The sequence below is a fragment of the Pseudomonas sp. 910_23 genome, assembly GCF_052850795.1.
The window spans coordinates 1-56,890 of the sequence record NZ_VXCZ01000007.1 but is presented as its reverse complement, the minus strand read 5'-3'; the positions used below and the strand labels follow the sequence as shown (position 1 = coordinate 56,890).

The following is a 56,890-nucleotide window of genomic DNA, read 5'->3' as shown; positions in this document are numbered from 1 at the left end:
TGATCGCCTTGGTGGCCTCCAGCCCCAGCACAAAACCCTCGGCTTTACCGCCAGCGCGGTTAAGTTCTTCATGGGTGGAGGCGCCAGTAATGGCGTCAAGCAGCTTGGCGGCGTGGGGGCCGACGCCTTTGGGGAGGGAGATCTGGTCGATGGACATTATCGCTACCTTGAAAAATGGAGTTCGGGAGCGAGTGGAACCACTGCCGGGGCTGGCATGGTAGACCTGTTTGCCATGAAAGGGGTCGCTTTACGCGCAGCGGCGCTATTCTTTGCGGCTACGCAGTCAGGTTGGGGGCATTGATAAATCTGGAGGGGTTTATGGAGTATTGCGTTGAGGGCTACTGCCTTCGGCCATTGTGCCGCGACGATTTCGAGAGGATCAGCCGTTACGAAAGCGTCAACCGCAGGCATCTGCAACCCTGGGAGCCGCTCTGGGACGAGGAATACTTCACCACTGGCAACGCCAGGGCCAGGGTCGAGCAACAGGTGAACAATATGCACGCTGGCAACGCTCTGTGTTTCCTCTTGCTTGAACCCAAGAGCGGAGAGGTTCTAGCGCGGTGTAACTACACGAACATTGTGAGAGGCGTTTTTCAGGCCTGTCATCTCGGCTTCTCGCTGGCGGAATCTGCCCAGGGTCGCGGCTTGATGAAAAAAACCCTTCAGGTCACCAACCGTCACTGTTTTGAGCAACTGGGCCTTCACCGGATCATGGCCAATCATTTACCCCGCAATGTGCGAAGTGAACGCCTTCTGGAGTCGCTGGGGTTTGAAAAGGAAGGTTATGCGCGAGCCTATCTGAAGATTGCTGGCGTTTGGGAGGACCATACGTTGAGGTCGTTGATCAACCCTGAACAATAAGCGCACCACCCACCCTACTCAGGAAAAAGCTGATGTCTACCGAGCCCCTCTGCCTGGTTTTTGTTCCCGCCCTAGCCGCCGTGCTGACGGCCGCCGAATCGAAAAAAGGTGCCCCCCTCAGTGAAGTCGAAGTCTGCGATCTCCGCGACCAGGCCACTTGCATTGCGGTAACCTTCTCCACCGCGCTGGCGATGGAACAAGAACAGGGTTACCCGGATATCGTTGCCGAGGACTGCTGGAATGAGTGGCAACGCTTGCGTACCGCGCTTCAATCGCGCCCGCTCTGATCAGCATAGGTATCCAGACAACTCTGTAGCGCTCAACGGTAACCACGATGCGAAGCGAGTCGCTCTTGATCTTGATCTGCTTTTGATCCTAGGCGCCCCGTTAAACCACGCTGGCCGGAATTCGACAGGGATTTGGGGGGTAAACCGGCAGGGATGCCGGTTTAGCCGCCCCGCGCCATGGATGGCGCGTGGCGGCGGCCCCCCAAATCCATGGCGGATTACGGGCACACCGAGCCTAAGCGAGGTGCCGAGTGGTGGGGCAAGAGCCCTTTGGTTACTTTGGGGCTCTTTTTGTGACCCGCTGTCAGAGCGGAACCCTAAGTGGCCGTTACCGCAGGAATGGATATGTACTCGGTATAGCTGTGTCGCCTGTCAGGCCGCCTTCGCGAGCAAGCCCGCTCCCACAGTTTGATTGCGGGGTGTCAGGTAGATTGGCGTCGGCTGGCAGGCCGCCATCGCAGGCAAGCCAGCTCCCACAGTTGATCGTGGGGGGGCAGGTAGATTGGCGTCGGCTGGCAGGCCGTCTTCGCAGGCAAGCCAGCTCCCACATTTGGATTTCGGAGCGTCAGATGGATATGCGCCGGCTGTCAGGCCGTCACGGGAGCAAGCTCCCTCGCCACAGATTTAGCGTCGTGCCGAAGTTGTGTAGATAGCTATGCTCTGATCAGCGCCCCAACCCACTCCCAGGACTCACAGACTTCCTTTATGCCACCTGCCTCACGCGACCACGCCCGTATCGAACGCCGCCTCATTGCAGCCCTGACCGACGCCTGCGAGATCGCAAAGGCCGAAATTCCGGGCTTCGAATGGTTGACCCACACCGTCGACTACCGCGCCTTCCCCCAAAGCCTGCGGGTGATCTGGGTGTTCGACAGCCTTGCGAGTAAGGCTCACGCCCTCGCAACCGGGGCAGACGCCCGTATGCGCGAGCTGACCACCGCCGCGCTGGATGACTCTGACGTGCACGTCCCGAACATCGCCCGCTGCGTCAGTTTCGACTCCGAAGAGGAATGCCACCTTCGGCATGGCGGCGATTGGCGTCGGCGGCTGGCTACTCTCCGAGCGATCTGAATCGCGCCACGGGTTGTTGAGCAAGGGGAACATCGCTACCCCGCTTTACACGTCAACCAGGCCCCCCAGAAAAGGCTGCTGAAGAAACGCGTCGCGTCGCCAAACCCGGCGTCGTGCAACAGTTTCTGAACCGCCGCTTCGGAATGGGGCGGGTCAGCGCCTTGAAGGATTTTGCCGAGCTTGGCCTTCACTTCGTCCGGGCTGGCTCCATGCTGACGCCACCGTTGCCCCCACGCCTCCAGCAGCAACGGCTGGCTGGCATACGCATAGTGATTGCCCGCGACGATCAGCGGTGCACCCGGTTTCAGGTGCGCCCGAATCGATTGCAGCATCCGACCCTTGGCGTCATCACCCTCCAGGTGGTGGAGCACACCGATCAAGGTGGCGGCGTCGTATGACGCGTCTACTGCCAGGTCTTCAAGCGGCCCGAGATGCAGGGTGGTTCTGTCAAGCAAGTGGTTGGCTTCCAGCTGCTGCCTTGCCGCGTCGAGCATCGGCTGGGAGGGATCAACAGCTATAAAGCGCCATTCCGGTTCAAGGCTGGCCATGGCGATGATCTCCTGCGCCGTACCGCCGGCACCGACCACAAGTACCTTGGCCGAAGGGGTATCGCCAAGACTTGCCGCCAGCATGCAGGCTGCCAGGTCCTGGCACGCGTCATAGCCCGCCAGCGCGATACGGCTTTGTCGCGCGTACTCGTTGGCTCTTGAGGTATCGAATTTTTCAGCAGGGTTGGGTGAGGATGAGTTCAAGGCGGTTCTCCGTGGCCTTGACGCAAATTACGTTAACCGTAGCAGTAAGAAAAATGCATTGATTTTATGTGCTGCATTCCCGTGGGGAATGCGGGGGCGTGCGAGTGGAGGGGTTGCAGGATCGTACAAGCCTCTGACCCGTCGGCCCGGATAGTCTGGCCTTCTCACCGACAGGAAGGCTCAGCATGACTCACCTACAGCAACCCGCCCAACCGATAAACCTCGCGCAAAAAGCCTCGCTCATCGACCAGCAATGGAGCCCAAGAGTGGTTGCCGAAATGAACGACTACCAGTTCAAGGTCGTACGCATCGAGGGCGAGTTCATTTGGCACTCACACCCGGAAACCGATGAGGCGTTTCTGGTGCTCGAAGGCACGCTGCGTATCGACCTCCCGGACGGCCCGGTGTATGTGAAGCCGGGTGAGTTGTATGTGGTGCCGCGTGGCATTGAGCACAGGACCGCCGCCGAGGGAGAAGCCAGGCTGATGATGATCGAGCCAAGGGGCATCTTGAACACCGGACACGAAGGCGGAGAGCGGACGGCAGTCAACGATCAGTGGATTTGAGCGCAGGCGTACGCTGCTTAGCGCTGTACAACCCTTAACCAAAACCCATAAGATGAGAAGAGTTATCATTTAAGTCAAGCGAATCTCACATGTTCAACGACAGCACCGCCTCGCCGGTCGAGCAGTTGTATACCCGCCACCGCACCTGGTTGCGGAGCTGGTTGCATCGACGTCTGGGGCACCGTGCCGATGCCGAGGACCTGGCCCACGACACCTTCGTGCGCGTGTTGTGTTCGCGCCAGGAGGTGGGCGAGCTGCGCCAGCCCATGGCGTTTCTGGCCAAGATTGCCAATGATTTGCTGATCAATCGCTGGCGGCGCCAGGCGATTGAACGCGCTTACCTGGAGGCACTGGCCGCTCGGCCCGAAGCGTTGGAGCCCTCGCCGGAGGAGCGACTGCTGACCATCGAGACCCTGCTGCAACTCGACTCATTGCTGGTGGGGCTGTCGATGCCGGTGCGGCGGATTTTCTTTTTGTCCCAGCTCGACGGCTTGACCTACCCACAAATCGCCGCACAGTTGAACCTCAGCGTGGCTCAGGTGCAGCGGGCCATGGGCAAGGCGTTCAGCGTGTGTTACGCGAGTCGTTTTGAATGAGCCTGCCGGTTGATCCGCAGGTCCGCGACAGCGCCATCAACTGGCTAGTCAAAAGCCAATCCGGGCTGATGAACGCTGCCGATTGTTTGGCTTTGCAGCAATGGCGCCAAGCCAATACCGAACATGAATACGCCTGGCAGCGCGTCAGCAGTTTGCCGTTGTCGTTGCAACCGGGAGCGACACTGTTGGCGGATGCCACCACGCGACGGGCGCTGGAAGCTGCCGGCAATGATCCACAGCAGCGCCGCCAGATGCTCAAGGCGCTGCTCGCCGTCGGCCTGCTCGGCGGGCTGTCGTGGCAGGGTGCGCAGTCCACCGTAGTACGTTCGGCGTTGGCCACTTATAGCACCGGCACCGGCGAGCGGCGCGAATGGCGGTTGGCCGACGGCGGTTCGTTGTGGCTGAACACCGCCAGCGCGGTCAACCTGGACTTCAACGCCGCACAGCGCAGCGTGCAGTTGGTCGAAGGCGAGATGGCCCTGGACGCGCCCGTCGAATCGCGGGCGCTGCAACTGCTGACACCCGACGCGACGCTGCATAGCCCGGGCGCTCATCTGCTGGTGCGCCACGACCGCCGGGGTACCCAGGTGACGGTCCTGCGCGGCTTGGTGCAGGTGCATGCGCGAGGCCACCAACTGCCCCTGCGGCTGGACGCGGGCTGGCGTACCCAGGTCAATAGCCAGGGTATCGCCGCGCCGGCTCCTGTCGATGGGTTCCTCGCCCAGGCCTGGCTGCGGGGTTTGCTGCCCGCCGAACGCATGCGCCTGGACACGCTGCTGGCCGAACTCTCGCGCTATCGCCCAGGGATTTTGCGCTGTGGCGAAACCGTTGCAGGCTTGCGCGTTACCGGCAGTTTCCAGCTCGACGATACCGATGCAGCCCTGGCCCTGCTCGCCCAAGCGCTGCCGGTGCGCATTGAGCGGCGCACGCGCTATTGGGTGACCGTGGTGCCAGCCTGAAAATATTTTCGTAATACAGCGCAGTTTTTTCCACGTCGCTTGGCCTATGGGAACAACCCATCGAAACAGGTGGGCCTTCACCCTCAGGAGCCCTGCATGACCTCCCCCCTCCATGTTCTGCGCAGCCGCACGCTCGGCCTGCTGTTTCTTGGCTTGCAACCGCTGTACGGCGCGGCGGTGTTGGCAGCCGATGAGCGCCAGCACTTCCACATCGACGCCGGTACGCTGGACCAGGTGCTCTCGCGCTTCGGCGTACAGGCGGGCATCAGCATGGCGGGGCGCGCCACGCTGACTGCCGGCAAGAGCAGCCAGGGCCTGACCGGCGACTTCACCACCGAAGCCGCGTTGACACGGCTGCTGGAAGGCACGCGCTTGAGTTATCAGCGCCTGGCCGATGGCAGCTACGAGCTGTACGCGGGCGGCGCGGCGCTTGCGCTGCCCACGCAGAAAGTCACCGGCGAAGACCCGCAGAAACAGCAGGTGTATTCGGCGCCGCGTTCCTCCGTGTATATCTCCGGCGAGGACATGCAGCGCTTCGGCGTGATCTCCGCCGGCGACCTGCTCAAAGGCCAGCCCGGCGTGCAGGTGGGCGACAGCCGCAACGGCGGCGGCCTGGATGTGAACATCCGCGGCATCCAGGGCCAGAGCCGCGTGGCGGTTACGGTGGATGGCGCGCAGCAAGCGCTGGATGTGTATCGCGGCTATGCCGGCACCCAACAGCGCAGTTACATCGACCCGGATTTGATCAGCGACGTGACCATCGACAAGGGCCCCAGCGTTAACTCCAGCGCCATCGGCGGCACGGTTAAAATGCGCACCCTGGGGGTTGAAGACATTCTGCGCGACGGTAAAAACATCGGCCTGCGCCTCAAGGGCGAGGCGTGGAACAACGGCGTTGCGCCCGCCTACCGCGACGGTCACTCATCCGAGGGCAGCCTGTACGCCGAACCGCACCGAAACCGTGGCGGGCTGTTCGGTTCCCAAGCCGAATCCGGCAGCGCCGCGTTTGCCTACACCCATGACCTGTTCGATGTGGTCGCAGCCTACGCCCACCGCAATCAAGGCAACTATTTTGCCGGCAAAAAGGGACAGGATCGCTACCGTACCTACGACCGCTATGGCGACGAAGAAAGCACAGTGGCCAGCACTTATAACGCCGGCGAAGAAGTACTCAATTCGTCGGCCGAGACTGAATCCTGGTTGCTCAAGACTACGATCCGCCCCACCGACGAGCACACCTTCGACCTCGGTTACCAGCGCTACAACGGGCACATCGGCGAGATCATGCCGTCGGATATTTTTCGGTTCGGCACCGGCGGCATCTACCAGTACCCGCTGGGCCATACCCGGATCGACACCTATACCGCGCGCTACCATTACCTGCCCACCAACAACCCGCTGGTGGACCTTACCACCAGCCTGTGGATGACCGATGCGCAAACCAGCCAACTGACTTCAGTGCTCGCGCCCGCTTCTCAAGCCTACCGTTCGGACCGCAACTGGAGCCGTCAGGCCAACCGTCGCATCGGCGGTGACCTGGCCAATACCTCACGGTTCACCAGCGACTATGGTGACCTCAAGCTGGACTTGGGCGGTGGCTTCCAGGTCGAAGAGCTGCGCCCGCAAAAAGGCGTGGTCACCACCCAGCACGACATCAACGCCAACCGCAGTTTGCGCGATGGTTCACGCCAGGAATTCAACCTCAACGGCAAGCTTGAATACCAACCCGTGGACCGCCTGACACTATGGGGCGGTGGCCGCTATACCTATTACCGCACACAAGACCATGTGCCGCTTTCAACGGCGCGCCGGGAAGAGCGCCCGTTGCGCTACGTGTCAGCCACGAACGCCGGGGCCTACGGCAACATGCTCTGGTTCCCCGACATGAACGGGGACTACACCGACGCTACCGACCCGCGCCTGAACAACGGCATCGTTTTCAGTAACACCAACTACCCATTTGAGGGCCCGCGCTATAACGATTTCGGGGCCACGGATACCACGGTGTATGAGCCCCAAGTGGGCGAAGTGGTCAGCGGTTATGACTACTCCGGAAAAAACCGCAACAGCGGCGGTGCATTTGCGCCTGCCTTCGGCATCAATCTGGAGGTGGCGCCCGACACCTTCGTCTACGCCTCTTACACCCAGGGCCTGCGGATGCCGTCGCTGTTCGAGACCAGCCAGGGCGTATTACAAACCCTACCCGGCAAAGGCTTGAAGCCCGAGCGTTCGAGCAACTGGGAAATCGGCGCCAGCACCCTCCAAAAAGGCCTGTTTGTGGCTGACGATGAGGCGGCGATCAAACTGGCGTACTTCAACAACACGATCAAAAACTACATCACCCGTTACTACGACCCCAGCCCCGGCCTGATGGGCCAGATGCAATTCAGCAACACCGACAGCTTCAAGACCAGCGGCCTGGAGTTGCAGTCCCATTACGATGCCGGCCGTGTGTTTGCCGACCTGTCATCCACCTACTACCTCAAGACCCAAACCTGCGACTCGGCGTTCGCCGCTCGCCTGCGTGCCAGCAGCAACCGCTATCGCGACACCAGCCAGACGCCCAACTGCACGCCCGGCAGTTTCATGGGCTCCTACACCAACACCCAGAACCCGCCACGCTTTGCCGCCAACCTGACCACCGGCCTGCGCTTTTTCGACCAGTCGCTGACGGTCGGCACGCGCATCACCTACACTTCCGGCCCCACGGTGACCGCCGATAAACCCTGGCAGACAGGCGCCACCACGCCACAATTGGTCTATCGCGAAGTGACGCTGGTGGACTTGTTCCTCAACTACAAATTGCAGGACCACACCCAACTGAATGTCTCGCTGCAAAACCTCACCGACCGCTACTACCTGGACCCGCTGGCGCAAAGCTTTATGCCGGCACCGGGCCGAACCCTCAGGGTGGGTCTACAGACGAAGTTCTGACAGGGGCAGGCACAACTCTCGAAAGGCACACATTCCAACTGTGGGAGCTGTCGAGCCCCGGCGAGGCTGCGATGGCGGCGGCACAGGCGAAATCTTCATCGTCTGAACCACCGTTTTCGCAGCCTCGCTAAAGCTCGACAGCTCCCACAGGGGTTCGGCGGCGCTGGGTTGATCTCGGTTCACAGGGCCATCGCGCCAAGCACAACTCCCGACAACAACACCGCCCAAATGTGGGAGCTGTCGAGCCCCGGCGAGGCTGCGATGGCGGCGGCACAAGCGAAATCCTCGTCGCCTGAACCACCGCTTTCGCAGCCTCGCTAAAGCTCGACAGCTCCCACAGGGGATCGGCGGCGCTGGGTTGATCTCGGTTCACAGGGCTATCCCGCCAAGCACAACTCCCGACAACAACACCGCCCACAAAGAATCCGCAATGTCAGGCTTGTTCCACCACAAGCGGCTTAATTGCCCGGTTGTGCTGGCGCGACGTAACCAGGCCGATGAAGGAAATCACCAACGCCAGGCCAATGGTCGAGGACACTTCGGTGCGGTGCTCGGGCGTCACCATCATCACCCCCAGGGCCAGGCAGATGAACACGATCACCAGGTAAGTCAGCCACGGAAACAGCCACATGCGAAAGGTCAACTCGACGTTTTGCCGAAGCAGCAAGCGACGCATACGCAGTTGCGAGATCGCGATCACCAGGTACACCAACAACGCGATGGCCCCGGAGCTGGCGAGCAGGAACTGGAACAGACCGGCTGGCATGAAGTAGCTCAGCAACGTGACGCCCGCACCGATGATGGTGCTGGCGATCACCGCCGCCCGGGGCACGCCCGCCTTCGAGGTGATTTTAAGGGCCGATGGCGCATCGCCGCGTTTGCCCAGGGAAAACAACATGCGCGAGGAAATGTAGATCGAGGAGTTCATGCAACTGGCTACGGCGATCAACACCACCACATCGACCATGAACTTGGCGTTGGGAATATTCATCAGTTCCAGTGCGCGCTGATAGGAACCCACGGACGCCAGCAGCGGGTCGTTCCAGGGCACCACGGAAATCACGATGGAGATCGACAACAGGTAGAACACGCCGATGCGCCAGATCACCGAGCGCGTGGCCTTGGCGATGTTCTGCGCCGGGTTGCTCGATTCGGCTGCGGCGATGGTCACCGCTTCGGTACCAATGAAACTGAACATGATGGTAATGAACGCGCCCACCACCGCCGACAGGCCGTTGGGGGCAAAACCTCCGTGTTCTTCCATCAAACGGCTCAAGCCGCTGGCTTCACGATCCGGGATCCAGCCCATCAGCACACTGAACCCCAGGCCAATAAAGCCGACGATGGCAATCACCTTGGCCATGGCGAACCAGAACTCGAACTCGCCATATTTGGCCACGCTGAACAGATTGGTGATCACCAGCAACACGATTGAGACCAAGGCGAACAGCCACGCATCGACCTGAGGGAACCACTGGTTGAGAACGTGCCCGGCAGCCAAGGCTTCGATGGGAATGACCAGCACCCAGAACCACCAGTACAGCCAGCCGATGGTGAACCCGGCCCAGGGGCCAATGGCCTGGTCGGCGTAGGTGGAAAACGAGCCGGTGTCGGGGCGTGCCACCGCCATTTCCCCGAGCATGCGCATCACCAGTACCACCAGCAGGCCGGAGAACAGATAAGCCAGCAATACCGCCGGCCCGGCGGCGGCGATGGCGTGTCCGGAGCCGACAAACAGCCCCGCGCCGATGATGCCGGCGATGGACAACATGGTCACGTGACGCGGCTTGAAGCCCTGCGCCAGCTGACCGTTGGAATCGTTGCAGTTGAGGCTAGTCATTGTTTTTGTTGTTCTCGGGCGGCCAATGACCCTCACCTTAAGTGCCCGAGGCCGGGCGCAAGTAGCCTGATTACGCCACCATCGTGTCTGATATCGACATTTGTGAGGGTGGCCCCCTGAAGTGACGAGCGTGGCGCCCTACTCTTGCGCGCTGCGTATCAACGACCCAAACAGCTCTCCACGCGGCATCTTGCTCAGCTCGATATCGGCATTTTCAAACCACTCTCGGCCGGCTTCCGGATGCGGCCCGCTCAGAACAACCACGCCACGTTCGTAGGTGTAGCGCGCCGCCGCCACGTCGCCATTGTGGTAGGTCGCGACGACCTTGTAGGGCGCCGCGGCGCTGGCTTTGGGAAAGTAAGGGCCGTCCTGGTAAAACACATGGTCAGGCTGACCGTCCCACGTCACCCGCACGGCGGCGTCATCGATACCGGCCACTTCAAAACCGGGGCGGCCGGCTTCGGTGTCAATGGCCTGAGGGATCAGGCCGAGGTTGTTGTCGTCGGCCAGGTAGGCGCCCATGCACAGGCCCAGGTAGCGGCCGCCGTTGGCGACGTAAGCGCGGATGGCTTCGGCACGTGCATCGCCCAGACTGTCGAGGGCGGCCGGGATGTCCTGGCCGCCACCGGGTTGCACGTAGAGGTCATAGTGCGCCAGGTTTTCTGGCGTGATGTCGATGGGTTCATCGGCGCCGACGAAGTCGATCCGGTAATTGGTGTTGAGACGCTGCAGGGCGGTTTTCACGTTTTCCGAGCAGTCCGGGCAACCTGCCGGGCCACGGTAGATGGCGACATGGGTAATGGGGCCTGCGCCGTGCACGGGCAAAGGGTGCAGCGTAGCAACGGCGAGAAACGTGGCAGCGAGGGCAGGCAGTTTCATGGGGCAGGCTCAACGCTCAGTTGAATGGGTTTGATCCAGTGATCGCAGCGCCAAGCCTATAACGATGAGCCTTTTGAAGTCGTGAAGAGTTGTAAATCCACGTGGGCCGCTCAGCCATTGCCCAGCATCTGCCACAACGACGCGCCCACGCCGGTAATGCTCTCCCCGGCGATCAACCCTGCCGCTGCCGTGATCGCAAAGCGTTGCGTCACGCTCGGCCAGCGACAACTCACCGCCCAGGTGATCACCGCGCCCAGGGCCATCATCAGCGACACCGAGGCGGGCAGGACAAAGGCCAGGCCCAAGGCTGCCGCGCTCGGCAAATAGCGCGCACGGTGGGCCGGCAGCGTGCTGTCGAGCAGGCCCAGCAGTACGCCGAACAGGCTGGCAATGCCGATGGCCCAGCGGATGCTCGGCGATAGTGAATCCAGGCCATGGGTCAGGGTCTGGGCCACGGCTTTCCAGGTGGCCACCGCCGGGGCCGGCCATTCTTCAGTGAGCAGCATGGTCTGAGGGTCGGGAATCAACGCCAGGTAAGCGAACACGCCGACGATGCTGCCGACGAAAATCCCCAGGATCTGGGCGATCACTTGCTTGTGCGGTGTAGCGCCAATCGCCTTGCCCACTTTGAAGTCATTCATCAAGTCGGTGCATTGGCCCGCCGAACCGCCGGCGGTATTGGCGCTCATCAGGTTGATCGGCACCTGGCCGGGCGCAACGATGCCAAAACTGAGCTGGGACAGTTGCCCGATGGCGCCAATCGGTGGAATGCCGGTGGCCCCCACTACCCGCGCCGCCACAGCGGCCAGGCAGATCGCCAAGGGAATGGTCAGCAGCGCCATGCCCAGGTTGATGCCGAACAGCAGCGCTTGCAGGCTTACCACCAGCACGATCGCCAGGGCAAAACCAGCGGCTGGTCCAGGTTTGGGCACCGTCCACGGCGTACCGCCAGCTGCTCGGGTCGAGCGATGCAATGCCCATAATCGGATCGCCAAAGACGCCAGGGTAGAACACACCATCAGGCTCACCCCCGGCCACAACAGCCATTCCACCAACACCGCAAACTGCGGGCCGCTGCTGCCGGCGGGCAGGCTCACCAGCCCGTTCGCCAACAGCCACGGACCCAGCCCACCCCATGCGAGCAGGGCGCCGAGCAGCAGGGTCAAGCCCACGCGAATGCCGATAATGCCGCCAAACCCCAGCAACAGCAGCGAAGGGTCTGCGGTGAAGGTCAGGCGCTCCAACTGGGCACTTGGCGACCAGCGCGGGAAGGCCCACATAAAGGTATCCACCCACTTGACCAGTCCGGACAACAACGCCGCGCCGAGCAGCACTTTCAAGCGCGTTGCGGCTTCGCGCCCGTGGTTGTAGATGTGCAAGAGGGTTTCCAGGGTGGCCATGCCTTCGGGAAACTTCAGCGCCTTGTCATTGAGCAATGAAGGCCGCAGGTACCACGCGATCCAGATCCCCAGGAAACTCACCGAGAACACCCAGGCGATCATCGGCAGCGCCGCCAGCTGGTTGCCCGTGAGCAGGGTATAGGCCGGGATGGGCGCGACCAGCCCGCCGGAAATGATCGACGCCGCGGCAGAGGCCACGGTCTGGTTGATATTACTCTCGTGCAGGGTCCACGGCAGGTGCTCACCGGAACGCCGGGCCAGGCCCTGCCAGATGCCATAGCCAATCAGCAAGGCGATGATCGACATGTTGAACGACCAGCCGATCTTCAAGCCCGCGTACACGTTGGAAGGGGTCAGCAGGATACCCAGCACGATCCCGGTGATGACTGCCCGCAGGCTCAGTTCACGCTCTACGGGCGCGATTGACGAGGTGGAGTGCATGCAGATTCCTTTCGAGAAAAGCCAGTGCCGCCTCTTAAGTGAGCGCTGGAGGACTCGAAGGTTCACCTGGTTCCAAATGTGGGAGGGGGCTTGCTCCCGATAGCAGTCTGTCAGTCAGCATTTTTGTAGCTGACCCACCGCTATCGGGAGCAAGCCCCCTCCCACATTGGTCCTCTTCACCTCTGGCTATTTGGCGAACGCGTATTCCCCGCCCCGCTCCACTGCCTTGCGGTAAGCCGGCCGCGCCTGGAGTTTTTGCAGCCACGCCGTCAGGTTCGGGTAAGCCTGCAATTTGCCCTGGGCCTGGGCGACTTCACCGATAAAGCTCATCTGGATATCCGCACCGCTGAGTTCGTCGCCCACCAGGTACGGCGTGCGCCCCAGCACATCATTCAGATAGCCCAGGTAGTTGGCCAACTCCGATTCAATCCGCGGATGCAGCGGTGCGCCCGCTTCACCCAGCCGCCCCACATAAAGGTTGAGCATCAACGGCAGCATGGCCGAGCCTTCGGCAAAATGCAGCCATTGCACATAGCTGTCGTAGGCGTCGGTGGCCGGGTCGGGCTGCAGTTGGCCGTTGCCGTGGCGGCGGATCAGGTAGTCGATGATTGCGGCAGATTCGATCAGCACGCGGGAACCGTCTTCGATCACCGGGGATTTGCCCAGGGGGTGAATGGCTTTGAGTTCAGGTGGCGCCAGGTTGGTCTTGGCGTCGCGCTGGTAGCGTTTGATGTCGTAGGGCAGGCCCAGTTCTTCAAGCACCCACAGGATACGTTGTGAGCGGGAATTGTTGAGGTGGTGAACAGTGATCATAGCGGGCAACACCTTGGGGGATTTAGGAGAAGACTACAGGGTAGCGGTGAAGTGCCGTGAATGTGGCTCAGGCGAGCAACTGATCGATCCACTTCACCTGCTGCACGATCTCCTGCACTTTCTGCTCGGGCACGGCCTGCCGCGCCTGTTCGAGGCTGGCCAGTGTCTTGCGTTTTTCGCGCACCATACGCTGCCACTTCGCCAGGAACTCCTCGCTACGCGCCTGCATTTGCAACGGGCCAAAGTACAGCTGCTCGGCGGTATAGGTGACCGCCTCGGCGCGTTCGGCGACGATGATTTCGTAGTAGAAGCGGTTCTCCCGCAGCAGCTCCTCGTGCAGGATCTGGTAGCCGTTGTCCATCAACCATTGACGCAGCGGCTGCTCGCCGCCGTTGGGTTGCAGGATCAGGCGTTCGCGGCCATTGAGGTGCGCTTTGCCGCTGTCGAGAATGTCGCGGATCGTTTCGCCGCCCATGCCGCACAGGCTGACGACGGTAATATCATCGCCCGCCTCGATTGCCGCCAAGCCATCAGCCCGGCGCACGGTGATGTGCTGCGCCAGACCGTTGTCGGCCACGGTACGGTTGGCTGCGTGAAACGGTGTAGCGGCCACTTCCCCCGCCACTGCCGCCGCAATAACGCCTCGGCGCATCAACGCCACCGGCAGGTAGGCGTGGTCCGAGCCGATATCGGCCAGGCGTGCGCCGATCGGCACATGCGCTGCCACACGCTCAAGGCGCATAGACAAGGTGTGTTGGTTCAACGGTGGTTCCTTATGAGTGCCCGGAAAATCGATCCCGGCTGTTGGTCAAGTGCAGCACCATGGCTGCCCGTGCGGCGTCCGGATCCTGGCGTTTGATGGCGTTGTAGATCGCCTCGTGCTCCAGGTTCGCCAACTGCCCCAGCTTGGCAAAGTCCGCGCCGCCGCGTTCGGCGTCCTTGACCTGGGTGCGCGGGATCATCGCACTGCCCAGGTGCAGCATGATGTCGGTGAAAAAGGTATTGCCGGTGGCCTCGGCGATCAGTTGGTGAAAGCGCTTGTCTTCCTCCACGCAACTGTCGTTGTTGGCCAGCGAGGCCTGGTAGTCGTCCAGCGCCTGGCGCATATGGGCCAGTTGCGCTTCGCTCCTGCGCAGGGCGGCCAACGCCACAGCCTGCACCTCAAGGCCCAAGCGTAATTCGAGCATGTTGCGCACGCTGGCGACCGTGTCCACATGCAGGCGCAGGCCCGGCTGCGTGTGTTGCTCCAGCACAAAGGTGCCGATGCCGTGACGCGTCTCCACCAGCCCCGACGCCTGCAGCTTGGACAAGGCTTCACGCACCACGGTGCGGCTCACTCCGTGCTCAAGCACGATGGTGGATTCAGACGGCAGTTTTTCACCGGGCTTGAGTTGCCCGAGCAGGATGCGCTGGGTCAGCGCCTCAACCACGCCCTGGGCCAGGTTGGTTGAGCGTTTACGCACAGGCGTTGGACTTTCAATGGGCATGACTACAGGTCCACAGGGTTGGGCAGGAGCAAGCTTATCACCCTGCCCGGAAGCACCGCCCTTTTGCTGCAAAAAACCTCTAGCTTGTATGACAACACATCAAATGTTCACCAACTGTATTGCTGATCTGCTCAAAACACTCCACGCGAGTCCCGCTGCGACAACCAATGAAAACGCCTAAATAACCGAACCAACTGGTCAATCACAGTACTTATAAAAACAAATTCACTCATCAGCGCATTGCGATTTCTGAAAAACCACTTGTATGATGTCTGTCAACAAAACAACCAAACCCGCATAAAAACAATCAGGGGGAAGTTTTCAAATGGTGAGCCATTCAAGCCCAGCATCTGCCGTACCCGAAAGTGATTCAGTGCTCGCCCGCGCCGTGAGCAAAGTGAAGCGCCATGTGCTGCCACTGTTCGTGGTCATGTTCATCCTCAACTACATCGACCGCGTCAATATCGGCTTCGTGCGCACGCACATGGAGCATGACCTGGGGATCGGCGCAGCGGCCTACGGCTTTGGTGCCGGGTTGTTCTTCATCGGTTATGCGCTGTTCGAAGTGCCGTCCAACATGCTGCTGCAAAAGGTCGGCGCCCGTATCTGGCTGACCCGCATCATGTTCACCTGGGGCATCGTCGCCACGCTGATGGCGTTTATCCAGAACGAAACCCACTTCTACATCCTGCGTTTCTTGCTGGGTGTGGCGGAAGCCGGGTTCTTCCCCGGGGTGATTTATTACTTCACGCGTTGGTTGCCCGGCGTGGAGCGCGGCAAGGCAATCGCGATCTTCCTCAGCGGTTCGGCGGTGGCGTCGTTGATCTCCGGGCCGCTGTCGGGCGCGTTGTTGCAGATCGAAGGTTTTGGCTTGCACGGCTGGCAATGGATGTTCGGCATCGAGGGCCTGGCCTCGGTGGCGCTGGGCTTCTTTGTGTGGTTCTGGCTGGACTCCAAGCCCCATGATGCCAAGTGGATGACCCGCGAAGAACAGGACGCCCTGGTTGACGCCATTGACCAGGAACAGCGTGAACGTGAAGCCCTGACCACGGTGAAACCGACCATCGGCAAGCTGCTCAAGGACCGCCAGATCCTGCTGTTCTGCGCCCTGTACTTCTGCATTCAACTGACGATCTATGCCGCGACTTTCTGGCTGCCGAGCATCATCAAGAAAATGGGTGACCTGAGTGATGTGCAGGTGGGTTTCTTCAACTCGATCCCCTGGCTGATCTCGATCATCGCCATGTATGCGTTCGCAGCGCTGTCCGGCAAGTTCAAGTTCCAACAGGCCTGGGTCGCCGCGGCGTTGCTGATCGCAGCGGCCGGGATGTTCATGTCCACCACCGGCGGGCCGATCTTCGCCTTCGTCGCGATTTGCTTTGCGGCCATCGGCTTCAAGTCCGCATCGTCGCTGTTCTGGCCGATTCCCCAGGGCTATCTGGATGTGCGCATCGCCGCCGCCGTGATCGCGCTGATCAATTCCATCGGCAACCTGGGCGGCTTTGTGGCGCCAACCACCTTTGGCTTTCTGGAACAAACCACCGGCTCGATCCAGGGCGGGCTGTATGGCCTGGCCGGTACCTCGGTGCTTGCGGCCATTCTGGTGTTCTTTGCCAAGACTTCACCCTCTGCCGTGTTGGCCTCACCTAGCGCCGTACCGTCAGGCGCCGCCATCAGCAAATCCCTTTGAGCGTCTATAAGGACCTTGCCATGAATACCCCTGTAGTCACCCATTTCCAGGTCATCCCGGTCGCCGGCCACGACAGCATGTTGCTGAACCTCAGCGGCGCCCACGGCCCCTACTTCACGCGCAATATCGTCATCCTCAAGGACAGCAGCGGCCACACCGGCGTCGGTGAAGTGCCCGGCGGCGAACGCATTCGCGAAACCCTGGAAGACGCCCGCAGCCTGGTGATCGGCCAGCCGATTGGCCAGTATCAGCGCGTCCTCAACCAGATGCGCAGCACTTTTGCATCCAGGGATAGCGCTGGTCGCGGCCTGCAAACCTTTGACCTGCGCATCACCATTCATGCCGTCACTGCTATGGAGGCCGCGCTGCTCGACCTGCTGGGCCAGTTCCTCGAAGTCCCGGTGGCCGCCTTGCTTGGCGAAGGCCAGCAACGCGACGCGGTGAAGATGCTCGGCTACCTGTTCTATGTGGGGGATCGCAACGCTACCGACCTGGCCTACCGCAACGAGGCCGACGCCGATGATGAGTGGTTCCGCCTGCGTCATGAAAAAGCCCTGACCGCTGACGCAGTGGTGCGCCTGGCCGAAGCCGCCAAGGCCAAATATGGTTTCAACGACTTTAAGCTCAAGGGCGGCGTATTGAGTGGCGACGCCGAAATCGAAGCCGTCACCGCGTTAGCCGAACGCTTTCCCGATGCGCGTATCACCCTTGACCCAAACGGTGCCTGGTCGTTGAAAGAAGCCATCCGCCTGTGCCGCGACCATCATCATGTGCTGGCCTACGCCGAAGACCCCTGCGGCGCAGAAAACGGCTACTCGGGCCGCGAAGTCATGGCCGAATTCCGCCGCGCCACAGGCCTTAAAACCGCTACCAACATGATCGCCACCGACTGGCGCGAAATGGGCCACGCCATCCAGCTGCAATCGGTAGACATCCCCCTCGCCGACCCGCACTTCTGGACCATGCAGGGCTCGGTGCGCGTCGCGCAAATGTGCAACGAGTGGGGCCTGACCTGGGGCTCGCATTCCAACAACCACTTCGATATCTCCCTGGCGATGTTTACCCAGGTGGCCGCGGCCGCCCCGGGTGAGATCACCGCCATCGACACCCACTGGATCTGGCAGGACGGCCAGCGCCTGACCCGCGAACCGCTGAAGATTGAAGGGGGTTACGTAAAGGTGCCGGCCAAGCCGGGCCTGGGTGTGGATATCGATATGGAAGCCGTGGCCAAGGCCCATGAGCTGTACAAAGGCATGGGCCTTGGGGCGCGGGATGACAGTGTGGCGATGCAATTCTTGATCCCGGGTTGGGGCTTTGATAACAAGCGGCCTTGTTTGGTGCGGTAAATCGGCTTTATGAACGCTCAGCTCAATTTGGCGTGACGCAAAAAATCCGATGCCCAAACAGGCATCGGATTTCAGTCAGATCAGAAGCTTAGCTGTTTGACCTCTGGCACGTCTGCCAGAGGTCTCTTTGCGCTACTGCTGATTGGCGACCTCGAGATCCGCCGTATCCTCCTCAAGGCCAGAGAGAGCAGTGCCATTGATCAACGGCCCATAACGGCGGCTGAACTCCCAGTTGTAGGGCACGTGGTCTTTGTTGACCCCGTTATCCCAATTCACCGACCAGGTCATCAGGCCCTTGATCGACAATCCTTTGTCGTACAAACGCTTGAACGCACGGGTCACGGCTGTTGGGTTGATCACATAACCGGTGGCAGCCGCGTCGACGTTCGCGGGCAGGCCAATGACGAACTTGTCTGCCGGGATTTTGGTAAACCCGCGCGTTCCGCTCACCAGGCTTTCGGTCAGGTAAAACAGGAAGTCCTCTTTCATCGCGTCGTTGTTCTGGGCAATCCAGGCGCCGTTGCCGTTGTTGACCTCTTGCACCCAGATCCCGTCGCCACCCTGGTTGTAATACTGCGGGGCGATGAAGTCGTAATAGCCTTCCAGCGCCTGGATGTAACCGACGTATTTGCCAGCGGTGGTGAGGTAGGGAAACTCCGGCGCCATGCTGATGATGAAGTGTTTGCCTTGACCGGCGTAGTGGTCCTTGACCAATTTCAACGCGGCGGGGAGGACAGTCTTGTTGTCGGCGAAATCAATCGCGCTCTGTTCAAGATCGATGTCCAGGCCATCAAAGCCATAGGTTTCCACCAGGCGGATAATCTCGTTGGCCAGTGGCTGTTCGTTGCCTTTATGCAGTTCGATGTGTGCATCGGCGCCGCCAAGGGAAATCAGCACCGCCCTGCCCTGGCTGTTCAGCACGCCCACCTGGCGACGAAACTCGGCGTCGGACAGGTTGTACGGCTTGAAGGTCGGGATACCGTTGCCCTTCATGAAGGCCACGGCCACCACGTTGTAATCCTTTGGGACATCCGCCAGGCTGATATTGGCGAACTGGCCACGCTGGTAGCCATCACTCGGGCCGGCAGGCCAGTTGTGCCAGAAGCCCATGAGGATCTTTTTGCCGGCAATGCTGGGCATCAGCGAAGCGGCATCGTTGAGTGGCGATTTCAGTGAGGTAAAGTCAATATTTGACATGTTCTAATCCTTCAGAACGTGTGGGTTTAACGGCGCGGGCTTATTTGAAGTCCACGTCGAAGGCTTGATAGAAGGCGTTGCCGGTGTTGGCGACGATCCACATCAATACGATCACATGCTGGCCCTTCTTGTTGGCCGGCAGTTTCACTTCATGATTGACCTTGGCCTTCAGTTCGCCAGCATGGCTGTAGTACGGCACCTGGGCATAGAAGTCTTCAGCGAACGGCTGGGTTTCCAGCTGTGCGCGGGTGATGCGCTGTTTCGGATCCCAGCCATCCTTGGTGATCAGCCAGCGATAGCCACGGGTGGTGTGCGGCGCGGTGTATGCCCAGGTGACCTTGAAGGTCTGACCCGGCTCGACATTGAGTAACGGCCAGGTGAAGGCGCGGTTGAGTTTCTTGGCCATTTCTTCGGGGGTGAAGTTGACGCAGTCACGCGCATCGGTCTTGCCACCGCTGAGGATGAAGCCGTCGGCTGGTGGAGTGACGCTGTCACTGTCGGTTTGATAAGGCGCCGGGAACGGGCCGGCCATCAGTGCCGGGAAGTTTTTGCCGCCTTCCATTTCATTGACCTGCCAGGTCTCCAGCAGGCCCAGATCCACGGCGACTGCACCACGGCTGGAAGGGGATGTGACACGACCATGGCGAAGCGGTGTCTGGGTTTGTGGTTTGTTCATTTTGTGACTCCATTGATTTGATTAAGAACTCTCCTTTCTTGAAGGAGAGGACCTCAACCTAACGGAGTCGCTTTTTTTTGCCACTGGCCCATTTTTCACTCTTTTTCGTTTCATGAGCGCGAAGACCTGAAAAAACTGGATATATAACCAGTACAATAGGAATAGCCTTACGCTACCAGAGGTCGATTTCCTACAAGACCAGGCGCACATCAACTCAGCTTCTCTCTTAAATCGTTTGATCCCGTTCGTAAGGGAATGGCCCTCTGTGGACAAAAAGGGACGTCTCTATTTTCAATCAAATAAACCGTCCTCTTTTGGGTCCATCAGGCTTTGCCGATGACGGCCGTTTTTTCAATTGCGGTCGCGGCAATCGGTTGCACCGTCAGTTCCACCCCGAATGCCAACATCAGCTTCTGGACCGTCTCATAACGCGTCTTTGAGCCGCCTTTCAGGGTTTTATACAGGCTCTCCCGATTCACCCCCGCCGCTTCGGCAACCTTGTTCACACCCTGGGCCTTGGCAACCTCGGCCAGCGCCTTCATAAGGACTTGCGGGTCATGGCACGCCATGCTTTGCGCAAGATAGGCACTGATGGTTTGCGGGCTATCAAGGAAGCGTGAAGCCTCATAGGCGCTGGTGCCGGATGTATCCAGCTCGAGGATCGGCATATCCTCTGGTTTGAATGTTGACTGACTCATGTCATTGACCTCTCAGGGCATCGAGAATCTTTTGTCCGCCTGTAGCCTACTGGCTACATCTTGCATCTGCCAGTGCTTTTTTAAAACCAGCAACACACAGCCAATGTGGGAGGGGGCTTGCTCCCGATAGCGGTGTATCTGCCATTGAGAGGTTGGCTGACCTGCCGCAATCGGGAGCAAGCCCCCTCCCACATTTGCACTGCGTTGTCGTTGAGGCAGCATTTTTGCGCACAACGGCGACCCGCGACTTTCTTTGGTACTAAGTAAACCGGGGCAGACGCTATTAAGATGTTGCCTGAGCCCACCACCCTATCGTCACAGCGGGCTCTACCCTCCCACCCCGACATCGGAAGCGCTCTGCATGAAGCTACCTGAGATCAGTACATTCATTGCTCAATGGCCCTCCCTTGGCGTGACGCAGCCTGCCGCTTGGCGGGTGTCTCAAGACTGCGAAAACCAGATTATGGTCTTGCTGTCACGCCTCGGCACGGGCTACCGGCGCCACGGAGACTGTGCCATCCACGAAAGCGCCATTGTCGAAGAAGGCGCTGTGTTGAAAGGCCCGATCATCATCGGCGAAGGCTCATTCGTAGCAGCGGGAGCGTACCTGCGCGGCGGCGTTTATCTGGGCAGCCATTGCATTGTGGGCCCAAGCTGCGAACTGAAAAGCACCTTCATGCTGGCCGCAAGCAAGCTGGCACACTTCAACTTTGTCGGCGATTCATTGATTGGCGAAGGGGTAAATATTGAAGCCGGTGCAATCATCGCCAATTACCGTAACGAGTTGGATGGGGCGGATATCAAGATCCGCTATGCAGACAATGTGATCGAGACAGGGGTGAACAAATTTGGTGCCCTGGTAGGCGACGGCTGCAAAATCGGCGCGAATGCCGTCATTGCTCCAGGCGCAATATTAGAGCCAAACAGTCGTGTTCCGCGTTTGGGGTTGATTGACCAGTTCGCCTACGAGTAGCGATAGCCTGTAGACATGTCCTACAGCGCGCTGCACCACCTTGCTCCGTTGCCTACAGTTGCGTCAGAATCCGCCGGCTTGTGCGCTTGGATGGGCGTCTCTAAGGTGGCTCGGTCGCTGACAACTCAGTGATCGGGTTTAGTAGCCCGAGTGACAACATAAAGTGCATGAGCCTCATCGATCAGATGTTCTTGTCTGTGCTTGATGGTGGCTGTGCGCAGGGCGCCCTCGGGCGCGCCGGCTTTGTGTGTTTCCCCGGTCTACTAACCTGCGTACAGCCGCCACCCCATCGTTTAGTAGCGATGAGGTGTTGGCCCTAAAACAGGTACAACACACATGTATAAAGTCACGCCTAACCCTCCAAACGATCCAAACCTCAAGCTTGATCAGGCATCCCTTAACACCCACGCCGAACCACCTCCCTCACCGCTGTTCAGCGTTGCCGACGACGCCAGCAACGAAATGCTCATCGCCAATAGCTACGAAACCTTTTCCTCGGTGACAGCGTTATTGCTTGACCTGTCGGATGAACTGTCAGGCAAACAGCGCGATGTCGCGCTGGCGATTCATCAGCTGAGTGAATTGGGGGGTTTGTTGGTGGACAAATTGATGGCGAGGGAAAGTGCTTCAAGGGTTAGCTAGTCTTGCAGCCACCCGATAGACCGCCGCGTCGTCATGATCGACTTCACGACGACTCGGCAGCACCTAGGCGCCGGTCAGGCCCTCGGAGCCTGGTGGGCGCCCTTTCTCTTGGACCCTCTACCTGAACCGACCGTTTCAGGTCATGCTGCGCCCTCCCTTTCAAGGACGAAAAAAGCATGAAAGCCCGCCTCGCTGCTCTGCTGCTGATGTACCTGACCGCTCCCGCATTCGCCGCTGACAACCCCATCGGTTTCCAAACCACCACCCTGCCCGACACCCTTAACAGCCGCCCGCTGGAAATGGCTGTGTGGTACCCCGCCGCCGCCACTGCCAAACCCAAGCTGATCGCCGACAATGTGGTGTTCATCGGCGTGCTGGCCGTTCCCGATGCGGCGCCGACGCCCGGCAAGCATCCTTTGGTGGTGCTCTCCCACGGCTACGGGGGCAATTGGGGCAAACAGGCGTGGCTGGCCAGTGCGTTGGCGCAGCAGGGTTATATCGTGGCGGCGGTCAACCACCCGGGCACTACCAGCCAGGATCGCAGCGCACAGGCCGCTGCGCAGTTATGGCAACGGCCTAGGGATTTAAGTCTGGCCATTGATGCGCTATTGGCCCAGCCCGAGCCATTCGGTGCGGTGGATAGCGGCCGGATCGCCGTGGTGGGGCATTCCCTGGGGGGCTGGACGGTGATGGAGACGGCCGGTGCGCGTTTTGACCCGGCGCTGTTTGCCCGGGACTGCAGCGCTCATCCGACGTTGGTCGCGTGTACCGCCTACCGTGAGATGAACCCTGAAGGCACTGCGAACGGGAAGGAGCAATTGGCGGCGGACTTGAGCGACAAGCGCGTCAGCGCCGTGGTGTCTTTGGACCTGGGCCTGTCGCGCGGGTTTACCGATGCAAGCCTGGCGGCGCTGCCGGTGCGGGCCTTGGTGATAGCGGCCGGTGTGCCGTCAGCGGATTTGCCAGCGCAGATGGAATCGGCCGACATGGCCAAGCGGTTGCCAAAAGCCTCGACGCAGTACGTGCAGATCAGCGACGCCAACCACTTCAGCTTTATGTCGCAATGCAAACCGGGCGCAGCGGCGGTGCTCGATGCGGATGTGCCCGGCGACAGCATCATTTGTCAGGATGGTCCGGGTGCACGGCCACGACCGATTATCCAGCAGCAGGTGATCACGTTGATCAGCCAGTTTTTGGCACGTTGATCAAGGTTTGATGATGTAGGAGCGAGCTTGCTCGCGAAAAATCTCAACGATAACGCGCGCTTCCAGGTAAAACGTGGCGTGCTGAAGTGCTTCGCGAGCAAGCTCGCTCCTACAGAATAGCGGTTCAAATAAGTATGAAAAGAAGCAAAGACACCTTTGCCTATCAGGCGGTGTACCGCTACCTCATCGAGCTGATCGAGGCCTGCCCTGCCGACGGCGAACGCAAATTGCCGTCCCTGCGCCAACTGGCCCTGCGCCTGGGCGTGTCGGTGTCGACCACCAAGTACGCGTATGCATTGCTTGAAGAACAAGGGCGGATCCAGGCCAGGCCCAAGCTCGGTTTTTTCATCGTCCCAGGCTTGGCTGCCACCATCAACCCAAGCTCATCCCCCCTGCTCGACCAGGTCTTCGCTAACGCACGCCAACCCGGCATGCTAGCCCTGAGCAGCGACGCGCCGGCGATGCTGCTGTCGCTGGAGCAACCCTTGCTGATGGTGGAGCGTGAACTGACCCGGCAGTACCCGCGCTCGCTGGCACCACTGTATCTGCCAATGGGCGAGCCCGAGTTGCGCGCTGCCTTGGCCGAACGCTATAGCCGCTCTACTGACCATTACTGGCAAGCCGACCAGGTGTATATCGGCTCGGATTTGCACAGCGTGTTAGAGGTCTCGCTCAATGCCTTGGAACTGGCCGGCACACTCGCGTTGGTGGAGTCACCCTGTTCGTGGGCGATCCTGCGGCAATTGCAGGCGGCGAAAATCCGTGTGATCGAGATGCCCCTCGGCGCAGATGGGCGTTTTGACCTGGACGCTCTGAACGCCCTGCTCAAGCGTGAGCCGATCCGCCTGGCGGTGCTGTCATCGACGGTGAATATGCCACAGGGCGGTGTGATGCCCGCGCAGGATAAACAGCAGATCTGCGAATGGTTGGCCGAGCGGGATATCTGGCTGTTCGAAAACGACACCTACGGCGAGCTGTACTTTGGCCCGCAACCGGCGCGTTATCGCGACTACGCCGACCCGCACAAACTATTAGTGTTCTCGACCTTCGACAAGGTCATCGGCTCGGAGGCACCCTACGGCTATGTGCTGTGTCGCAGTGCTGGGGCGCCGTTGCAGCAGCTGTTCCTGGAGCGCGGCTTTCGCCTCTCGCCGATCCGTCAGAAAGCCATCGCCAAGCTGTTTGCGTCCAAGCGTATCGACGCCCATCTGAAGGCGTTGCGCGCACGGTTACTGGCGCGCATGACGCAGCTCAAAGCCCTGCTGTTAACCCACGGCAATGGCCAATGGCAGGTGGTCGAACCCCATGGCGGCGCAAGCTTCTGGCTCCGGGCCAGCCGCCCGGTGGATATGCGCCAGGTGTTCGCGCACTTGCTAAGCCAGCGCATCGTCATCGCCCCCGGCGAACTGTTCAGCCAGCAAGGCGCCTGGCCAGATCACCTGCGCCTGAGCTACACACTCGACTGGAGCAAGGACATTGCCCAGGCCGTCCAACTACTGGCCCAGGCGTTGCGTCAAAGCCCGTAGCAGTGCCGGTCTTCGGGAAAACGACCCTGGCGCACATCGTCGGCGAAACGCTCACAGGCATCGCGAATCACCGCCCCCACATCAGCGTATTGCTTGACGAAGCGCGGCATCGAGCCGCCGCCCAGGCCCAGCACATCCTCGGTGACCAACACCTGGCCGTCACACGCAGGCGATGCGCCGATGCCAATGGTGGGTTGGCTTGAGTCCAGGGTGATCTGCCGGGCCACACCTTCGGCCACCCCTTCCAGCAGCAGACTGAAGGCCCCCGCTTCCAGGTTGGCGCGAGCATCGGCGACAATCACCGCAGCGGTTTCAGCGCTCAGGCCCTGAGCCTTGAACCCGCCCATGACGTTGACGAATTGCGGCATCAGCCCCACGTGGGCCATCACCGGTACACCCCGTGCAACCAGGAACTCCACGGTACCGGCCAGGGCCTGATTGGCCTCCAGCTTGACCGCATCGCAACCGGTACGCGCCAATACTTGGGCACAGTTGCGAAAAGCCTGCTCATACGACTCCTGGTAACTGCCAAACGGCATGTCGGCGATCACACAGGCCAAACGCGTACTGTCGACCACCGCACGGGTGTGGCCGATGATTTCTTCCAGCTGCATGCTCAGGGTCGACGCCCGGCCATAGCCGACCATGGCCGTGGAGTCACCGACCAGGATGAAGTCGACGATCGGATCGATCAGCTTGGCGATAGCGCTGGAGTAGGCGGTCAGGGAGACGATTTTCTGCTGCCCCTTCATGGCGACCAATTGAGGGACAGTCATGCGTTTGGTACGGGTGTGAATGCTCATCGGGGCTTTTCCGTTTGCGCTGGATACTCGGCCCGATTATTGGCGAAACGAAGGACGATTCAATGCACAGATCAGTGCTAAAAAGCGACCCAGGGCCCGGTCACATTTGCTGAAACTGGTATCATCCGCGCCTTTCCCTCTCAGGCTCCGCGACATGAACCGCCAGAAAAAACTCCAGCAGCTTTTCAAGGCCAAAGCCAAAAAGGCCAGTGCCAAGCTGGCGCCGAAAAGCAAAGACAAATACATCAGCAAGGCCGACCGCTTGAAGCTGGCGACCGAGGCCGGCCAGGAACCGGTCACGTCCCCCGAGACGCCTGCTGAGTAAGGCGCATGGCTGAAGGGGTGGCCGCTTCATACTTGCCCCAGATGCGCCGCAGATGACGCGCCGAACCAAAGCCTGCGCGCTCGGCGATGGTTTCAATGCCCAGGCCCGACTCGGCCAACAGTTCACGGGCCACAGCCAGGCGCAGGCGGTGCAGGTAGTCCAGCGGGCTGATACCGACATGCTCCTGGAACAAGCGCCCCAGGTGGCGGCTGCCGGTGCAGGCCAGGGCGGCCATGCGGGTTACGGTCCAGTCCTCACAGGGCGCCGCGGTGATGGCGTCCTGCACCCGATGCACCGCCGGATGCAGGTGATTACGCCCGGTTATCCAGGGCGACAACTGCGGGTCGCTGCCGCTGCGGCGCAGGTACACCACCATGTCCCGCGCTACCGCACACGCCAGCCGTGGCCCGGCCAGCTCGGCGACCAGGTGCAGCATCAGGTCGATACCGGCCGTGACACCGGCGCTGCAACTGACCGGGCCATCGGTCACGTACAAGCGGTTTTCCAGGACGCGAGCCTTGGGCGCCATGGCTTGCAAGGTGGCGCACAACGAGTGGTGCGTGGTGCATTGGCGGCCATCCAGTAATCCGGCGCTGGCGGCACTCAACGCGCCGGCGCATACGCAGATAAGGCGTTCAGCCGAGGGTGCGAAGACGTTTTGCAACCAGTGAGTCAGGTGGTTGCTGGCCGACTCGAACGCCTGCTGGTGCGTCTTGCTGACCTTCATCGTGGAGCCCACCAAGACCACCAGGGTGCCGGGGGCCAAGGTCGGTGGCAGTGGCGCCAGCCCCGTCAGCGGCAACCCGATGGAGGTGTGCAGCGTTGCCACCGGGCTGACGTACTGCAAGTCGAAATCCACCGCTGCCGGGTCATCGATCTGGGCGGCCAGGCGCAGCACTTCGGCAGGCCCGGCCAGGTCGAGCATCAGTACGTTTGGCAACAGCACAAACAGCACCGGCACACTCATCGATTCACTCCGCCAGGGCCTGGGCGACCGTCACGATGCGGGCGAAGCGGTCATCGAGGACCAGCTCCGTGCGTTCGCGAATCTCGGCCGGCGTATAGACCCGGCCGCTACGCGCGTGGGTCATCGGGAAGGTCAGCGTCGCCTCGCTGACAAAATCCACCTTGAAGCCACTGTCGCAAGCCTGCCGCGTAGTGGTCTCGCAGCATTGCTCGGTGCGGATGCCGCTGATGATCAGCGTGTCGACGCCCATCTCTACCAGACGAGCGGCCAGTGGCGTGCCGGCCAAGGCACTGTGGTAGCGCTTGTGGATTACCAACTGCGGATTGAGCGACAGCTCGCTCAGTGCCCTGACGTTGCCCGATTGCATGGAGAAATGCCCCTGGTCTTCAACATGGAAGACTTGTACCACCGGGATGCCCCGCTGAACACAACCATCGATGAGGGCCTGCTGTTTTTCCAGATAGTAGGGCAGGTCATTTTCGGACCAATAGGTTGAATGACGGAACGAGTGCTGGGCGTCGATCACAATCAGGGCTTTACGGCTCATGGGCAGTCCTTTTGGCTTGCATCAGTGGGTGAACGATGCAAGCCATGGTAAGGACAACCCACAGCGCACGACAGGCGCAAGGCAGACTACTTCAGGACGGATTCGGACATGTCACCGAACACGCCATGGCACAACGGCTGCCGGGTTCGAAGCCATGGGCGTATTCATCCGCCAGGATCGTTTCCAAACGCGGATCACTGTGAGTAGCGAAGCCCAGGCGCCGGTAGAACGGTGCATTCCACGGTACATGCACAAAGGTGGTCAGGGTCACTGCATGCAGTTGCTGGGCGCGGGCGTGGTTCATCGCCGTTTCCACCAGCCTGCGCCCCCAGCCCTGGCCTTGCAGCGGCCGGACCACGGACACCTCATGGATATGCAGATCGTCGCCAAAGCGTTCTGCGCTGAGGAAACCCTGGGGTTGGTCGTGGTGATCAACCACCACCCAACAGGTCGATAGCGCGATCCACTGCCGATGGCACTCGACGCCAATCGACGCGGCATCCGCCAGCCAGGCCAGCCCTTCGATTGCGCGAAACGCCTGGGCCGCGCACTGCTCGATGGCGGGCAACAAACCGGCGTCTTGCGTGCGCGCCAGGCGAATGTGGGCGGACTGCTCAGCAACCACTCAATGCCACCTGGGGCCGTTCGCCGGCAAAGAAGAAGGGCCGCAGGCGCACGCCCACGCCATTGCCGATAAACGCCGCCACCAGCCACACCCAGCCATGCAAGCTGCCCGAGGCGATGCCGCTGAAATAGGCGCCGATATTACAGCCATAGGCCAGGCGCGAACCGTAGCCGAGCAGCAGGCCGCCGATCACGGCGGCGATCAACGAGCGTGCCGGAATATTCAGGCTGGGAGCGAAACGCCCGGCCAGGCCAGCGGCCAGCAGCGCGCCAAGGACAATGCCGATATCCATGACGCTGGTGATGTCTTCCCAGACCGGCGCGGCCAGGGCCTTGGCATTGCCCGGCATCTGCCAGAACGCCCAACTCGCCACATCCACACCCAGCTCGCTCGCCACTTTGGCGCCCCACAGCGCGAACGCCGAGGTGATGCCCCACGGCCGCCCAGCCAGGGCCAGGGTGGCGTAGTTGAGCAGCGCCAGGCCAATCGCGCCCCACACCAGCGGCCAGGGCCCACGCAGAAAACGACGCAGCCCTTGATGCTCGCTGTGCACGCCTTGTTCAAGCTGGCCGTGACGGCGCTTTTCCAGACGCACGGTCGCCACCGCAATCAGCGCGAACACCGCCAGGCTCAGGACCAGCGCCGGCAGCACACCGAAACTTTTGACGATGGAAACCGCCGGGAACGACGGCAACGCAAACCACCAGTCGACGTGGTGGGTGGCGATCAACGAGCCACAGATAAAGAACAGCAGCGTCACCAACATGCGCGCATTACCGCCGCCCACGGTGAACAAGGTGCCCGATGCACAGCCGCCACCCAGCTGCATGCCGATCCCGAAGATAAACGCCCCGAACACCACCGACACACCGGCCGGCGCCACCAAGCCCACGACCGGCTGGCCGAACAAAGTGCCCGCGCCCAGTGCCGGGAAAAACAGCAGCACCGCCACCGCCAGCATCACCATCTGCGCACGCAAGCCGGCGCCACGCCGATCATTGATAAACACGCGCCAGGCCGAGGTAAAACCGAAGGCAGCGTGGTACAGCGTCAGGCCCAGCGCGGCGCCGACCACCAGCAACAACACTTGGCGTGCGCCAACGGTGTTTTGCAGGAACAGGGCGCCCGCCACCAGGATGATAAAGGCTATCAGTGGCGCGGCAGGCTTGCGTGCAGGCGCCAGGGAAAGGGAGGTGCTCATGGGGATCTCGATGGGTTGGAAGGAGGCCAGTATAGCCCCAGACGGAACTTGATCAGGCGCAGGCATTGCCGAGAGGCTCATCGTTTGAACCACCGCCTTCGCAGCCTCGCTGGGGCTCGACAGCTCCCACAGGGATTAGCGGTGCTGAGTTGATCTCGATTGGCAAGGCCATTGCGCCAAACACAACTCCCGACAACAACACCGCCCAAATGTGGGAGCTGTCGAGCCCCAGCGAGGCTGCGAAGGCGGCGGCACAGTCAACCCTTCATAGCCTGAACCATCGCTATCGCAGCCTCGCCAAAGCTCGACAGCTCCCACAGGGATTAGCGGTGCTGGGTTGATCTCGATTGGCAAGGCCATTGCGACAAACACAACTCCCGACAACAGCACCGCCCTAATGTGGGAGCTGTCGAGCCCCAGCGAGGCTGCGAAGGCGGCGACGCAGTCAACATCTTCATCGCCTGAACCATCGCTATCGCAGCCTCGCTAAAGCTCGACAGCTCCCACAGGGATTAGCGGTGCTGAGTTGATCTCGATTGGCAGGGCCATTGCGCCAAACACAACTCCCGACAACAACACCGCCCAAATGTGGGAGCTGTCGAGCCCCAGCGAGGCTGCGAAGGCGGCGGCACAGGCACCCTCTTCATCGCCTGAACTACCGCTTTCGCAGCCTCGCTAAAGCTCGACAGCTCCCACAGGGATTAGCGGTGCTGGGTTGATCTCGATTGGCAGGGCCATTGCGACAAACACAACTCCCGACAACAGCACCGCCCTAATGTGGGAGCTGTCGAGCCCCAGCGAGGCTGCGAAGGCGGCGACGCAGTCAACATCTTCATCGCCTGAACCATCGCTATCGCAGCCTCGCTAAAGCTCGACAGTTCCCACAGGGATTAGCGGTGCTGGGTTGATCTCGATTGGCAGGGCCATTGCGACAAACACAACTCCCGACAACAGCACCGCCCTAATGTGGGAGCTGTCGAGCCCCAGCGAGGCTGCGAAGGCGGCAGCACAGTCAACATCTTCATCGCCTGAACCATCGCTATCGCAGCCTCGCTAAAGCTCGACAGCTCCCACAGGGATTAGCGGTGCTGGGTTGATCTCGATTGGCAGGGCCATTGCGACAAACACAACTCCCGACAACAGCACCGCCCTAATGTGGGAGCTGTCGAGCCCCAGCGAGGCTGCGAAGGCGGCGGCACAGTCAACCCTTCATAGCCTGAACCATCGCTATCGCAGCCTCGCCAAAGCTCGACAGCTCCCACAGGGGGATGAGGAGGAATGACTAACGCTGGCTGATCGAGCTCCACGCCGCTTCAGCCAGCAGCTCACGGTACTCAAAGGGGCTCTTTTTGACCTTCGCCGACAGCCACGCACGGGAGTAGCTTTCCGCCGCGCCAATGATCAACGAAGGGATAATTTCTGCGGGCAAATGGCTGAAGTGTTCCTTGCGCCCTTCCCCGCCCATCCACTCCTTCAACTGCTGGTTGCGCTGCTTGTTGCGCGCAATCAACTCGTCCTTGAACGGGCCGTTGGACACGGCAAAACGGCTTTGGAAAACAAACCGCGCCCAGTCCGGCTGGGCGGTGACCCATTCAACGTAGCTGTACACCAGGCCGACCACACCGGCGTGGGCCGTATCCGCCGCTTGCAGGTAGTGGTCACGCAGGCTGGCCTGGTCTTCCAGCGCAGCAAAGAACAGCGCGGCGACCAGCCCTTCCTTGTTGCCGAAGTGGTGATAGATAGCGCCCACGCTGGTGTCGCAGCGCGCACGGATGGTCTCGATGTTGGTCGCCTCGATGCCTGCCTCGTTAAAACAGGCCAGCGCCTCACGCAGGATGGTGCGCTTGAGGTCGCTGCGCCTGCCGGGGAAGGTGCGCTCGATGAGATCGATGGAGTGCATGGGGGGAACGCCAAATCAAAACAGTTTATAGGCTGAGCGACCGCCAGAGAAAGCTCGGGTTGACAGGCATGGAATCTACAGAATATTGTTCTGTTACGGAATATTATTCCGCAATTAAACCTTGAGGATATTCGTATGAGCCAAGCACTGAGCATGTTCAATAGCGTAGGTCCTGCCGCATTCAGCAACCTGGCGTGCCAGATGGCACCCTACTTCAGCACCATCACTCCCGAGATCGCGGAACTCAAGCCCAACCATGCAGTGGTCACCGTGCCGTTTCGCAAGGAAATCACCAACCACCTGGCTTCGGTGCATGCCATTGCGCTGTGCAACGCCGCCGAACTGGCCGGCGGCATGATGACCGATGCGTCGATCCCCGCTGGCGCACGCTGGATTCCCAAGGGCATGAGCGTGGAATACCTGGCCAAGGCGAAAACCGATATCCGCGCCGTCGCCGATGGCAGCGCTATCGATTGGCAGACCGCGGGCGACAAGATCGTGCCGGTAGAGATCTTCGATGCGGGCGGCGTCAAGGTCTTCACTGCCCACATCACCATGAATGTGAAGCTCGCTTAGCCCCTCAGCCGGCACAGGCGGTATCAGCGACACGGCATCTGCAAGGCGTGACTGAACGCGTGGATGTGGTCGACGATGCGCTGCGAAGCGGTGCGGATTGCCGTGGTGGTATTGCCGGCGATATGCGGCGTCAATTGCGCACCGGCAATGCCCGCCAACGGCGAGCTGAAACGGTCTTTTTCCAGGGCGAAGGTGTCAATGGCGACCGCCTTGATATGCCGGGGAAACCGGATCATGAAGGCGGCCAGTTGCTGCTCGTCGACGATGCCACCGCGAGCGGTATTGATCAGTATCGAACCCTGGCGCATCCGCTTGAACTCGGCGCTGCCGAATAAGCCGCGAGTCTGCGGGGTGAGCGGCACATGGATCGAAACGATATTGGCCTCATCCAGCAACTGTTCCAGGGTTTGCCTGCGTTGCAGCCCGAGGCGGCGCGCCTCCTGCTCGGTAAAGCGCTCGGACCCGGTGGCAATCACCTTGATCCCCAAGGCGCTGGCTTTGCACGCCACCTGCTGGGCAATGCTGCCGGTGCCCACCAGCCCGAGGGTGAGTTCGGCGTATTCAGCAGCAGGCGCCAAGGTGCCTTTTGACCAGTGGCCTTGGTGGGTTTGCGCGTTGTAGTGGTCCAGATCCCGAGACAGAAACAACGCCTGGGCCAACACGTATTCAGCGACAGCGGTCGCGTTGGAACCCGGCGTATGCAGGACCGTCACCCCAGCCTGCTCGCACGCCTGCCGGTCAATATGGTTGAGGCCGGTCCCGGCCTGGGCGATGGCGCGCAGCGGTGTGGGCAACCCGGGTGAGCTGGCGGCGCGAATCAGTTCGCCGCCCAGCGGGATGTTCAAGCGCGTCTTGAACACGCTGTAACCCCCAGCCTGATCCACCGCTGCGATAAAACCCCGCTCATCATGGCCGTTGATATCGGCATACCCGATGCGTGCGCCGTAGCGCTGCTGGATGCTGTGTTTATCGGTGAAGTAATAGAGGTTAAGGACGACCGCCAAGCCCAGCTCAAGGAATCGATCGATTTCCTCATAGAGCAGCGGCGGACCGGGCGCGTCGAGTATCAGAGTGGTGAATGCCATGGGGTTTGATCCTTTTGAAGGCATCGATAACTCAAACAATGGTTGCTTGATTGCCGCTTCGAAGACCGCATTGCCCAAGGCCGCCGCCCGCTTCGACCAATAAAGCATGGTCCTGATTTTTCGGTAAAAGACCTGTTTGGAATAAAACGAAAGGGAAAAAATCATTAGCCGTCAAAAAGAACACGTCTGCGGTCCATGACCATCATCGAGGCGTTTAACTTTTTGATTAATCAGGGCTAAATAAAATAATTCGAAAACGTCTTACTCAAAGGAAAATCTCGGCCCCCATTGCGTGTGAGAGAAACCTGAAAAAATCTTCATAACCCTTGAACGTCAGCCAAATGAATAGGCGAAGCGCTTGCGAGTCCTGTCCATCGGCATATTCAGGAACATACGCCCCGGTGAAACGGCGCGCCCCTAGCTCAGAAGGATCTCTATGCAAAGCCTCCCGTTCTCTGCGTTACGCCTGTTCGGTGTGCTGGCAGTCATGGTCTGCGCGCTGTTGACGACGCAAGCCCGTGCCGATTACACCGACCTTTCCCTGACCCATGAAAAAAATATTCAGTCCTACGTCGTGAATGCCGACGGCAGCTTTGTACTGGATGTCGAACGGGTTATGCGGATCAATGAAGAGCGCGCGATCACCTCCAACGCCCAGCGTTCGGTCACCTACAATCGCACCCTGGAAACCCTCGATATCGTCGAGGCCTACACCCTCAAACCCGATGGCCGCAAAGTCGTGGTAACACCCGACCGGATCAAGGAGCAGCAGGAGCTTGAGTCTGCCCAGGCGCCGATGTTCCAGGACTCGCGGGTCAAGGTGGTGATCTTCCCGGAGCTGCAAGTGGGCGATCGGATGGTGCTGCGGTACCAGCGCCATCGCAATACGCCGTTGTTTCCAGGGCAGTTCGAAGACCTTTTCTCGCCGGATTTCTACCAGAATGAACAGGTGCGCCTGAGCTACGACATGCCCGCCGAAATGAAGCTGTACGCCGACTCACGGGGTTTCAAGGCGTCCACGCCAGCCAACGCCAACGGGCGAACGGTGTACCGCTGGGACTTGGAACAAACCAAGAAAAACCGCGTGGAAGAAGGCTCCGTTGCCTACACCGACTACGGGCAACTGCTGGCCGTATCGACGTTCACCGACTACAAACAGTTTGCCCAAGCCTACGCCGCACGCGCACAGGTAGAAGTGACCCCGGCCATGACCCAACTGGCCAAGGAACTCACCGCCAACCTCGACAACCCAGGCAGCAAGGCCCTTGTGCTGAGTGATTGGGTACGCAAGAACATTCGCTATGTGGCCGTGTACGTCGGTGCCGGCGGCGTAGTACCGCATTCAGCGCAAGCGGTGCTGGATAGCCGCTATGGCGACTGCAAGGACCATGTGGCCCTGCTTGAAGCGCTGCTCAAAGCCGTCGCCATTGAAAGCTCGCCCGCCCTGATCAACGCCGGCAACGCCCACGTACTGCCCAAGGTGCCAACCCTGGGGGTGCTCAACCATGTGATCACTTATGTACCCAGCCTCGATCTGTACCTGGACTCCACCGCGACACCCATCGCCGCTGGCTACCTGCCTCTGCCCGAACTCGGCAAACCGGTGTTGCTGACACAGACCGGTGAACGTACACAAACGCCGTCCGGCCAACCTGGCAAAGTGAACACAACCATAGCCTTCAAGGTCAACGCCAAAGGCGCTGCAGACTTTACCAATGACTCCACCATCGACGGTTGGGGCGCAGAGTTTAACCGCTTCATGCTCAAAGCCATGCAGCCGGCCGACCGTAACCAGTTGGTGCAACAGATCCTGAGCATGTATGGGCAATCCGGTAGCGGAGTGATCGAAACTGCCGACTTGGACAGTACTGCCAATACCTTCAAGTTCACGATCAAAGGCCACACCAGCAACCTGGTGAACCTGCCTGGCCCGACCGGGGTGCCTACCCTCTCCAGCCTGGCCGGCGGTATTGGCCAGAGCGTGTTTTCCTTGATCGTCGAAAAGGAACGTACTCAGGCCTTCACTTGCCTCTCAAGTGAGATCACAGAGGTAGCGCGCCTGGAGTTCCCCGCCAAGGTGAAGATCCTCGCGGTGCCCAAGGCAGTATCGGTGAAACAGGCGGGCTTCGACTATCGCTCGACCTATGTGAAGAAGGCCAATACGGTGCTGATCACCCGTCAGTATGTGTTTAGCAAACCAGAGATTCTCTGCACCCCAGAGGATTTTGCGGCCATGCAACCGGCGATTGAAGGCATGGTCAACGACTTGAAAAGCCAGGTCATTGTGCAGACGCTGTAACGCCCTCGCCCTTCTTGCGTGTCAGTGCTGACGCACTGGCGCGCGGGAATCGTGGGCTGCGATGCTGAGGCGCGGGTATAAAAACCGCTCCCCACCCAGCCGTCGCTATTGTGAGGCGCTATCTGCCTTTAATGCTCTGACTCGACAGCCCGCACGCTCGTAAAATCAAGAATGACCGTAAACCTCTGTTGCTCACGGATCACTTCAATCTGCCAGCCCAGCTTTGCGCACAATTGCCGCATCAACTGCAACCCTAGCCCATACCCAAAATCGTCGGACTCCTGTCGCGGCTTGGCCTCGCGGACGTGATTAGCAATCATCAGCCGTGGGTATTTGAAACGGATGTCTACCGTGCCCTCTTCTGCGTATTGCAGGGCATTGCGCAGGAAGTTGCCGATCACGATACGACACGCCGTAGGGGGCAGTCGGCAAGGTTCGGTGTGGATGTCGATGCTTAGCTTGATATCGCGGTTACCGATCAGGTAGCGGTGCTTCTCAATCAGTTCGCCGACTACCTCGCTCAGATTAACGTCTTGCTCGGGCAGCGATTCGGAACGCTCGCGGCTCATCCATAGCAATGTCTCGGCAATCAGCTGCATGTTCATCACAGAGCGTTCTATACGTTGCAAGGAAGGCGGCAGCACACCGCCCGATTGCAGGGCCAACAATTCGATATTGGCCTTGAGCACCGCCAGTGGCGTGCGCAGTTCATGGCTGGTGTAGCGCAACAGACGGCCTTCACGCTGGCTGGCGGCCTGCACCTGCTCAACACTTTTGGCCAGGGCATCGGCCAGCATATTGAACTCCTTGAAACTGAAACCCGGCCTTGTGCTGGCCAGAGCATCAGGGTCTTTGAGTGTGCCGGACCATTGCACCAGACGCCCCAGCGGCCGAACCAGCCACCAGACCAGCAAGGCGATGATGATCAGCGCCGGCACGAAGACAGCCAGGCTGATGAACTTGACACTCTCTATGACCTGATCGAAATAGGCGTCAGACAACGGCGTCTCGACCTCACCCCCGGCTTCCTTATCGTGGTCGATGTCGTACATGTAGAGGGTTTTGCCGTCACCCAGGGGCTGTTCGAGGATGATCTGGAAAGGCTCGTCGTCGTCATCGGAATAGAGATCGCCGAAGATATTCACCGCACCGAAGGACAGGCTCGGTGGGGTATCGAGCAACTCACGCACGTCCTGCGGCAATGCCTGCTTGCCGATGACGCTGGTATAGAAGTAATTGTGCGGCGTCGGCGTGGTCGGGTCCTGTTTGTAGTGCCGGAGAAAATATTGGGCTTCCTCCTCCATCATCGCGCTGGCGGTATAGAACAGGCCGCGCACGGTAAATTCAGGCAGCAGCTTGCTGTAGATCACCAGCACCACCGCAATCAAGCACAGGAAACTGCCGCTGATTACCCACTTCAGACTCAGGCCGTTACGCATGGGGTTTTACCTGAATGCCGACACCCGCCAGGGTATGGATCAACGGCCGGGCAAAAGGCTTGTCCACAGCCTTGCGCAACCGATGCATATGCACCTTGAGCGTATCAGTGTCGGGTGGCTCGTCGCCCCAGATCTTCGCTTCCAGACGTTCTCGAGAGACCGGCTGTGGGCTTGCGCGCATCAGGTTTTCCAACAAGGTCCAGCAGATGGGCGACAAATGCAGCTCCTGCCCTGCGCGGCTGACCTTGCGGGTGGTCAGCTCCATTACCAGGTCATCCACTTGCAGGCGACTGGTCTGGCCGCTGCGGCGCAGGCTCAGGGCGCGAATCCTGGCGACCAGCTCGGCCAGCTCGAACGGCTTGACCAGGTAGTCGTCGGCTCCGGCAGCGAAACTGGCGAGCTTGTCGGATAACGCGTCCAGCGAGGTCAGCATCAGGATCGGCGTCTGGATGCCTTGCTGGCGCAACCGGTCGCATACCTGCTGGCCGTTCAGTCGCGGCAGCATGATGTCCAGGAGGATGACGTCGTAATACTGATTGAGCGCCAGGTTAAGCCCGGTCTGACCATTACTGACGTGGTCGCAGACAATGCCGCTGATCTCCAGATACTCGATGACGGTGGTGGCCAGATCAAGGTTGTCCTCGACCAGCAGCAAGTGGATATGCACGGGGAAAACCTCGAACAGGGAGTGCGCAGAGGTTTGCAGGATAACGGAACTCGAGCTGCTTTCTGCTGACGTTTACCTGACGTTAACCCACTGCTGCTTAAGCTAAGGCTTCTCTTATCCAGAGCTCGCCCTCGCCATGAACCTGTCTTCGATGATCAAAGGTGCCCTGCTAGCCTTGATTTTCCTCGCCCTGCTGGTGGGTTTCCTGCCACCGGACGCTCAGCGGGGGCGCATGGGCGGCAGCGGCTGGTTTCCGATTGGCCAGAATGCCGAGCGCACAGGATCGAGTTATGTCGCCAGCGCGTCCTGACGACATCGGCGCCAGTTATGCCGCCCAGCTGGTCGCGTGCGTGGTGCTGATTGTTGGCGTGTCGGTTTCGGTGGGTATCTATATTGCTCGCTTGAATGCCCACGTCGATAAGCAACGAGAGCTGGCGCCGGTGTATCTGCACGCCTGCCCCGAAGGTCGCGGGGGCTTTATTGTCTACCCGGATGGCAGGCGCAGCGGTGACAGTTGTTATAGAGCCGATGAAGGTGAATCGACAGAGGCCGGCCAGGCGCGGGATTAGACAGGACTCATGCCTGTCGCACCATGCATTTGCGCGCCCTATTTATTGCTCAGCGCATTGGCCAGACGCAGCATGGCGGATTCAATTTCACATGCGCTCAAGGACGAATACCCTAACAGCCAACCTTGCTTCTTTTGTTCGCCGGCGTATAGCCGGCTGAGGCCGGGCAGTTGCACGCCCGCACTGGCAGCTTGGCGGATGGTCTTTTCTTCCGACCAGCCCTCGGCCAGCAGGCAGGGAATCTGCAATCCACCTTGGGTGGTCAAGGCCGTCGCAATACCGTTCAGATGCTGGCTGATAGCATTGAGCATGACCGCACGGCGGCTGGCGTAGAGTTTGCGCATGGCCCGAACATGGGCGTTGTAGTGACCGTCCTCCATGAATCGCGCCAGGGTCAATTGAAGGACCTGCGGCGTATGGCCGTCCATCATGCTGCGCGCATAGGTGAAGGCTTTGACCAGTTCGACAGGCAGCACCATATAGCCCATCCGCAACCCCGGATAGAAGCCAAACGCGTAGGGCGCGATGGCGAGTTTTACATCTTTCATTTGGGCAGACCGGAGCTTTCCTCTCGGTACAACGCAATCGGTCGTTTCGGCAGGATTTCAGAGGTTGCCAGTAGGATTTCTGGACAGCTTTCAGGCGAAGGCAATAGCGCCGCATTCCGCGAGTTCGCCTGGCGATTCGTGAACATCATTGCGCGTGCACTGGTTGAGCTTGGAGTGCGTCCTGACTACATCAAAATCCAGCAGCACGTGATCAATATCGATGCGCTATTCGTCGAGTACAGCGGCTATTACTTTGCCAAGCATGACACCAAAGCTTGGGAGTCAATCGTGAACATCGAAGGCACCCTCAATGAAAAGAATACGCCTTTCAATATGCGTGGCCGCCAAAAGCGCGTAGTCGCGATTGATCATTACCTATCTAAAACTCGCGTAGCTGATCCAGTGATGGATGGACTGCGATCGGCAGTCAGGTATGACAAGACCTACTTCGACAAGATCGTCGCGTCATTGCTGCCCCTCTTAGAAAAGCTGACCACCGGCCGTATGGCAGAACTGCTTTCACCCGACTACACAGATTTGAATGACCCGCGCCCAATCTTCGACTGGATACAGATCATCCGCAAGCGAGCCATCGTATACGTCGGCTTGGATGCCTTGTCGGATCCTGAGGTGGCTGCAGCAGTCGGGAACTCGATGTTTTCAGACCTGGTGTCTGTGGCTGGCCACATCTACAAATTTGGCATTGATGACGGACTGCCTGGCGCCTCGAATGAACAAAAAATTCCGATCAACCTGCATGCCGATGAATTCAACGAATTGATGGGTGATGAGTTCATCCCGATGGTGAACAAAGGAGGCGGCGCCGGCATTCGGGTCAGTGCTTACACCCAAACCCTGAGCGACATCGAGGCTAAGGTTGGCAACCGTGCCAAAGCGGGTCAAGTAGTAGGCAACTTCAACAACCTGTTCATGCTCAGGGTGCGTGAAACGGCGACAGCCGAGCTGCTGACCAAGCAGCTCCCCAAGGTTGATGTGTACTCAACAACACTCGTGAGCGGCGCTACCGACAGCTCGGATCCATCAGGTAACACTGACTTTACCAGCAACACTCAGGACCGAGTGAGCTCAACAAGCGTACCACTCATCGAGCCAGCCCATATCGTCAGCCTGCCCAAAGGCCAAGCATTTGCGCTGATTGAGGGTGGGAATCTCTGGAAGGTTCGTATGCCACTACCTGCACCTGATTCCGATGAATTAATGCCAAAGGATCTTCAGACACTTGTTGAAGCTATGCGCAATAGCTACGTCGACAGTGCCGGCGAGTGGTGGACCAGTAGCAGCACCCGGCCGCTGGATGAATCACTACCAAACCAACTGCAGGAAGACTTCGTTGAGCCATACGTCGCAAGGAACGCCGAACCATGAGAGGGCCAACACGCACAATGTTGCGCTTCATCAACCTGCGAGCAATGGCACCTAAGGTCAAGGAGATTTCGGGGGAACTACAGCATCTGCTGACCTACGCCAGGTTGGGCATTTACGACGGCCACGTACTTTTTGATCACTTACGAGATGAGGGTCTCAAACCAAAGTGGATCAATCCCAGCAACATACAAATTGAGGATCCTGTCGCAGGCCCCCTCCTCGTCTGCTTTGAACACTGCCACATGACCATTCACTGAGCGGGACGAGCTAATGGCAAGCACATCGGATACCGCCAAAAATCAACAGCAGTACCGCAGACAGGGCTGGATCAGCAAAGCGGTAGGCATGCCATTCACCCTGCTCGGAATCCTTTTAGTTTCACTGACTTTCAGCATCGTGACGGAATGGATTGGATTGTATTTTTTTTGGGAGGAAGATGGCTGGCACCACTCTATGGGCATGCTCAATAGCGAACTGGAATGGCTGTCCACGTCATTCAAGCAGAGCGTGTTGATCCACGACCCTAACCTCGCGGCCCGCAAGATTATTGGCGCTGCTTACGAATGGTGCTTTGAAAAAACGGGCATCATCGGCTGGATCACATACTCATCAGAACAGGCCAGACAGAATAGTGCCAGTGATGGTGGGTTGCAGTACTACATTGGAGTCGCCTATGTACAGGTCGAGAATTACGGGCTGGCTGCCGTCTATGCAACGCTCACATTCCTGGCAAGACTGTTAATTTTGACGCTGACCCTACCGCTATTCTTGATGGCAGCATTCACAGGGCTGGTGGATGGCTTGGTGCGTCGCGACCTTCGTAGGTTTGGTGCAGGACGCGAATCCGGTTTTGTCTATCATCGAGCGAAAAAGCTGATTCAGCCACTGCTTCTGGCCCCCTGGATTTTCTATCCCGCATTACCCGTGACCGTGAGTCCATTAACGTTGCTAATTCCAAGCGCGGCGTTGCTGGGTCTCATCGTCAGTATATCTTCAGGGAGCTTCAAAAAGTATTTGTGATAACCGAACCTACAGAACTCGATTACAAAGCCTCTCCGCTCATATAAGCATCGGTGATGCACATGTCAAAAATGACATGCTCAAAACGCCCCCGAGCATCCATTGCGCACAACCATAAAACTCACTTAAAATAAAAAACAATAAACATCAATTTTCGCAAGAAAGGGATTTTATGCACCACACTTCCGCAACATTTGAATTTTATAAAAGCCAAATCATTTTACTAACAAAAGCTTCATTCAAAAACGACATCCAAGGCATTGGGACTGCGGCTTTCAGTTTTTTTGAAGGAAAGCAACACTTGCTTGGAGAAATTGCGCAGTTAAGCGCTAATCATATTACGTCAATGTTTACTGACCAGCAACTGATCGAGTGGAATGATCAAAACCCCCAAACTATTCTCAAGTGGATTGAGGGCCTTTATTTTTATTTCAGAAGCATGGCAGCCATCCCTGAGGTTGCTGATGAGTTGTGGCCTTACGTTACTGCCATTGCAAACAAATACCGCCAGTATGAAGACGAATATCTTGGAGCACTTTGCCAGCTAGCATCCTGGGATTTTAGCTACAAAAAACTTCGTCATCAACAATGCTTAGATCATATAAAGTCATTACGCCTCACATCAAAAAAAACAAAGACAGTGAGAAACCTGTTCCTTTCAACCTCTATAAACAAAGATTCTAGCGACTTCATAAAAAACATAGCGAGCGCTTATAAAAATCGAGCACAACTAAGCCATCACAACTTAGCAATATCAATAATAAACTACTACTGCATGATATCTCAGAACGAAAAAACCCTTGACGAACTCATCAAAATACTCAAAGGACCAAATTTTAAAAACCGCTTAAACCAAGAGTCAACTGACTTTCTTAAACCGTTAATATGGGAGCTTTTTGACAAAGCTGAATACGGTCGCCTTCTCAGATTTTTAAGAGCGTTAAAAAGTTGCAAAAGCGAGGCACCATTCACTAGCGCTCATGCATTTTTGTTGTGCAACTCTGAGCATCTTGTGATTCAAGGTCACAATTGGCTGGACACCTTCGAAACTTCAGGCAACTACGATTCCTACAAAACTCTTATTGCCCAGTCGAATCAAGCCACCAATACTTTCATAAGCCTCTTGGGAGAAAGCACAGATACAGATCCAACTTTCGACTCTCGAAGAAAAGGGGCACCTCCCATCGACGACGACCTTGAATCATTAGCCATCGCCACGATATCTCATCTAAGGTTAGAAGACCCTATTTACAGCCAACTTAATCTTCTAACACTAACTCCCTCTCACAACTTCCCTATACAATCTTCATTATTCAAGCTTGGTAAAAAGGCGCCTATTATCTCTACAAGCCTTGAGGAATTATTGGAAGAGAGCGAGACCAAGAAATTCATATTCTTCCTTTCATCACTTGTAGCCATTATGCCAATCGAAGAAAGCTACATCAAAGCCGAGTTCGGTGCAAACGCCAAAATTATTATTGATCCGACACCGGCGGATTTTGTGAGCAGTATGACCTCAGGCGAGTATAACGTTTTTTACATATCATGCCATGGAGAATACAGTCATTGGGGTGATGGTAGCGAGGACAATATCGTTTTTAGCGAAACCTCAAAAATCAGTATTCCAACCATTGTTGAATGTAGCGCTCAACATCATGAAAAAAGAAACATAATACTTAATATTTGCGATGGAGCCACATCAACGATTAGTTGCATACCGTATAACAGAGGAATGGCGTCTTCTTTCGCCCGGGGACATCAAACTGTCATTTCCCATCTCTGGCCCGTTAGCTCCGTTTACGCCTGCGCATTTGGTCTATTGACGCTTCACTTCTTGAAAACCTTAAGTGCCATCGAAACAGCCCAAGAAACATTTAATATATTAAATTCCGAAAACCCCATCATCATACGAAAAATAGGATCACTCTCACCTGCTCTCAAAATTCTTGCAACCTATTTGAGCAGGGCAGACTTCAACATGAACGAGTTTAAAAATATCGGCAGCGTAGCCATTTACTCTTAGAGCTAGCCTTCAAAACTGGGCACTTTAAATAAAGTGCCTTTTCTATAATGGCTATTTTTTAGCCCTTACAAAAATACTCCAAGACCAATCCAGTTTCCCTACTGGCAAAGAAAATCCCATGCGAGACACTCAGAAAAACCTTCTGCGCATGGATGGCCTCAATGCCCTCACCCTACACAACTCTCGGTACGGTTGCGCTTTTAGCGTGCTTCACGGTGCCTATGACGCTTGCAGCGCCAGCGAGCGATGAACATCAATTGCTCACCCTCATCCTTCGTCAGCTTGATGCGATAGATCGTCTATCGTCGGCCAGTACGAATGCCGTCATCGATACCCAAGCCCGATACACCTTTGACTATGCTCGCCTATCAGCAGACCTCGATCTGATCCGCCAGGGCATCAGCGGCTACCTCACGCCTTCCCGCGCTCAACCTCGACATCCACCCGAGTTAACTGGGCATTACACGCGGTCGGGCCAACGTCAGCCATGAGCATGAGCCCACAACAGCTCACAGCGTTCCAGGCCATGGGCGGCTTCACGCCGCAGCAGAGCACAACCTTCTTCATCGGCTTGGTACTCGCCAGTGCGTTGGTGTTTGCCGCCTGGGCACTCAGCAGCGGCTACAGAGGCTGGGCCACCGGCCAGATCTCACAGGCCAAGTTCGTCGGCTTAACCATGAAAGTAACCCTCATTTACATCCTGCTCACGTTCCTGTTGCTGCACTGACGCAGCCTCAATATTCAACCATCGCCATTGGAGGCAACCATGCATGCTCGCTCACTGTTCAAAAACCTCACTCACCGCCTTTCGCTCTATGCCCTCACCCTCTGTGCCGTCATATCCTCCGGTACGCATGCAGCACTGCCTCAAATGGAAACTCCAAGCCGTGGTGAAGGGAACGGCATCATCCAAACTTTACAAAATCATGGTTTCGATATCGTTGGGCTCATTGCGTTAGCGATTGCCGCCGCTGCGTTTTGCGGCGTTGCTTACCACGCGTACGGCTCTTACTCGGAAGTACAAAGCGGCAAGAAGACCTGGGGCCAATTCGGTCTCACCTGCGGCGTCGGTGCCCTCCTCCTGGTGATCATCATCTGGCTGCTGACCAAAGGCACTGGCGTGCTCTGAGGTGAGTGAGCAATGAACGATCTAGACCACTGCCTTCCCGACGGCACACTGCGTTTCCTGCCAACACGCCTGAACCGTCAGCCCGTCATCGTATTGGGACTTACAGCAGATGAGATGTGGGTGACTGTGGCGTGTACTGGGATAACCGGCTTTGGACTTGGAGTTGCCATTGCGTTGCTTTTTCAAAGCATCGCAATGGCGCCGACAGTGATGATGCTCTGCATCGGGCTGGGACTGTTTATCAGTGGAAAACTGCTGCGCCGCTATAAACGCGGCAAACCCGCGACGTGGCTCTATCGGCAAGTCCAATGGACCATCGCCATGCGTTGGCCGTTACTCACCGCATGGACCGGCGGCGCAGACCTGGTGACGCGCTCCTGTCGATGGAGCACTCGCAGGAGTCATCGCCTATGAGTCGCTTCAGGAATGAAGTAGTTCGGCTTGAATCTCATATCAAAACCCTGCGTACCGGCTGCGGTTTGATATTCGGGATCGCCGTAATGATGGGAGTGGGCTGGTGGGATTCACCAAGAAACCTAACCATCCACAACCCGCCTGACTTACGCTCGGGGAGCACACGCAAATGGTGGGAGATTCCCCCCGAGTCGGTTTACACCTTCAGCTTCTACATCTTCCAACAGCTCAATCGCTGGCCGGCAGATGGCGAAAAAGACTACCCCCGCCTGATCCACACGCTCAGCGCCTATTTAACGCCTAGCTGCAAAGCTGAACTGGAAAGCGATTTTCAGAAACGCCAAAACGCGAGTGAGCTACGCAGCCGTACGCGCAGTGTTTATGAGATCCCCGCTCGCGGTTATGGCGACCACCCTGAACTGCGTGTCCAGGTGCAAGGGCGTGATCATTGGCTGGTCAACCTGGACCTGGCGACAGAGGAGTTCTATGGATCTGAACGGGTCAAACAAGCCTTTGTACGCTATCCATTGAAGGTGGTGCGCCAGGACATCGATCCAGAAAAGAACCCGTTCGGCCTGGCCCTGGACTGTTTCGACTCCCTCCCACAACGCATCTCATCTCCCACCTCTTCCACCGCCAAAACACTCAAATAAGCATGGAGGCTTGTATGCGTTGTCTACGTTTCGTCTTGCCACTCTGGCTGGGCTGTGCGGTCGCTCACGCTGTCGAAATTATGCAGTGGGAGCGGTTACCGCTTGCCGTGCCTCTGCATGTTGACCAAGAGCGCATTATCTTTATCGACCAAAACGTCAGAGTGGGCGTGCCGCGCGCGCTTGCCGACAGTTTGCGTATCCAGAGTGCAGGGGGCACCTTGTACTTACGGGCATCAGCGCCGATCGCACCCACCCGCCTGCAACTGCAAGATGTACGTACTGGCGAAATCATACTGATCGACGTCACCGCTTCTACGGCTGAAGACCAATTGCCCCTTGAACCCGTGAAAATCGTAAAAGCGACTCCGGCCCCCTCACGCTCCGGCGATGACTCAACCACGTCTGCTCAAGCCGTCGAATCGTCTAACGACGAGCATGAGCAAACACCGTCAAGTCACCACCAAACACCGCTACCTGTTGTTCTCACCCGCTACGCTGCGCAGAACCTTTACGCGCCTCTTCGCACCCTCGAGTCCCTCCCTGGCGTCGTTCAAATCAACATTCAACGTGAAATAAACCTCGACCACCTGCTCCCCATGCAACCAGTTGTCCCATCGTTACTCGGAGCTTGGCAGCTGGACGATCATTATGTGACGGCCGTTGAACTGCGTAATACCTCAAGTGACAGCCTCAATCTAGATCCACGCGTACTGCAGGCCGACCTCGTCAGTGCGACCTTTCAACACCATTACCTGGGGCCTTCTGGGCTGGCTACGGATACCACAGTCGCCTACCTGGTAACCCGGGGCAAAAATCTGAATCAGGCGATAACACCTGCTATCAGTCGGATAGATACCAGCTCCAATCTGAAATCCCTCAGCGGAGGCGCTCATGCAGAGTAACGGCCTGCTCAAGTGGCTCGTCCTGGTACTGATACTCCTCGTGGTTTTCGGTGTTTTCAAAGCCTGCTCAAACAAAGAATCCCCTACCCCGTCAGTTCAAACCAACGAACCACAGTTATCTAAAGATGAAATGAAACAGCTGGGGATTGAGGGCGACACACCTCACGACACGGTGGCCACCCTCGTTGCTCAGACCAAGGCCATGCGTAATGAGCTGAAAACACTCATCTCTGAAAATAAGCAACAACAGGAAGAAAACGCTCGCCTACGCCAGCGAGATAGCGAGATTGACCTGCGGATCCGGCAAGCGTTGAACGTTGAGTTAGACAAGACTCAATCCGAAGCCCCTCGTCGTCTGAACGAGCAAGAAACACAAAGTCTTTTCGAGGAGCTGAAACAGCGCCTATCAACTGATTTTCTAAATCATCGTAACGCCGACCTGCCCATTGGCCTGGGACTTCAGCCTGGGGATGGCGAGCATTTTTCCAAGAGAGGATCTGATCTGATGTGGATTGATCCAGTCGATGCAACAGCGATCGACGCACAAGGTAAGCCGCTACCCTCTGGCTCCAAAAAAACCGCCACGGGTTTCAACTTCCCGGAAGCGTTCAGCGATGAAATTAACCGAGCTCAACGGGAGTTGAAAATCAGCACCGGAACGGTTGGGCGAAACATCAGGACGACCGACGAAAAGGACTCCGCAAAAGCCGTCTATACCTTACCTGAGAACAGCACACTCACTGGCTCCATCGGCATGACGGCACTGATCGGCCGCGTGCCGGTAGACGGCGTCGTTAATGACCCCTATCCCTTCAAAGTCCTCATTGGTCCTGACAATCTCACCGCCAATGGGATTGATCTGCCGGACGTCGCAGGCGCCGTGCTCAGCGGGACGGCCGCGGGTGATTGGACACTCTCATGCGTACGGGGACAAATCGCCAGCATGACGTTTGTGTTCAATGACGGCCGAATCCGAACCCTACCCACTCCTCAAAAGATGACTAATCGGCAAAGCGCGGGCCAAGCCAGCAGTTCTCAGCTCGACAAAATCCAAGGCGGAATCGGCTGGCTCAGTGATCCCTACGGGATTCCGTGCATTTCAGGGGCAAGACGCTCGAATGCCGAGCAGTATCTGGGCACCAAGAGTTTGATCACCTCTGCCGGCGCCGGCATTGCTAAGTTGTTTGACTCGGGAAAACCAAACTCCAGCACGGTATTCAATGCCAGTGGTACACCAGTAGGCGCAGGTGCCGCGGGCACTGACGCGGTAAACACCATCCTCTCCAGTGGCGTGAAAGATATCGGTGAATGGGTTAACAAACTCTACGGTCAAGCCTTCGCAGCGATCTATGTAGAGCCGGGAGCCCAGGTTTCCGTGCATTTGGATCGACAACTCGAAATTGACTACGAACCCATGGGCCGAAAAGTACGGCACGCTTCTGGAGGTGCGCATGTATCCACGCTCGATTAATGTCGGATGGCTAGTGCTGGTCGGAGACTTAACCGCCGCAGGGTGTTCCACCCACAAGGATGAACTGCTGCCCCACGGCCAACACACCATGCTGGATATATGGAATGCCAACGCCGTCTCAGTGACGCATAACTCTGTAGACAAACAGTTGCAGCACGCACGCTCAAAGTTGAAACGCTCCCTGAACGAAGCAAACAAGGATCTGAACGCCTATACCCGCACCGCCCAGAACGAGATCTACAGTCAATTCAAACGTCTACCCAATCCAGACCTCGTGATGTACGTCTTTCCCCATCTAGCGGGCTCTGACCCTGTCCCTGTGCCCGGCTACAGCACCGTATTCCCGTTCTATCAGCGAGTGCAGTACGCCATGCCGGGTGAACGCACGGAGGAATACTGATGGAGTACATTCACAAAGCCCCATCGCAAACACGCGCTGAAAGGCATACAGCGCGGCAGGTGCCCGGTCCTGGTGACAGATCGCACAGCACACATGCCGATGAACAAGCTCTGTACGCAAAAGCCCCAAGCTTTGTCGATTTTCTGCCATGGGTGGAGTTTCTACCTGATTCTCAGTGCCTGTTGCTTGAGGACGGAGAATCCGTTGCTGCTTTCTATGAGCTAACGCCCGTCGGTACCGAAGGCCGTGAAGCAAGCTGGCTGAAAACCGTCAGGGATGCATTGGAGAACGCATTGCAGGACAGCTTTGATGAGCTCGAGGATCAGCCATGGATCGTTCAGCTCTATGCCCAGGACGAAACCGACTGGGATGACTACATGCAAAAGCTGAAAGCGTATATCCAGCCGCGTGCGCAGGGCACCGTCTTCACTGAACATTACCTCCAATTGTTCGAACAGCACCTGCAAGCCATCTCCAAACCAGGTGGCTTATTTGAAGACACTGCGGTGACCAAGCTCCCCTGGCGAGGACAGACACGCAAGGTGCGAATGGTGGTGTATCGCCGTAGTCAGCGCACTCCCAACCGACGGTGCCAATCCAGCGAGCAAGCACTCAACAGCATCTGCGATCGCCTAGTCGCTGGACTCAATAATGCTGGGGTGAAGTCGGGCCGCATGTGTGGCGCGAGCATTCACAATTGGCTACTGAGATGGTTTAACCCCAACCCTCGCCTGTTAGGCGATACGGCAAAAGCGCGGAAGGCTTTTTACCAATTGGCGGCATTGTCTGAGAATGAATTCAGCGATGACTTGGAGCTTGCCAGCGGAACTGACTTTGCGCAGCGCCTGTTCTTTGATCAACCACGCTCCGCCGCTCAACAAGGACTCTGGTACCTGGATGAAATGCCGCATCGTGTCGTTGTATTGGATCGTCTTCGATCTCCACCCGCGACGGGGCATCTGACAGGCGAGACCTCCAGAGGCGGCGACGCCACCAACGCCCTCTTCGATCAGATGCCTGAAGACACCATCTTGTGTATCACACTGGTGATCACCCCACAGGACATGCTTGAGGCGCACCTCAACCATCTAGCCAGCAAGTCTGTTGGCGATACCTTGGCGTCCGAACAAACCCGGGAAGACGTGCAACGGGCCCGCTCGCACATTGGTAGCGCGCATAAACTTTACCGAGGTGCCGTAGCCTTCTATTTGCGAGGAAAGGACATCGAGCAATTAGATGAGCGCACCCTGCAGCTCCACAACGTGATGCTCAACGCGGGCCTTCAGCCAGTGCGCGAAGAGCACGAAGTAGCACCGTTGAACAGCTACCTGCGTTGGCTACCCTGTGTGTTCAATTCAAGAATGCGCAATAGCGACTGGTACACCCAACTGATGTTCGCACAGCACCTAGCTAACCTGGCGCCCGTGTGGGGCCGTAGCGAGGGTACCGGGCATCCAGGCATTACCTTCTTCAACCGCGGGGGCGGCACCATCACCATTGACCCCCTCAACAGCCTTGATCGGCAAATGAATGCCCACCTGTTTCTGTTCGGCCCCACCGGCGCTGGTAAGTCAGCCACCTTGAACAACATGCTCAATCAGGTCACGGCAATTTATAGGCCACGCCTTTTCATTGTAGAGGCCGGCAATAGCTTTGGATTATTTGCAGAATTCGCAAAACGCCAGGGCCTAACGGTCAATCGGGTCAAGCTGGCACCCGGCTCGGGGGTGAGTCTTGCTCCCTTCGCCGATGCTCATCGCCTCATCGATTCCCCCTCAAGAGTTAAAACCGTCGACTCTGAAGCGCTGGATGACACTGAGCATACCGAAGACGATGAGCGAGACGTTCTGGGCGAGTTGGAAATTACTGCACGCCTGATGATCACCGGTGGCGAGGAAAAAGAAGAACAGCGTTTAACCCGCGCAGATCGCAGCATGATTCGTCAGTGCATCATCAATGCTGCTATAGCTTGTTCTGAACAGAACAGAACGGTCCTGACTCAAGACGTCCGGGACGCTCTAAGAGCGTTGGGTAGCGACATAAGCCTGCCGGAGCAACGCCGCATACGCATGCTCGAAATGGCAGATGCGATGGACATGTTTTGCCTAGGGGCTGATGGGGAGCTATTCAACAGCGAGGGAACTCCGTGGCCGGAAGCGGACATCACTATTATTGACCTCGCCACCTACGCTCGCGAGGGTTACAACGCCCAACTGTCCATCGCCTATATCTCGCTGATCAATACCGTAAACAACATCGCTGAGCGCGATCAGATGCTTGGCAGGCCGATAATCAACGTGACTGATGAAGGGCACATCATCGCAAAGAACCCATTGCTCTGCTCCTACGCGCTGAAGATCATCAAAATGTGGAGAAAGCTAGGTGCCTGGTTCTGGTTCGTTACTCAGAACATTGAGGACCTACCCAAGGCCGCAGAGCCAATGCTGAATATGATCGAATGGTGGGTTTGCTTGAATATGCCTCCGGATGAGGTCAACAAAATTGCCCGGTTTCGCGAGTTGAACGACGCTCAGAAAAAACTGATGCTGTCTTCGCGCAAGGAGTCAGGGAAATTTACGGAGGGCGTCATCCTGTCCAAATCCACTGAAGTCCTCTTCAGGACCGTGCCGCCCAGTTTGTACTTGGCGATGGCCATGACGGAGCCGGAGGAGAAGGCTGAGCGATTTAGGCTGATGACAACGCACGGAATCAGTGAGTTGGACGCTGCGATATTTGTCGCGAAGGATATTGATCAGAAACGTGGGTTTCCGTGACTAAACCTGTTTGCCCTGAATCTCACCTTTAACACCCATGACGGAGATCAGTTGCGCGGGCGAAGCTACAACTTGGGTCCCGAAAGGCTGGGCAAGTGGTTGCAAAACGCTACACATATATTTGTCTGCCCTAAAATAAGAGACATAAGGAATGTATAATGCATGAATTATATCCACGAAATCGCTTGACTTCACTTTCCGAGGACGTTCCGTGAAAGAATTTTGAAGAGAGTCATAGAAAGCATTGATGCAAACGTAAATACCGGGGCAATATTTCTCAATAACCGCGACGTTATTACACGGAGGTGCTTCAGGCAACGTCAAGGAAAGTAAGCGGTTTACAATATCAATTACCCCCTGACTTTTTAACTCCGACCAGCGTGCACCACTTAATACGCTCCTCGCTTCGCTATGCTCCTCGCCAGACAAGTCTGACAAATATGCACGTAGGTTGGTGAGAGTTATTTCGCAGCTCTCAAGTAAATTTCTAGCTGGACGTCTCACCCATTCTCCGATAGCACCTAACTGTTCGTGATACTGAATAAACCATTGAGCCATATAATGAGGATCGCGCAAAGATTCCAAAAAGGCCCTATCTGCCTGAGTACGAGATGCACGGCCAAGAATATAGTTTTTAATCACTGTAAAGTCTTGAGATCGCATAGGTATTTTCCGGTTCAGCTCACTGTAATCTGCAGGGCCGTAACGCTTCTCTAAATCACTGCGAAACAAACCGCGCTTATTTGTCATACCCGCCTTTAACACTCGCCTCATATTTCGATTCATTGTATGCATGTCCATTTCGCTCTTTAATGCACCTGCAAAATCTATTTCTTCGAGGGGACTAATAAGTGAACCCATCTCGGGAAACCACCCTCCATTACTATCATGAACATCCACTAGCTCTTGACTTTGAGTGACCAAGCAAGTGAGTTCAGCTTTCATAATTCGATCAAACGAGATCAGGGCGTTGCGATCACAGAGCTCGACCAGAAGATTTGTACGCTCCACAGCGGCCATAGCATATTTTTTATCCAGGGGAGACATTTCCGAGATATGTGCAGCAGAGAATACAAAAATTGCATCCCCGCTTCGTTTAAGCGCCCTGAGTGCAGTAAGCTGTTGCAGCTCTGACTCAACAAGGTTAGGTTTACTCAGAACAGAATAATCGCTGCTATCAAGATAAATGAGAATTGGCTTACGCAACTGCTTTTCGACGGACATACTTCAACCTTTTTGATAAACATCTAAACTAATTTTATCCAAAGTCAGCTTTATCGCCCAATTTAGCATTATACTGAATCACAATGATAAACGACACCTGTCACTTTATGCACGGAAACAGACTGTACGGAAGTGATTAGATTAAACTGTGGCCTCCAATCAGGGTTATGCATTTTTTCCACCGATCCCTTATCGAAGAGCACATAGTTAATCCCACCTCCGCTGCGTTGGACAGAACGAAATGCGATCCCGTCAAAATCATGATGAGAAAATCGAATGTATTCAGCAAGAGCTTGGGTCATAACATAATCCGTATCCCCTTTTCTAATGGGGCGAGCGATCAAATCATGCAAATATGTCAGAAGTAATCTGCGCTGCACTCTGTCCTCATACTTGGGACTGAAGAGACTTATCGGGTCATGCTCAAGGAGTTCCAAAGCTGTGAAGTCGAAAAAGAGAAGTTCTTCTGTTGACGTAAATTTCGCCAGTACAACTTCATCACCAATAGATGGTCTCACTTCTGCTATGCAAGTCTCGGGGTCGCCTGATAAATAGATTAGCGGGATACCTGCAGCACTCATTCTATTGTTCGCTGCATGATCTTTAGGTGGAGCACCTAACTCAACATCAGGATCGGCCCGAAAACGGTGTACGTCGGACAAATTTTTAGCAATACGAGCGCGATAAAACACGCTTTCTACAGGAAGCTTTTTGATTGCAGAAGGTTTACCCTCCTCCTTTCCCTTGTTAGACCAGAGAGCTTCAGAAATAAGCGATTCAAAAAAGGTTTTAACACCATCATTGAAAAATCGCTGTCCATGAATAAGTTGAATAGACATTGCCTTCCAGTCACCTTCAACATACCAACGACAATGATCTTCAGACTCAAATGGACTGGGTGCTCTACTATACTCCTGTCCTTCAGCGTAAAATTCCTCATCATCCGCATCGAGGATAACTAGCTTTTGGGCTATAGAATTACAAATCTCTACTGAAGGACATCCTATAGTTTTTTGAATAACCTCGCTCAAGCTCATCTCATACCCTGGATGGAGACCGTAGTCGACGATGAAGTGCTTTTGAAGCGGCTCTCGAATAATGCTCGCGATTTTGGATGGGGTTTGGGCCTTATCAACAAAACTACCGCAAATAGCACACGCTCGTGGCTCCATCAGAGACGCAGCTTTATTCCTCAACCACTCGTCGGCTAAGCATTCCATGCAGATATATGTAGCTTCTATTTTTTCCGCTTCTAAAAAAGCACAAAATATATCTCTCATAATCTCCTCCAACAAAGGAAACAAAATTTCATATTCTTCAAAAAGAGTGTAGCAAGGTTTTTTGCAATACCTGACAAACGTCATTCGAGATATAGAAATTCTTAAGTCTCAATTATAAAATCTGCATCAATCTTAATTTATAGCACACGCGGATAGCGCCTATGACAACCACTTTCTAGCGCTGCACCAACTAGCGAGATAGGCCTGCCCAACTTACATCGAAAGCACGTTACTCTCGCCTTGACCGATCTCTCTTTAACAAAGCTACGAGCACCCCCCTCAAACATATCTTGCGGAAGTGAGAGACTATCTTGTGGCATTAGCCAACAACAATAGCCACATACCTACAAATAACTCAAAATTATTACCCTGACGTTTCAGCGTTGAAGGTATAGGCGTCGCAAAAGATCTAAACCTTTAAATTTTAGCCTTTCACTGTTATGGCCGATTATCAAAAAAACATGAGAATCGGCCCCCTGCCAGAACAGTTCAGTCCTTCCTCAGTTCAATTGCCGAAATAGGCACGTGCCGAATTTAGGTGCTTGAGCTGATCTCTTAAAGGCTTACAGTCTGGATAGCTCGATGTCAAAATAGAGCGTATCCGATCGATAGCCTTTAGCATATTGGCAACACTGGCATACTTCTCAACCCCCTCCCCTCCATAGTAAGCGTTCAGATCCACTTTCTTGCGCTTTTCATTTGTATATTCTGCATACATCCAATCTTCAAGCTCAGATTGAACTCGCATAAGCTTTTGGTTTGCGCTTTGGGGAATGTTAGAAACGTGTAACCGCTGCAAAGCGTTACCCAACGCTCTATGGTTTTTCATACTCATTTCTTGTGATGGCCGCTGGCGAGTTGGGTACCCCGGCCGCCACTGGAACTCGACCGCATTTGTGCTGGATCGATACGTGGTACCGGGCCGTGGCTTCCTTTTTTTACCTTCCCCCTTCCGAGCGGGGCTCACATACTGACCATAATAGCTATCAGTATGAAAGCACCATTGACCTGCTACCTTCAGAGCACTGTCTGACAATCTCTCGACCGCCCCAACCACTCTGCTAAGGAGGTTAGCATCGTTGGAAAGCACATGAGGCACGGCCTCTCCAGGATTATATAGACCATTCCAATCTAACCTGGCCCAGTGGAGATTACTTGCTGCAACCCATGCCTCGCGCCTCGCCAGATCTGGTCCCTCAGTTACATGTTTATAAGGCTCGTCCAGTACAAGCCAACTCCCTGCCACCTCAGAAACCCATTTCGAAGCGTGATCAGTAGAAGGCAGCTCATTCGCTTTTTTCATAGCCGATCGCTGAATCTGATTTGTGACCGGCCTCAATCCTGTAGCTTCGATAAATTGCAACGCTATTGCGGCCTTTATCAAACGTTCCTTCGCACGATCTTGGGTGTCGGTGTTGACTCGCAGCTCGAGATGATCAGAGTACTCGACAAAGAAGCCCTGAAGATTACGGGCGTAGCTGCATTGATGCTTGGTCAAAAAAAGCATCAAAGGTCTTGGCAGCCTGATTTCAATAACTTCAAGACCAGCAGAAGCTGGTTTCGTAGAGGTATCTCGCCAGTAAGCCGAGATGAAGATGCTATGAAGAGGTGGGCCGTCTAGACCACGCTGCAGCGCTCTCCTAGCGTGGTGAAAATTGTCATAGCCGGACTGCTGAGCTGCAATGTCCAGAGCCATCAAGTGAGGGACTTGGGTTTTGCGGCCTATAGATTTGGCCTTACGCTTAATCCCGTCAATAGTAGACGGACTTACGTCGAGGGTAGTGCTCATGGTTTTTCTCCGCCCATTTCGCAACGTCACCCGCCTACGCCACTTTGGGCCTAGAAAAATCATGGCCTTCAGCATAAAGATACTACAGGTAGTGCCGTTTCCAGCTTTCACTGACGGGTGAGGTGCGCCTACCGTTCGCCAGCCAGAATCTATCAGTCTGAAATGCGTAGTGCAAGTACGGCGTCACGTGCCATCACCCGCAACCCTGCCGCGAAAACAGCACCAAGGCGCGCAACAGAAGAGATGGTGATCATCTGACTGCCTCCAGGCGATAAATCCATCAGAGTGAAATGAACAATCTCGGGTCCGTACGGCTGTGAATGTTTTATTCGCGGCCTGGCCCAATCATCCGTATCGATTCCAGATAGCTCGCCACACCGCCCCTGGACATGCGCGCCGGCACCGAAATGGCAATGGCTCGAGTAGTTATGGTGTTCGGTGCAGCGAATCCGCACTGTGCTTATCTCTTTGCCAACCGCCGTGCTAACCGCATGAAAGTGCTGGTGCTTGAAAGCTCGAAATATGGCTGGAGGTGCGCCGGTTGAATCTAGGTAAATTCTACTGGCCTGGTATTCGCCATGGTTCTGAGATGGAGCTGGATCCTGAGCAACTTCAGGTGTTGGTGCAGGATCTGCCATGGCAACGCGCAGGTTGGGGAGGCTCGATCGCACTGATTTAACAGCTGCCATTAGCAGTCCATGATGAGTAAATATCTAAAGAGGAGAGCTCAAATTTTCATTGGTAGTCCTGAAACACCACACTAGAACGACGGTGCATTCGGCATTCAGATTAATCGTCCAGGCTAGCTGAGATCACTTCGAAGAACGCCTGAAAGCTGCCTGAAATTGAATGCACCACTCGCCTGTCAGAGGCTACCCTCCCCGCTGTAAAATTTCGTCGAGCCTCCTGTACCGAGGGGTGTCCCTGAGCGCCGGTTCTGACAGCACGATCGAGTTCAAGCATTGTCGGAGCTCTTCAGGGAAGACGGGATGCTTTCCGGTAACAGCCTCGAGAAGTGCTAGCGAGTCCTCCGGATAAAGACTGCAATGACCTGAGTCCGCCAAGCCTTGCATCACGGAATAAGAGAATTCCAATGGCATCAACCAATCGAAAATGGCCTTTAAGGCTACAGGGAATTTTTTCCCGGCGGCCAATGCCAACTGAGCGAGAGAATCGGCGATTCTCTCAGTTTTCAGCTCCAAATTTTTTGGCCATACCTTCTCCCAGAACGGCTGTATACGGTTCGACCAATTTTCTTCCCGTTGATCCGCTGCGCCTTCCAGCGCTTGTGAGAGTGCCTGTGCCGACTCCTCCAGCCCATCGACAGGCAGCGCCGCAATGGCTGTGCGAAGTTCTTTGACGGAGAAGCTTTCAACTGGTCCTATTGCTACAAAAGTTAAGAAAGCGGCAAATTGTTGCTTGTGTTCTCCCAACTCCTCGTAGTGATGTGCAGTTTGTAAGAGTTCAGATTTAAAGGCGGCTAGCAGCGGTTGGTAGAGCCGCGGCGACCACAGAAACCCTTCCCAGATGCCCTTTGCTTCGAACGCATCTCGCTCCCAATTCAACAGAGGGAGAAGACAGAGCTCTGTCCAATCCTTGTCTACTCGGTAGAGCGAGATCAGGTGCGACCCTAGGATCACTCGACCATTACGGTAGCGCTGGATATTCGTATCCGTCAGCTCCATGAAGAAGTCTGACAGTGCTGGTGGTAGCCCTTCATTATCGCTAGGGGACTGCCGGTACCAATGATTGATGAGAACTTGAGTGACCATTCCGACGGGATGGTTGATGGCTTCAGTAACGGGGCGAGCATTAGAGGAATCGTCCTCTGGTTCAGCATCTGATACAGATGGCAGATCCAGTAGACGTCGGCACAATGCGTAGAGCTGATCCTCATCCGTGATCGTGGTCTTCTCGGAAAGGACTTCCAACCAGTTGGAAACGCTATGAGCGATCTCACCTAATTTCTCATCAGGGAGGGCCAATACTACGGGGGCTGCGTGCGTCCAAAAACGAGTATGCCAACGTCTACCCC

General features: G+C 57.1%; 53 protein-coding genes and 5 pseudogenes (1 of these 58 cut by a window edge). 32 read left to right on the top strand and 26 right to left on the bottom strand.

The window, feature by feature from the left end:
* Window positions 1–157, bottom strand: partial view of a hypothetical protein gene (locus FW800_RS10425; protein ID WP_003192651.1) — the 5' portion only. Its footprint begins 77 nt before the window's first position; only the first 157 of its 234 coding nucleotides appear in the window; its start codon is at window positions 155–157; its stop codon lies beyond the left edge, outside the window.
* A 161-nt stretch (window positions 158–318) separates the two neighbouring features.
* Here FW800_RS10425 and FW800_RS10420 point away from each other — a divergent pair, with 161 nt between their 5' ends.
* From FW800_RS10420 to FW800_RS10410, 3 genes are all read left to right on the top strand, one after another.
* The gene (locus FW800_RS10420) at window positions 319–861 is read left to right on the top strand and encodes a GNAT family N-acetyltransferase (RefSeq protein ID WP_446437564.1); all 543 of its coding nucleotides are present in this window, start codon (window positions 319–321) and stop codon (window positions 859–861) included.
* Window positions 862–893: 32 nt separating this feature from the next.
* Window positions 894–1,148 (top strand): hypothetical protein, encoded by a 255-nt coding sequence (locus tag FW800_RS10415; RefSeq protein ID WP_446437563.1) that lies wholly within the window; start codon window positions 894–896, stop codon window positions 1,146–1,148.
* Window positions 1,149–1,853: 705 nt separating this feature from the next.
* Entirely contained in the window at window positions 1,854–2,219 is a 366-nt protein-coding gene (locus FW800_RS10410) for a hypothetical protein (protein ID WP_446437562.1), read from the top strand.
* 35 nt (window positions 2,220–2,254) lie between these two features.
* On the opposite strand, the gene FW800_RS10405 is transcribed toward FW800_RS10410, so the two are convergent.
* Window positions 2,255–2,971 carry a class I SAM-dependent methyltransferase gene (locus FW800_RS10405; RefSeq protein WP_446437561.1) on the bottom strand — a complete coding sequence of 239 codons (717 nt, stop codon included), beginning with the start codon at window positions 2,969–2,971 and terminating at the stop codon, window positions 2,255–2,257.
* A gap of 185 nt (window positions 2,972–3,156) precedes the next feature.
* Between FW800_RS10405 and FW800_RS10400 the strand changes: the two genes are divergently transcribed.
* The 4 genes from FW800_RS10400 (at window position 3,157) to FW800_RS10385 (ending at window position 8,026) form a co-directional block, all read left to right on the top strand.
* Window positions 3,157–3,537, top strand: coding sequence for a cupin domain-containing protein (locus FW800_RS10400; RefSeq protein WP_003192658.1), 381 nt, complete (start codon window positions 3,157–3,159; stop codon window positions 3,535–3,537).
* A gap of 89 nt (window positions 3,538–3,626) precedes the next feature.
* The gene (locus FW800_RS10395; protein ID WP_032880204.1) at window positions 3,627–4,133 is read left to right on the top strand and encodes a sigma-70 family RNA polymerase sigma factor; all 507 of its coding nucleotides are present in this window, start codon (window positions 3,627–3,629) and stop codon (window positions 4,131–4,133) included.
* Window positions 4,130–5,092, top strand: coding sequence for a FecR domain-containing protein (locus FW800_RS10390; RefSeq protein ID WP_032880203.1), 963 nt, complete (start codon window positions 4,130–4,132; stop codon window positions 5,090–5,092). Before FW800_RS10395 ends, FW800_RS10390 begins: the two co-directional genes overlap by 4 nt.
* Before the next feature lie 96 nt (window positions 5,093–5,188).
* Window positions 5,189–8,026, top strand: a complete 2,838-nt coding sequence (locus FW800_RS10385) for a TonB-dependent receptor domain-containing protein (RefSeq protein WP_446437560.1) — start codon at window positions 5,189–5,191, stop codon at window positions 8,024–8,026.
* Between the two features lie 433 nt (window positions 8,027–8,459).
* Here the strand turns inward: FW800_RS10385 and FW800_RS10380 are convergent, their stop codons facing one another.
* The 6 genes from FW800_RS10380 to FW800_RS10355 form a co-directional block, all read right to left on the bottom strand.
* Window positions 8,460–9,866, bottom strand: coding sequence for an amino acid permease (locus FW800_RS10380; protein ID WP_446437559.1), 1,407 nt, complete (start codon window positions 9,864–9,866; stop codon window positions 8,460–8,462).
* Between the two features lie 138 nt (window positions 9,867–10,004).
* Window positions 10,005–10,745 carry a BPL-N domain-containing protein gene (locus FW800_RS10375; protein WP_446437558.1) on the bottom strand — a complete coding sequence of 247 codons (741 nt, stop codon included), beginning with the start codon at window positions 10,743–10,745 and terminating at the stop codon, window positions 10,005–10,007.
* Window positions 10,746–10,855: 110 nt separating this feature from the next.
* Window positions 10,856–12,586, bottom strand: coding sequence for an OPT family oligopeptide transporter (locus FW800_RS10370; protein WP_274355145.1), 1,731 nt, complete (start codon window positions 12,584–12,586; stop codon window positions 10,856–10,858).
* A 186-nt stretch (window positions 12,587–12,772) separates the two neighbouring features.
* On the bottom strand, window positions 12,773–13,399 hold the full coding sequence (locus FW800_RS10365; RefSeq protein WP_446437557.1) for a glutathione S-transferase family protein: 627 nt from the start codon (window positions 13,397–13,399) through the stop codon (window positions 12,773–12,775).
* Between the two features lie 67 nt (window positions 13,400–13,466).
* A complete protein-coding gene (locus FW800_RS10360; protein ID WP_446437556.1) occupies window positions 13,467–14,162 on the bottom strand; it encodes a tRNA (adenine(22)-N(1))-methyltransferase in 696 nt (231 codons plus the stop codon).
* A 10-nt stretch (window positions 14,163–14,172) separates the two neighbouring features.
* Window positions 14,173–14,886, bottom strand: a complete 714-nt coding sequence (locus FW800_RS10355; RefSeq protein WP_032880194.1) for a FadR/GntR family transcriptional regulator — start codon at window positions 14,884–14,886, stop codon at window positions 14,173–14,175.
* A 328-nt stretch (window positions 14,887–15,214) separates the two neighbouring features.
* On the opposite strand from FW800_RS10355, the gene FW800_RS10350 reads away from it, so the two are divergent.
* Entirely contained in the window at window positions 15,215–16,576 is a 1,362-nt protein-coding gene (locus tag FW800_RS10350; RefSeq protein WP_446437669.1) for an MFS transporter, read from the top strand.
* 20 nt (window positions 16,577–16,596) lie between these two features.
* Window positions 16,597–17,922 (top strand): glucarate dehydratase, encoded by a 1,326-nt coding sequence (gene gudD, locus FW800_RS10345; RefSeq protein WP_446437555.1) that lies wholly within the window; start codon window positions 16,597–16,599, stop codon window positions 17,920–17,922.
* A 195-nt stretch (window positions 17,923–18,117) separates the two neighbouring features.
* On the opposite strand, the pseudogene FW800_RS10340 reads toward gudD, so the two are convergent.
* The 3 genes and pseudogenes from FW800_RS10340 to FW800_RS10330 all read right to left on the bottom strand — a co-directional run.
* Window positions 18,118–19,119, bottom strand: a pseudogene (locus tag FW800_RS10340) (chitinase); the annotation flags it as partial.
* Between the two features lie 40 nt (window positions 19,120–19,159).
* Window positions 19,160–19,795, bottom strand: coding sequence for a lytic polysaccharide monooxygenase auxiliary activity family 9 protein (locus FW800_RS10335; RefSeq protein WP_078821886.1), 636 nt, complete (start codon window positions 19,793–19,795; stop codon window positions 19,160–19,162).
* Window positions 19,796–20,118: 323 nt separating this feature from the next.
* Window positions 20,119–20,493 carry an addiction module antidote protein gene (locus tag FW800_RS10330; protein WP_446437554.1) on the bottom strand — a complete coding sequence of 125 codons (375 nt, stop codon included), beginning with the start codon at window positions 20,491–20,493 and terminating at the stop codon, window positions 20,119–20,121.
* A gap of 361 nt (window positions 20,494–20,854) precedes the next feature.
* On the opposite strand from FW800_RS10330, the gene FW800_RS10325 reads away from it, so the two are divergent.
* The 4 genes from FW800_RS10325 (at window position 20,855) to FW800_RS10310 (ending at window position 24,839) form a co-directional block, all read left to right on the top strand.
* The gene (locus FW800_RS10325; RefSeq protein WP_248135423.1) at window positions 20,855–21,466 is read left to right on the top strand and encodes a DapH/DapD/GlmU-related protein; all 612 of its coding nucleotides are present in this window, start codon (window positions 20,855–20,857) and stop codon (window positions 21,464–21,466) included.
* A gap of 336 nt (window positions 21,467–21,802) precedes the next feature.
* On the top strand, window positions 21,803–22,108 hold the full coding sequence (locus FW800_RS10320) for a DUF6124 family protein (RefSeq protein WP_446437553.1): 306 nt from the start codon (window positions 21,803–21,805) through the stop codon (window positions 22,106–22,108).
* Window positions 22,109–22,284: 176 nt separating this feature from the next.
* Window positions 22,285–23,313: an alpha/beta hydrolase family protein gene (locus FW800_RS10315; protein WP_446437552.1), complete on the top strand. Its 1,029-nt coding sequence runs from the start codon at window positions 22,285–22,287 to the stop codon at window positions 23,311–23,313.
* A gap of 134 nt (window positions 23,314–23,447) precedes the next feature.
* Entirely contained in the window at window positions 23,448–24,839 is a 1,392-nt protein-coding gene (locus FW800_RS10310) for an aminotransferase-like domain-containing protein (protein ID WP_446437551.1), read from the top strand.
* Here FW800_RS10310 and panB read toward each other — a convergent pair.
* Entirely contained in the window at window positions 24,827–25,642 is an 816-nt protein-coding gene (gene panB, locus FW800_RS10305; RefSeq protein WP_446437550.1) for a 3-methyl-2-oxobutanoate hydroxymethyltransferase, read from the bottom strand. The two genes, FW800_RS10310 and panB, sit on opposite strands and share 13 nt — an antisense overlap.
* Before the next feature lie 154 nt (window positions 25,643–25,796).
* Between panB and FW800_RS10300 the strand changes: the two genes are divergently transcribed.
* Window positions 25,797–25,967: a DUF2986 domain-containing protein gene (locus tag FW800_RS10300; RefSeq protein WP_216091848.1), complete on the top strand. Its 171-nt coding sequence runs from the start codon at window positions 25,797–25,799 to the stop codon at window positions 25,965–25,967.
* Here the strand turns inward: FW800_RS10300 and FW800_RS10295 are convergent.
* The 5 genes from FW800_RS10295 to FW800_RS10275 all read right to left on the bottom strand — a co-directional run bounded on the left by FW800_RS10295 (window position 25,939) and on the right by FW800_RS10275 (window position 31,207).
* Window positions 25,939–26,934 (bottom strand): GlxA family transcriptional regulator, encoded by a 996-nt coding sequence (locus FW800_RS10295; RefSeq protein WP_446437549.1) that lies wholly within the window; start codon window positions 26,932–26,934, stop codon window positions 25,939–25,941. The genes FW800_RS10300 and FW800_RS10295 overlap by 29 nt on opposite strands.
* 4 nt (window positions 26,935–26,938) lie before the next feature.
* On the bottom strand, window positions 26,939–27,481 hold the full coding sequence (locus tag FW800_RS10290) for a cysteine hydrolase family protein (protein ID WP_446437548.1): 543 nt from the start codon (window positions 27,479–27,481) through the stop codon (window positions 26,939–26,941).
* Between the two features lie 91 nt (window positions 27,482–27,572).
* Entirely contained in the window at window positions 27,573–28,106 is a 534-nt protein-coding gene (locus tag FW800_RS10285) for a GNAT family N-acetyltransferase (protein WP_446437547.1), read from the bottom strand.
* Window positions 28,096–29,307 carry a YeeE/YedE family protein gene (locus FW800_RS10280; protein ID WP_446437546.1) on the bottom strand — a complete coding sequence of 404 codons (1,212 nt, stop codon included), beginning with the start codon at window positions 29,305–29,307 and terminating at the stop codon, window positions 28,096–28,098. Before FW800_RS10280 ends, FW800_RS10285 begins: the two co-directional genes overlap by 11 nt.
* Before the next feature lie 1,282 nt (window positions 29,308–30,589).
* Window positions 30,590–31,207, bottom strand: a complete 618-nt coding sequence (locus FW800_RS10275; protein WP_446437545.1) for a TetR/AcrR family transcriptional regulator — start codon at window positions 31,205–31,207, stop codon at window positions 30,590–30,592.
* 135 nt (window positions 31,208–31,342) lie between these two features.
* On the opposite strand from FW800_RS10275, the gene FW800_RS10270 reads away from it, so the two are divergent.
* Entirely contained in the window at window positions 31,343–31,783 is a 441-nt protein-coding gene (locus FW800_RS10270; RefSeq protein WP_005789870.1) for a hotdog fold domain-containing protein, read from the top strand.
* 23 nt (window positions 31,784–31,806) lie between these two features.
* Here the strand turns inward: FW800_RS10270 and FW800_RS10265 are convergent, their stop codons facing one another.
* Both FW800_RS10265 and FW800_RS10260 read right to left on the bottom strand, forming a co-directional pair.
* A complete protein-coding gene (locus tag FW800_RS10265; RefSeq protein WP_446437544.1) occupies window positions 31,807–32,868 on the bottom strand; it encodes an NAD(P)-dependent oxidoreductase in 1,062 nt (353 codons plus the stop codon).
* A gap of 31 nt (window positions 32,869–32,899) precedes the next feature.
* Window positions 32,900–33,052 carry a hypothetical protein gene (locus FW800_RS10260; protein WP_446437543.1) on the bottom strand — a complete coding sequence of 51 codons (153 nt, stop codon included), beginning with the start codon at window positions 33,050–33,052 and terminating at the stop codon, window positions 32,900–32,902.
* Window positions 33,053–33,304: 252 nt separating this feature from the next.
* Here FW800_RS10260 and FW800_RS10255 point away from each other — a divergent pair, with 252 nt between their 5' ends.
* Window positions 33,305–35,167: a DUF3857 domain-containing transglutaminase family protein gene (locus tag FW800_RS10255; protein WP_446437542.1), complete on the top strand. Its 1,863-nt coding sequence runs from the start codon at window positions 33,305–33,307 to the stop codon at window positions 35,165–35,167.
* Between the two features lie 128 nt (window positions 35,168–35,295).
* Here the strand turns inward: FW800_RS10255 and FW800_RS10250 are convergent, their stop codons facing one another.
* The gene (locus tag FW800_RS10250; protein ID WP_446437541.1) at window positions 35,296–36,606 is read right to left on the bottom strand and encodes a sensor histidine kinase; all 1,311 of its coding nucleotides are present in this window, start codon (window positions 36,604–36,606) and stop codon (window positions 35,296–35,298) included.
* Complete coding sequence (locus FW800_RS10245; protein ID WP_446437540.1) at window positions 36,599–37,273, bottom strand: response regulator transcription factor; 675 nt, start codon at window positions 37,271–37,273, stop codon at window positions 36,599–36,601. The genes FW800_RS10250 and FW800_RS10245 overlap by 8 nt, the downstream gene beginning before the upstream one ends.
* Window positions 37,274–37,409: 136 nt before the next feature.
* Here FW800_RS10245 and FW800_RS10240 point away from each other — a divergent pair, with 136 nt between their 5' ends.
* Together FW800_RS10240 and FW800_RS10235 are read left to right on the top strand one after the other, a co-directional pair.
* On the top strand, window positions 37,410–37,583 hold the full coding sequence (locus FW800_RS10240) for a hypothetical protein (RefSeq protein WP_164365968.1): 174 nt from the start codon (window positions 37,410–37,412) through the stop codon (window positions 37,581–37,583).
* A complete protein-coding gene (locus FW800_RS10235) occupies window positions 37,564–37,842 on the top strand; it encodes a hypothetical protein (RefSeq protein WP_032880171.1) in 279 nt (92 codons plus the stop codon). Before FW800_RS10240 ends, FW800_RS10235 begins: the two co-directional genes overlap by 20 nt.
* Window positions 37,843–37,880: 38 nt before the next feature.
* Here the strand turns inward: FW800_RS10235 and FW800_RS10230 are convergent.
* Window positions 37,881–38,345: pseudogene (locus FW800_RS10230) on the bottom strand (PLP-dependent aminotransferase family protein); the annotation flags it as partial.
* Between FW800_RS10230 and traD the strand changes: the two are divergent.
* The 12 genes and pseudogenes from traD to FW800_RS10170 form a co-directional block, all read left to right on the top strand.
* Window positions 38,343–39,776, top strand: a pseudogene (traD, locus tag FW800_RS10225) (type IV conjugative transfer system coupling protein TraD); the annotation flags it as partial. The pseudogenes FW800_RS10230 and traD sit on opposite strands and share 3 nt — an antisense overlap.
* A 270-nt stretch (window positions 39,777–40,046) precedes the next feature.
* Window positions 40,047–40,796, top strand: a complete 750-nt coding sequence (locus FW800_RS10220) for a TIGR03747 family integrating conjugative element membrane protein (protein WP_446437539.1) — start codon at window positions 40,047–40,049, stop codon at window positions 40,794–40,796.
* Window positions 40,797–40,968: 172 nt separating this feature from the next.
* Window positions 40,969–42,819 carry a hypothetical protein gene (locus tag FW800_RS10215; RefSeq protein WP_446437538.1) on the top strand — a complete coding sequence of 617 codons (1,851 nt, stop codon included), beginning with the start codon at window positions 40,969–40,971 and terminating at the stop codon, window positions 42,817–42,819.
* Between the two features lie 152 nt (window positions 42,820–42,971).
* On the top strand, window positions 42,972–43,310 hold the full coding sequence (locus FW800_RS10210) for an integrative conjugative element protein, RAQPRD family (protein ID WP_446437537.1): 339 nt from the start codon (window positions 42,972–42,974) through the stop codon (window positions 43,308–43,310).
* Window positions 43,311–43,312: 2 nt separating this feature from the next.
* Entirely contained in the window at window positions 43,313–43,546 is a 234-nt protein-coding gene (locus FW800_RS10205; protein ID WP_274355166.1) for a TIGR03758 family integrating conjugative element protein, read from the top strand.
* A gap of 39 nt (window positions 43,547–43,585) precedes the next feature.
* Window positions 43,586–43,948 (top strand): TIGR03745 family integrating conjugative element membrane protein, encoded by a 363-nt coding sequence (locus FW800_RS10200; RefSeq protein WP_446437536.1) that lies wholly within the window; start codon window positions 43,586–43,588, stop codon window positions 43,946–43,948.
* Window positions 43,949–43,960: 12 nt separating this feature from the next.
* The gene (locus tag FW800_RS10195; protein WP_446437535.1) at window positions 43,961–44,362 is read left to right on the top strand and encodes a TIGR03750 family conjugal transfer protein; all 402 of its coding nucleotides are present in this window, start codon (window positions 43,961–43,963) and stop codon (window positions 44,360–44,362) included.
* Window positions 44,359–45,015: a PFL_4703 family integrating conjugative element protein gene (locus FW800_RS10190; RefSeq protein WP_446437534.1), complete on the top strand. Its 657-nt coding sequence runs from the start codon at window positions 44,359–44,361 to the stop codon at window positions 45,013–45,015. Before FW800_RS10195 ends, FW800_RS10190 begins: the two co-directional genes overlap by 4 nt.
* Before the next feature lie 14 nt (window positions 45,016–45,029).
* Window positions 45,030–45,917 (top strand): TIGR03749 family integrating conjugative element protein, encoded by an 888-nt coding sequence (locus FW800_RS10185; RefSeq protein WP_446437533.1) that lies wholly within the window; start codon window positions 45,030–45,032, stop codon window positions 45,915–45,917.
* The gene (locus FW800_RS10180) at window positions 45,907–47,388 is read left to right on the top strand and encodes a TIGR03752 family integrating conjugative element protein (RefSeq protein WP_446437532.1); all 1,482 of its coding nucleotides are present in this window, start codon (window positions 45,907–45,909) and stop codon (window positions 47,386–47,388) included. Before FW800_RS10185 ends, FW800_RS10180 begins: the two co-directional genes overlap by 11 nt.
* On the top strand, window positions 47,369–47,788 hold the full coding sequence (locus FW800_RS10175) for a TIGR03751 family conjugal transfer lipoprotein (protein ID WP_446437531.1): 420 nt from the start codon (window positions 47,369–47,371) through the stop codon (window positions 47,786–47,788). Before FW800_RS10180 ends, FW800_RS10175 begins: the two co-directional genes overlap by 20 nt.
* Complete coding sequence (locus FW800_RS10170; RefSeq protein WP_446437530.1) at window positions 47,788–50,562, top strand: conjugative transfer ATPase; 2,775 nt, start codon at window positions 47,788–47,790, stop codon at window positions 50,560–50,562. The genes FW800_RS10175 and FW800_RS10170 overlap by 1 nt, the downstream gene beginning before the upstream one ends.
* Here the strand turns inward: FW800_RS10170 and FW800_RS10165 are convergent, their stop codons facing one another.
* The 3 genes from FW800_RS10165 to FW800_RS10155 form a co-directional block, all read right to left on the bottom strand.
* A complete protein-coding gene (locus FW800_RS10165) occupies window positions 50,563–51,786 on the bottom strand; it encodes a hypothetical protein (protein ID WP_446437529.1) in 1,224 nt (407 codons plus the stop codon).
* Between the two features lie 68 nt (window positions 51,787–51,854).
* Window positions 51,855–53,066, bottom strand: a complete 1,212-nt coding sequence (locus tag FW800_RS10160) for an RES family NAD+ phosphorylase (RefSeq protein WP_446437528.1) — start codon at window positions 53,064–53,066, stop codon at window positions 51,855–51,857.
* Between the two features lie 505 nt (window positions 53,067–53,571).
* Window positions 53,572–54,855 carry a DUF5623 domain-containing protein gene (locus tag FW800_RS10155; protein ID WP_446437527.1) on the bottom strand — a complete coding sequence of 428 codons (1,284 nt, stop codon included), beginning with the start codon at window positions 54,853–54,855 and terminating at the stop codon, window positions 53,572–53,574.
* 380 nt (window positions 54,856–55,235) lie between these two features.
* Here FW800_RS10155 and tnpB point away from each other — a divergent pair.
* Together tnpB and FW800_RS10145 are read left to right on the top strand one after the other, a co-directional pair.
* Window positions 55,236–55,400 (top strand): annotated as a pseudogene (tnpB, locus tag FW800_RS10150) (IS66 family insertion sequence element accessory protein TnpB); the annotation flags it as partial.
* Window positions 55,388–55,534 (top strand): hypothetical protein, encoded by a 147-nt coding sequence (locus FW800_RS10145; RefSeq protein WP_446437526.1) that lies wholly within the window; start codon window positions 55,388–55,390, stop codon window positions 55,532–55,534. The pseudogene tnpB and the gene FW800_RS10145, both read left to right, overlap by 13 nt.
* A 193-nt stretch (window positions 55,535–55,727) precedes the next feature.
* Here the strand turns inward: FW800_RS10145 and FW800_RS10140 are convergent.
* Window positions 55,728–56,890, bottom strand: a pseudogene (locus tag FW800_RS10140) (hypothetical protein); the annotation flags it as partial.

What these genes read in the sequence shown, in the direction of transcription:
- FW800_RS10420 (WP_446437564.1), top strand. Translation starts at nt 319, where the DNA reads ATGGAGTATTGCGTTGAGGGCTACTGCCTTCGGCCATTGTGCCGCGAC.
- FW800_RS10415 (WP_446437563.1), top strand. Translation starts at nt 894, where the DNA reads ATGTCTACCGAGCCCCTCTGCCTGGTTTTTGTTCCCGCCCTAGCCGCC.
- FW800_RS10410 (WP_446437562.1), top strand. Translation starts at nt 1,854, where the DNA reads ATGCCACCTGCCTCACGCGACCACGCCCGTATCGAACGCCGCCTCATT.
- FW800_RS10400 (WP_003192658.1), top strand. Translation starts at nt 3,157, where the DNA reads ATGACTCACCTACAGCAACCCGCCCAACCGATAAACCTCGCGCAAAAA.
- FW800_RS10395 (WP_032880204.1), top strand. Translation starts at nt 3,627, where the DNA reads ATGTTCAACGACAGCACCGCCTCGCCGGTCGAGCAGTTGTATACCCGC.
- FW800_RS10390 (WP_032880203.1), top strand. Translation starts at nt 4,130, where the DNA reads ATGAGCCTGCCGGTTGATCCGCAGGTCCGCGACAGCGCCATCAACTGG.
- FW800_RS10385 (WP_446437560.1), top strand. Translation starts at nt 5,189, where the DNA reads ATGACCTCCCCCCTCCATGTTCTGCGCAGCCGCACGCTCGGCCTGCTG.
- FW800_RS10380 (WP_446437559.1), bottom strand. Translation starts at nt 9,866, where the DNA reads ATGACTAGCCTCAACTGCAACGATTCCAACGGTCAGCTGGCGCAGGGC.
- FW800_RS10375 (WP_446437558.1), bottom strand. Translation starts at nt 10,745, where the DNA reads ATGAAACTGCCTGCCCTCGCTGCCACGTTTCTCGCCGTTGCTACGCTG.
- FW800_RS10370 (WP_274355145.1), bottom strand. Translation starts at nt 12,586, where the DNA reads ATGCACTCCACCTCGTCAATCGCGCCCGTAGAGCGTGAACTGAGCCTG.
- FW800_RS10365 (WP_446437557.1), bottom strand. Translation starts at nt 13,399, where the DNA reads ATGATCACTGTTCACCACCTCAACAATTCCCGCTCACAACGTATCCTG.
- FW800_RS10355 (WP_032880194.1), bottom strand. Translation starts at nt 14,886, where the DNA reads ATGCCCATTGAAAGTCCAACGCCTGTGCGTAAACGCTCAACCAACCTG.
- gudD (WP_446437555.1), top strand. Translation starts at nt 16,597, where the DNA reads ATGAATACCCCTGTAGTCACCCATTTCCAGGTCATCCCGGTCGCCGGC.
- FW800_RS10335 (WP_078821886.1), bottom strand. Translation starts at nt 19,795, where the DNA reads ATGAACAAACCACAAACCCAGACACCGCTTCGCCATGGTCGTGTCACA.
- FW800_RS10330 (WP_446437554.1), bottom strand. Translation starts at nt 20,493, where the DNA reads ATGAGTCAGTCAACATTCAAACCAGAGGATATGCCGATCCTCGAGCTG.
- FW800_RS10325 (WP_248135423.1), top strand. Translation starts at nt 20,855, where the DNA reads ATGAAGCTACCTGAGATCAGTACATTCATTGCTCAATGGCCCTCCCTT.
- FW800_RS10320 (WP_446437553.1), top strand. Translation starts at nt 21,803, where the DNA reads ATGTATAAAGTCACGCCTAACCCTCCAAACGATCCAAACCTCAAGCTT.
- FW800_RS10315 (WP_446437552.1), top strand. Translation starts at nt 22,285, where the DNA reads ATGAAAGCCCGCCTCGCTGCTCTGCTGCTGATGTACCTGACCGCTCCC.
- FW800_RS10310 (WP_446437551.1), top strand. Translation starts at nt 23,448, where the DNA reads ATGAAAAGAAGCAAAGACACCTTTGCCTATCAGGCGGTGTACCGCTAC.
- panB (WP_446437550.1), bottom strand. Translation starts at nt 25,642, where the DNA reads ATGAGCATTCACACCCGTACCAAACGCATGACTGTCCCTCAATTGGTC.
- FW800_RS10300 (WP_216091848.1), top strand. Translation starts at nt 25,797, where the DNA reads ATGAACCGCCAGAAAAAACTCCAGCAGCTTTTCAAGGCCAAAGCCAAA.
- FW800_RS10295 (WP_446437549.1), bottom strand. Translation starts at nt 26,934, where the DNA reads ATGAGTGTGCCGGTGCTGTTTGTGCTGTTGCCAAACGTACTGATGCTC.
- FW800_RS10290 (WP_446437548.1), bottom strand. Translation starts at nt 27,481, where the DNA reads ATGAGCCGTAAAGCCCTGATTGTGATCGACGCCCAGCACTCGTTCCGT.
- FW800_RS10280 (WP_446437546.1), bottom strand. Translation starts at nt 29,307, where the DNA reads ATGAGCACCTCCCTTTCCCTGGCGCCTGCACGCAAGCCTGCCGCGCCA.
- FW800_RS10275 (WP_446437545.1), bottom strand. Translation starts at nt 31,207, where the DNA reads ATGCACTCCATCGATCTCATCGAGCGCACCTTCCCCGGCAGGCGCAGC.
- FW800_RS10270 (WP_005789870.1), top strand. Translation starts at nt 31,343, where the DNA reads ATGAGCCAAGCACTGAGCATGTTCAATAGCGTAGGTCCTGCCGCATTC.
- FW800_RS10265 (WP_446437544.1), bottom strand. Translation starts at nt 32,868, where the DNA reads ATGGCATTCACCACTCTGATACTCGACGCGCCCGGTCCGCCGCTGCTC.
- FW800_RS10255 (WP_446437542.1), top strand. Translation starts at nt 33,305, where the DNA reads ATGCAAAGCCTCCCGTTCTCTGCGTTACGCCTGTTCGGTGTGCTGGCA.
- FW800_RS10250 (WP_446437541.1), bottom strand. Translation starts at nt 36,606, where the DNA reads ATGCGTAACGGCCTGAGTCTGAAGTGGGTAATCAGCGGCAGTTTCCTG.
- FW800_RS10240 (WP_164365968.1), top strand. Translation starts at nt 37,410, where the DNA reads ATGAACCTGTCTTCGATGATCAAAGGTGCCCTGCTAGCCTTGATTTTC.
- FW800_RS10235 (WP_032880171.1), top strand. Translation starts at nt 37,564, where the DNA reads ATGTCGCCAGCGCGTCCTGACGACATCGGCGCCAGTTATGCCGCCCAG.
- FW800_RS10220 (WP_446437539.1), top strand. Translation starts at nt 40,047, where the DNA reads ATGGCAAGCACATCGGATACCGCCAAAAATCAACAGCAGTACCGCAGA.
- FW800_RS10215 (WP_446437538.1), top strand. Translation starts at nt 40,969, where the DNA reads ATGCACCACACTTCCGCAACATTTGAATTTTATAAAAGCCAAATCATT.
- FW800_RS10210 (WP_446437537.1), top strand. Translation starts at nt 42,972, where the DNA reads ATGGCCTCAATGCCCTCACCCTACACAACTCTCGGTACGGTTGCGCTT.
- FW800_RS10205 (WP_274355166.1), top strand. Translation starts at nt 43,313, where the DNA reads ATGAGCCCACAACAGCTCACAGCGTTCCAGGCCATGGGCGGCTTCACG.
- FW800_RS10200 (WP_446437536.1), top strand. Translation starts at nt 43,586, where the DNA reads ATGCATGCTCGCTCACTGTTCAAAAACCTCACTCACCGCCTTTCGCTC.
- FW800_RS10195 (WP_446437535.1), top strand. Translation starts at nt 43,961, where the DNA reads ATGAACGATCTAGACCACTGCCTTCCCGACGGCACACTGCGTTTCCTG.
- FW800_RS10190 (WP_446437534.1), top strand. Translation starts at nt 44,359, where the DNA reads ATGAGTCGCTTCAGGAATGAAGTAGTTCGGCTTGAATCTCATATCAAA.
- FW800_RS10185 (WP_446437533.1), top strand. Translation starts at nt 45,030, where the DNA reads ATGCGTTGTCTACGTTTCGTCTTGCCACTCTGGCTGGGCTGTGCGGTC.
- FW800_RS10180 (WP_446437532.1), top strand. Translation starts at nt 45,907, where the DNA reads ATGCAGAGTAACGGCCTGCTCAAGTGGCTCGTCCTGGTACTGATACTC.
- FW800_RS10175 (WP_446437531.1), top strand. Translation starts at nt 47,369, where the DNA reads ATGTATCCACGCTCGATTAATGTCGGATGGCTAGTGCTGGTCGGAGAC.
- FW800_RS10170 (WP_446437530.1), top strand. Translation starts at nt 47,788, where the DNA reads ATGGAGTACATTCACAAAGCCCCATCGCAAACACGCGCTGAAAGGCAT.
- FW800_RS10165 (WP_446437529.1), bottom strand. Translation starts at nt 51,786, where the DNA reads ATGTCCGTCGAAAAGCAGTTGCGTAAGCCAATTCTCATTTATCTTGAT.
- FW800_RS10160 (WP_446437528.1), bottom strand. Translation starts at nt 53,066, where the DNA reads ATGAGAGATATATTTTGTGCTTTTTTAGAAGCGGAAAAAATAGAAGCT.
- FW800_RS10155 (WP_446437527.1), bottom strand. Translation starts at nt 54,855, where the DNA reads ATGAGCACTACCCTCGACGTAAGTCCGTCTACTATTGACGGGATTAAG.